Below are 56,872 nucleotides of genomic sequence, written 5' to 3'. Positions count from 1 at the left end.
CGATCACCGACCCCGGCTTCATCGCCTTGACCATATCCTCGGTCCAAAGCTCCGGCGCCTCGCGGTTCGGAATCAGCGCGGTGGTGATCACGATGTCCATGTCGGGCGCCAGCTCGCGGAACTTGGCCAGCTGCGCCTCGCGGAATTCGGGTGAGGAAACAGAGGCATAGCCGCCGGTGGCGGCCCCGTCCTGCTGCTCTTCCTCAAAGTCGAGATAGACGAACTCCGCGCCCATCGACTCGACCTGCTCGGCCACCTCCGGCCGCACGTCGAAAGCATAGGTCACAGCGCCCAGCGAGGTCGACGTGCCAATGGCCGCCAGACCCGCAACGCCTGCGCCGATCACCAGCACCTTGGCGGGCGGCACCTTGCCTGCCGCCGTGATCTGACCGGTAAAGAACCGGCCAAAGTTGTTGCCCGCCTCGATCACCGCGCGGTAACCCGCGATATTCGCCATCGAGGACAGCGCGTCCATCTTCTGCGCGCGGCTGATACGCGGGATCATCTCCATCGCGATGACGGTCGCGCCCTTGTCGGCGGCGGCCTTCATCTTGTCCTCGTCCGCAACCGGAGAGAAGAACGAAATCAGCGTCTGCCCCTCGCGCAGGCGCTTCATCTCGGCGTCATCGGGCACGCGCACCTTGGCCACCACGTCTGCGGCTTTCCAGAGGGCGGCGGCGGTCTTGACCACCTCGACACCGGCCTCCTTGTAAAGCGCATCGGCAAAACCCGCCTTCTCGCCCGCACCGGCTTCGATCACGCATTCATGGCCCAGCTTCTGCAGCATCTGGGCGGATTCCGGCGTCATCGCGACGCGGTTCTCTCCCTCGAAGGTCTCTTTCGGCGTTCCGATCTTCACGCTGTCTCCCCCATCTTGGTCACAGGATGAACGCGGGCACCCCGGGGCCCCGCATTTGCATCCGGAGCAACTAGCGCGGTCAGGGGGTATCTACAAGCGTGGCAAGGCGCAAAACTTGGCCAATATGGTGATTTTCACAGCCAGCGTGGCGTTTTTTCAGCAAAGGCCTCGAATTCCGCCCCGAAACTTTCTTTCATCCGAGCCTCCTCAGGCGCAATAAAGCGTCGCGTAAGGATCCAGACAAAGGCGGGAATCAGCACCAGCGACGGCCAGGCACCCCACCAGAGGATCACGCCGGTCAAAACCAGCACATCACCGAGGTAGATGGGATTGCGGCTGCGCGCAAAGGGGCCCGAGGTAATGATGCGCGTGGGCGTATGATGCGGCACCACCGTCGTACGATGGGCGCGAAAGGCCGCGATGGCCCAGAGCATCAGCGCAATACCTGCTGCCACCAGCAGGATGCCCGCCCCATCGGTCAGCGCAAAGCGGCGGGTCGCCCCGGGCCAGAGCGTCGCCTGGACCCGCACCAGCAGGATCGCCCCCACCAGCCAGACCGGCGGCAGGTCGACCATCTGAAGGCCCGTCAACCGCCCCGTATCGCGCCGCTCCGCCATCCGTTCTCCCTTCGGGGTGGGCAGCATGCCCACCTTACGCCATACCTCCGGCACCCCGGGGTTTAACCACCCATTAACCAGGAAAGCCCTAGCCTGCGTCCATGTCCAGCTACATCCGCCGCCGCACCCCCGGGGCCACCTATTTCTTCACCCTCCGCCTCGCCGACCGCCACGGCGATCTGCTGACCCGCCGCATCGACGACCTGCGCCGCGCCATGCGCGAGGTGCTGGCCCACCGCCCCTTCCGGATCGATGCGATCACAGTGCTGCCCGCCGCGATCCACACGCTCTGGACCCTGCCGCCCGGCGACGCGGATTACTCCAGCCGCATCGTCATGCTGAAAAGCCATTTCTCCCGCGCGCAACCCCTGCCATCGCATCGCACGCCATCGCAGATCAGGCGGGGCGAGAAAGGCATCTGGCAGCGCCGCTTCTGGGAACACGAAATCCGCGATGCCGAGGATTACGCCCGCCACCGGGACATGATCTACCTCAGTCCCGTGCAGGCCGGTCTCTGCCCCCGCCCGCAGGACTGGCCGCATACGTCGCTGCACCGTGATCTGAAAAACGGCCCCGCGCCGCCCCATCCCATAGGCTTTGGTGCGGGACACCCGCACCTTACGAAACCGCGCGCGCCCCTGAGCGCCTGGGTCGCAGATCGCCTTTCCATGAAACAGCAGGGCAAGGCCCCGTAAGGTGGACGCCCCGTCCACCCCCACGCCCTCAGACAGCCTTCAGCGCCGGCGCTCGCTCACCCTCGGCCCAGGCCCGCACCGCATCGCCAAAGCTTGCAAACAACGGTCGCGACACCCGGTCCCCCGCCGCGTTCCACTCCGGATGCCACTGCACCGCAAGCGTATAGCCGGGCGCGCCCTGCACATAGATCGCCTCGGGCGTGCCATCATCCGCATGCCCGTCAATCACGATCCGCGGCCCCGCCCGCTTGATTCCCTGCCCGTGCAGCGTGTTGGTGCGCACGACGTGGCTGCCCATCAACTCGTGAAACACCCCGCCTTCCGTAAAGGTCACGTCATGGCGCAGCTCGAACTTCTCTTCCAGCGTGCCATCTGGCGGCATCCGGTGGTTCATCCGCCCCGGCAACTCCCGGATCTCAGGATACAAAGTCCCGCCCATCGCGACGTTCACTTCCTGAAACCCCCGGCAGATGCCGAGAAAGGGCTGCCCCCGCTCCACACAGGCCCGCACCAGCGGGAGCGAGATCGCATCGCGCGCCCGGTCGAACACCCCATGCGCCTCGGTCGCCGCCTCACCGTATTCCTCCGGGTGAACATTCGGCCGCCCCCCGGTCAGCAGGAACCCGTCACAAATCTCCAAAAGCTCTTCAACGCTCACATGGCGCGGATCGGCGGGAATGATCATCGGCACGCAGCCCGCCACATCGGCAATCGCGTCCGAATTCATCCGACCCCCTGCATGTACCGGGTACTGATCGTTCAGCAGATAGGAATTGCCGATAATGCCGACGACGGGACGAACCATGGATCACCTGAGATTGCCTGCGTTTGCATCTATATACGCAAAGGGCGGCAGCCCCTCAAGGACCGCCGCCCGTCACTTTGCCCAAGGATTGATCAATCCCGGCATACTGCCCTGAAAACGGGCAGGCAGGATCAAATCTCCCCGATCAGCCCCGCCGCCTCGATCCCCGCCATCGCGGCCTTGGCATCGTTGTCAGAGGAGTCGCCCGTGACGCCAACGGCCCCGATCACGGCGCCCTTCTTGTCACGCAGCAGCACGCCGCCCGGCACCGGCACCACCTGCCCGCCGAAAACGCCGTTCACGGCGGCCATGAAATAGGCCTGATCCTCGGCCCGCTTCATCTGCGCCGTCCCCGCCAGCCCCAGCATCACGGCACCATAGGCCTTGCCATGGGCGATCCCGAACCGGCCCGGAGACGCGCCGTCCTCCCGCTCGAAGGCCTGCACATGACCGCCTGCGTCCAAAACCACCACCGACAGTGGCTTCAGCTCCATCTCGCGCCCTTTCTCGAGCGCCTTCCTGATGATCGTCCGCGCCTTGCGCAATGAAACAGCCATTCCCTATCCCTTCATCTTTCCACTACAACTCCGGGGAGCGCGAGGGGCTGGCCCCTCGCTCGCACCCCTCTCAGCCCTGCGCCGCTTTCAGCTCAAGGCGCCGCGCATGCAACACCGGCTCGGTATAGCCCGAAGGCTGCACCCGCCCCTTGAACACCAAATCACAGGCAGCCTGGAAGGCGATCCCGTCAAACCCCTGTGCCATCGGATGATAGAGCGGATCGCCCGCGTTCTGACGGTCCACCACGGCGGCCATCTTCTCCATGGCACCGCGCACCTGCTCTTCGCTCACCACACCATGGTGCAGCCAGTTCGCCAGCCCCTGCGCCGAGATGCGGCAGGTCGCGCGGTCCTCCATTAGCCCCACGTCATTAATGTCCGGCACCTTGGAACAGCCAACCCCCTGATCGATCCAGCGCACCACGTATCCAAGGATGCCCTGCGCGTTATTCTCGATCTCGCGGCTGATCGCCTCGTCGGAAAGGTTCCGCCCCGCCATCACCGGGATGGTCAGCAGGTCCTCCAGCGTCCCACGCGGCCCGCCCGCCTTGATCTCGTCCTGACGCGCCAGCACGTCTACCTCGTGGTAATGCATCGCATGCAGCGTCGCGGCGGTGGGCGACGGCACCCAGGCGCAATTCGCACCGGCCTGCGGATGCCCGATCTTGGTCTCCAGCATCTCACCCATGCGGTCCGGCATCGCCCACATGCCCTTGCCGATCTGGGCGCGCCCTTGCAACCCGCAGGCCAACCCGATGTCCACGTTGCGATCCTCGTAGGACTTGATCCAGGCGGCATTCTTCATCTCGCCCTTGGGGATCATCGGCCCCGCTTCCATCGAGGTGTGAATCTCATCCCCCGTCCGGTCCAGGAAACCCGTGTTGATGAACGCCACCCGCGCTTTCGCCGCGCGGATACATTCCTTGAGGTTCGCCGAGGTGCGCCGCTCCTCGTCCATGATCCCCATCTTGACCGTGTTCTGCGGCAGACCCAGCGCCTTTTCGACCCGCGTGAAAATCTCGTCCGAGAACGCCACTTCCTCGGGCCCGTGCATCTTGGGCTTCACTACATAGACCGAGCCCTTGACCGAATTGCCGCCCTCTTTCGCAAGGTCGTGCATCGCGATCAGCGTGGTGATCATCGCATCCATCAACCCCTCGCCCACTTCCGCGCCGTCGCGGTCGAGGATGGCAGGGTTCGTCATCAGGTGCCCCACGTTACGCACCAGCATCAGCGACCGGCCCTTGAGCGTCAGTTCCGACCCATCCGGCGCCATATAGACGCGGTCCGGGTTCATCCGCCGCGTCATCTGCCTGCCGCCCTTCTCGAAGGTCTCTTCCAGATCGCCCTTCATCAGGCCCAGCCAGTTGCCATAGGCCAGCACCTTGTCCTCGGCATCCACCGTGGCCACGCTGTCCTCGCAGTCCATGATGGTGGACATGGCCGCCTCGACCACGATGTCCGACACATGAGCGGGATCGGTCTTGCCGATGTTGTGCTCCGCGTCGATCTGGATCTCGATGTGCAACCCGTTGTTCTTCAACAGCACCGCCGTCGGTGCCTCCGCCGTGCCTTTGAAGCCCGCGAACTGCGTCGGATCGGCCAGCGCGATCCCGTGCAGCACGTTGGCCGACTGCCCAGAAGACGGCACATCGCTCTGGGTAGTCTGCGTGCCGCGATGGTCCTGATCGTTCAGGATCACGCCCTCCAGCGCGCCGTCCACCACGCGGTAGCCGACAAGCTGGCTGTGGCTGCCGGACATCAGCGGCACCGCCTTGTCGAGGAACGCCTTGGCCGCCGACACCACGCGCGCGCCCCGCGCCGGGTCATAGCCCCCGCCCTGCGGCAGATCGCCCAGCGCGTCGGTCCCGTAGTACGCATCATAAAGACTGCCCCAGCGGGCATTCGCCGCGTTCAGCGCGAACCGCGCATTGGTGATCGGCACCACCAGCTGCGGCCCCGGCACAGCGGCAATCTCGGGGTCCACGTTTTCCGTCTCGATCTCGAAATCCGGCCCCTCGGGGACGAGGTATCCGATCTCTTTCAGAAAGGACGTATAAGCCGCCGCGTCATGGGGCTGGCCCGCCCGCTCCTTGTGCCAGGCGTCAATCTGCCCCTGCATCTTCTCGCGCGTCTCCAAGAGCGCCCGGTTCTTCGGCCCCAGCTCATGCACGATGTCCGAGAACGACGCCCAGAAGTGATCCGTATCGACGCCGATGCCGGGCAAGGCCCGCTCTTCCACAAAGGCGACCAGCTTGGGGTCCACCTGCAATCCGTGTTTATCCGCGCGGCCTGACATGATCTTCGTCCTCTCCCAGGGTTTCCTTTCGGAAACCTTTAGTGCGAAAGGGAAAGCGCGACAATGCCGTTTGGTAAGAAAATGTGACCAAATGTCACTTTTGCGCGGTTTTCTCCGCCCGGCAGCGGTCCGAACAATATTTCACGTCGTCCCAGACCCGCGCCCATTTCTTGCGCCAGTTGAAAGGCCGTCCGCAGGTCGCGCAAAGCTTGCTGGGCAGATCACCCTTCTTACGCATCTTCGCCATCACGACCTCCTGCACAGCAAAAGGCGGCGCAAGCTCCCGCCTGCACCGCCCTTGCGCGGATCCGTTCGCCCTTAGTTGGTCTCGTTCGTGCCAGGCGCATAGGTATCAATCGCAACACCTGCCCCGGGGCGTTCACCTTCGACGCGCTCGGCTTCAGAGCCGATCAGCGTCTCGGCGCTGGGGTCTTCGCCGCGTGAAAAGGTAAAGATGACCATCAGCAGGATCATGGCAAAGCCAAAGATCAGCGCGCCGCGAATGCCCAGAAGGGCGGGCTTATGGGTGTCTTCCTGGCGTTCAACGTTCGTGTCGGGTGCGGACATGTCATGTCTCCTTCAAACTCGTGCAAATTGACCCGTTGAGGGTCCTTGGTTGCCTAGATAACGTGCCAGCCAACTCATGGTTCCAAGAAAAAGGTGCAAGAAATGCGCGACGCTGCCCCCAAGACCGTCTATCTCGCCGACTATACGCCTTTCGGTTTCATCGTGGACAAGGTCGATCTGACCTTCGATCTCGCCCCCAACGCCACCCGTGTGAAAAGCCGCATCGCCTTCCGCCCCAACCCGGACGCCAAGGACCGCACCTTTTTCCTGCATGGCGAAAACCTGAAATTGATCTCCGCCCGCATCGACGGCGAACCCGTCAACACCGAGCAAACCGACGAAGGCCTCACCTGCGCCGTCCCCGACGCCCCCTTCATCTGGGAGGCCGAGGTAGAGATCGACCCGGCCAACAACACCGCCCTCGAAGGTCTCTACATGTCGAACGGCATGTACTGCACCCAGTGCGAGGCCGAGGGTTTCCGCAAGATCACCTACTACCCCGACCGCCCCGACGTGATGGCCACCTTCGATGTCACCATCAACGGCCCGCACCCGGTGCTGCTGTCCAACGGCAACCCGATTGAGACCTCCGAACACCGCGCCAAGTGGCACGACCCGCACCCCAAGCCTGCCTACCTCTTCGCCCTTGTCGCCGGTGACCTCGTTGCCCATTCCGACAGTTTCACCACCATGTCCGGCAAGCACGTGGACCTGAATCTCTACGTCCGCCCCGGCGACGAGGGCAAATGCGCCTTCGGCATGGAAGCTCTCAAGAAATCCATGAAATGGGACGAGGACGTCTACGGCCGCGAATACGACCTCGACCTCTTCAACATCGTCGCCGTCGACGACTTCAACATGGGCGCGATGGAGAACAAGGGCCTGAACATCTTCAACTCCTCCGCCGTCCTCGCCTCCCCCGAAACCTCCACCGACATGAATTTCGAGCGGATCGAGGCCATCATCGCCCACGAGTATTTCCACAACTGGACCGGCAACCGCATCACCTGCCGCGACTGGTTCCAGCTCTGCCTCAAGGAAGGCCTCACCGTCTTCCGCGACGCGCAATTCACCTCCGACATGCGCTCCGCCCCCGTCAAACGAATCTCCGACGTCATCGACCTGCGCGCCCGCCAGTTCCCCGAGGACCAAGGCCCGTTGGCCCACCCCGTGCGCCCCGAGAGCTTTCAGGAGATCAACAACTTCTACACCGCCACCGTCTATGAAAAAGGTGCCGAGGTGATCGGCATGCTTAAAACCCTCGTCGGCGACGAGGCCTACTACAAAGCCCTCGACCTCTACTTCACACGCCACGACGGCGACGCCGCCACCATCGAGGACTGGCTCAAGGTCTTCGAGGACACGACAGGCCGGTACCTCACCCAATTCAAGCGCTGGTACTCACAGGCGGGCACCCCCCGCGTGAAGGTCGAGGAAAGCTTCGAACTGGATGAGCTAACCCTCACCTTGACCCAACACACCCCGCCCTCCACCGCCACGCCCGACCCGAAACCGCAGGTCATCCCCATCGCCCTCGGCCTCATCGGCCCCGACGGCACGGAAGTCCTAGAAACCCAGACCGTCGAGCTTCACGAGGAAACCCAGATCTTCCGCTTCACCTCACTGGAAGGCCGCCCCGTTCCCTCCATCCTGCGCGGCTTCTCCGCCCCGGTGGTGCTGGAGTATGACCAGAGCGACGCTGACCGCGCGCATCTTTTGGCGCACGACAACGACCCTTTCAACCGCTGGGAGGCAGGCCGCACGCTGGCCCGCAAGGCCCTTCTCGGCATCATCGAAACCGCCACACCTGTCGACAAAGCCTACCTCGACGGCCTCCGCGCCGTCGTCACCGACGACAGTCTCGACCCCGCCTACCGCGCCCTGATGCTCGGCCTGCCCAGCCAGTCCGACCTTGCCAACACGCTCCACGAGGCTGGCAAGACCCCTGACCCCGCGGCGATCTACGACGCCACCGAATCCATGCGCGACATCCTCGCCAGCCATCTGAAAGACGACCTGCACGCGCTCTACACCGCCAATCAGGTCACGGAACCCTATCAGCCTGACGCCGAACAATCCGGCAAACGTGCCCTCGCCAACGCCATGCTCAGCCTCATCACCCGCGCCGAAGGTGCGGGCCTCGCGGCAAAGCAATACGCCAGCGCCGACAACATGACCCAGCAACTCGCCGCCCTCGCTTGCGACATCCGCGCAGGGCAAGGCGACGGGATGCTCGCCCGGTTCGAGGAGCAATGGAAAGACGACCGCCTCGTCATGGACAAATGGTTCGGTCTGCAGGTGATGGAGGCCGAGCCCGAGGACGCCGCCGCCACTGCAGAACGGCTCACCAAACACCCCGCGTTCAACCACAAGAACCCCAACCGCTTCCGCGCGGTCTTCGGTGCATTGGCCGCGCATCACGCAGGCTTTCACCACGCAAGCGGTGCCGCCTACACCCTGCTTGCCGACTGGCTGATCACCCTCGATCCGCTCAACCCGCAAACCACAGCGCGCATGTGCTCCGCCTTCCAGACATGGAAGCGCTACGACGCGGACCGGCAGGCGAAAATCAAGGCGGAACTCACCCGCATCCTCGACACGCCGGACCTTAGCCGTGACACCACCGAAATGCTCACCCGTATCATCGGAGCCTGACCCATGACCGACCGTCCCCTCTGCCTCGTCACCGGTGCTTCTGCCGGCATCGGTGCCGCCTGCGCGCGCCTCGCCGCCACAAAAGGCTATGACCTCGCCCTCACCTACAACTCCGACGCCGAAGGCGCGGCCAAGGTCGCCGCCGCCTGCGAAGCCGAAGGGGCGCGCACGCTGGTCATGCAGGTCGATGTCGCGAAAGAGGCCGACATCGCCGCGATGTACGCGCAGATCGACGACCGCTTCGACCACCTCGACGCGCTGATCAACAACGCAGGCATCGTCGCCCCCACCGCCCGCGTGGCCGACATGCCCGCCGATCGCATTCGCCAAATATTCGATGTCAACGTCATCGGCGCCTTGCTGGTCGCCCAAGGTGCCGTCAAACGGATGGAACCCGGCGGTAAAGGCGTGATCGTCAACATCTCCTCCGCCGCCGCACGCCTTGGCTCGGCCAACCAATACGTCGACTACGCCGCCTCCAAGGCCGCCATCGACATCTTCACCAAGGGCCTGTCGGACGAGGTTGCCCCCGCAGGCCTGCGCGTCATGGCCGTGGCTCCGGGCCTTATTGAGACCGACATTCACGCCAAGGGCGGCGAGCCGGGCCGCGCCGAACGCCTTGCCCATATGGTCCCCATGCGCCGCCCCGGCAGTGCTGAAGAAGTGGCACAGGCCGTGCTCTGGCTCCTGTCGGACGAGGCGTCCTACGTGACGGGCTCCACCCTCGACGTCACCGGCGGGCGGTGAGCCAGCCTTTCACCTATGAACGACAGAGCCGTGACAAACGCACGGCCCTTCTGATCATCGCCATATGGACGGCGTTGGTGATGGGTTGGGTCTTTCTCGACATGGCCGCATGGATCGTCTTCCTGCTCGCCGCTTTCACCCTGCCCGCCATGTGGGATCACTACGCCAATCCGCTCAGTGGCCTGACGCTCGACGACGAGAGGATCACCTGGTTCAGCGGCAAGCGCGGCGGCGAGGTAGCGCTGAGCGAGATCGACCACGTCCGCCTTGACACCCGTCTCGACCTCTCGGTCCGCGTCACACTGGTGACGCGGACCGGCACGAGAATCCGCCTGCCCTACGAGGCAACGCCGCCGCACGAGAGCTTCGAGAACGAACTCAACCAGCGCGGCCTCAAAACCCGCCGCGCGCATTTCCAGCTTTTCCAGTGATCAGGGGCGCGCCCGCGGCCGCAAACTGCCCATCGGCTGGCAATAGGCCTGCTCCTTGAGCCAACCCGCCATATCGCGCCGCTTCGAGGCCGAATGCATCGGCCCCCAGTCGGCTGTCACCCCCTGCCCCTTGCGCCCGCGATAGCCGTGAATGACCCCGTCGCGCGGCACCGTGCGCGCCATGATGCGGACCGCACAGCTCAGGTTCGCCGCGCCGTTCTTCAGCCCCTGCCCGGTACGCGCGTTGCATTTGTAGCCGCGCGCCGTGGCGGGCAGAATCTGCAGCAGCCCGTACCACTTGCCACCCCCGCCCACGGCCCAGGGACGGTAGGTACTCTCGTGCTTGGCCAGCGCCGACATGAACCCCACCCAGAACGCCCGCCGCTCCGCCTCGGTCGCCTCGGGATAGCGCGGGCACCAGTTGCCGATGTCCCCCGGCACCAGATCTACCAGCGGCTTGCCATGCGCCTTGAGCGCCGACAGCGCCGCCCGCGTCCAAAGCGCGTGGTCCTCCATGTGCTGCCAGCGGGTCTGCGGCAGGGTCGCAGGTCGCACCGGAGGCCGGAGGGTTGCGCCGAACCGCGAAGTCGGAACAAGCGTTGCCGCGAACCCCACACCCGGCTGGACGAAGGCGAAGCCCGCCACCGCGGGCTCGCTCCGCATCTCCGGCGGCGGCAACACCTCGGCCTCCGCGACGCGGGCACCCAGGCAGCAAGCCAGTAGAAAAGGGATCAGCAGCAACTTCATCCGGTTGATTATGCTAAAGAAACTTAATCGACGCCAACAAATTGCCACAATCAGGGCACGATCTGGAAACAATTGGACGGCGTACCGGGAAAACGTCGCCGATCCGCGAACAATACAGCGAAAGAGACAAAGCCTTGGCATCGGCACGAACCCGCCGAGGCTTGAGAAACACCGCGATATCTCCGCGCCGCCGCCACTCTCTTGCCCAATTGGCGCGGCATCACATGCTCGACACCGCACCGAACTGGACCCGACCTACATGACCCCGCTGCGCACCCTTGTCGGAAAATACCTCGGCACCCTTGGCCGCGCGGGCAAGAGTGTTCCGGCCGACGCACCGCTGCCCCCTCTGGTGCCGAACCAGATCAAGCGGCGGCGGCCCCGCACGGTCATGTCCGCGCCTCCGGGCAACGCGCTCGAAATCCTCTGCCCGGACCCGACCGCCGAAGACGCGATCCGCGACAAGCACCAGAGCCGTGCGCAACACCTCGTCCGGCAGGAACGATGGGACGATCTGATCCGCCTGATCAAGGACGCCGACAGCAAGCGCCACATGACCCCCGGCACGATGTCGGTGGCCGAACTTCTTGCCTACGGGGCACGCGCCGACGTGGTGAACGCCGCCGAACATGCCCTCATCGACGGGCGCCCGGCCCGGGGCGCACCGCTTCTGGCGGGGATCGAGGCGCTCGAGCATGTGCTGGCCGAATACCCGAAGTCCTACGTGGTGGCCTGTATCGTGGCGCAAGCCCATATGGACATCGGCTGGGCCTGGCGCGGCAATGCCTGGGACACCGAGGTGCCGGACCGCAACCGCGCGGCCTTCGAGGCGCATTTCGAACGCGCGCAGGAAATCCTGTCCGCCTTCTGCCCGCTGAAATCCGCTTCGCCGCTGCTGGCCTCGGCCTGTTGCGCCCTATTGGGTGGCATCGACGTGGACGAACGTCAGGCAGCCGACCGCTACGAGGTTCTGGTCGATCTCAACCATGCCAACCCGCGCCCGATGCGCGCCATGGGCAGCCACCTGCTGCCGCGCTGGTACGGTTCCTACAAGGCACTCGAACTCGAAGCCCGGCGCACCGCTGCCAAGGTCGAGGAGACCTGGGGTGCGGGCGGCTATACATGGGTGCAGTTCGACGCCATCGCCTACGACGATCAGGCCTGCGCAAACCTCGATCTCGACTTTTTCATCGAAGGCATGCGGGATATCCTTGAGCGCCGCAGCGATCCCTACACGGTCAACCTGCTCGCCGCCTATTGCGCCAATTCCATGGGTCAGGCCTTTTCGGGCAACGACAAGGCAGACCACGTGCGCGGCGAGCTTGCCAAATGCGCCGACTGGATCGTGCGCAAGTATCTGACTGAACTGCACCCGATGATCTGGGCCCATGCCGCGCGCGGCTTCGACAACACTCTGCGTGTCCACTCGCCCGCCCGCTTTGCGGCGTCCGGACGAGACGACGCCATCAGGCTGATCACCTCGATCTTCAGCAAGGAAATCGCAGCGGGCAAGCGAATTGTCTTCACGGACACCGGCCCCGTTGCCATGGCGCATTGACCCGCGCGCATGGTGCGCTGCCTCATTCCCGTTCAAACCGCCCGTTTACGCAGCCCGCGTGTGGCGAAAACGTTGCTTTCCCGCAGCCCAAATCCTACTCTCGGCCGGAGCGGCCGCTGGGGGGTCGCCTGACCGCGCGGAGCATTCTTCAATATGGCGACGGCACACGTTCTGATTGCCGATGTCACGGGCAGCACCAAGCTTTACGACCGGATGTCCGATCGCGAGGCGCTTTCGCGCATCAGCGGCATCCTCGCCCGCATGCGCACCATCGTCGAGGAGAACGGCGGCACCTGCGTGAAATCCCAGGGCGACGATACGCTGAGCCATTTCTCCGACGCCGACAGCGCCTTCAAGGCCGCGCGCGCCATGATCGAGGACGACTGGCCCGACGGTCTGGCCGTCCATGCGGGCGCCTATCACGGAGAGCTCGTCACCCACGAGGCAGACATCTACGGCGACGCGGTCAATACCGCCGCGCGCCTCGCCACACTTGCAAAGCCAGGCGAGATCCTGCTTGGTGACACCGTCTTCGAAAAGCTGTCAGAGCGTAACCGCGCGCTTTGCGTCTCGATGGGCGGGCTGAAGCTGAAAGGCAAGGAAAGCCCCGTGCGCGTCCACTCCTTCGCGGTCGGCGATCTCGACACGCAGACGGTCCTCTTCGGGGCGAAATCGGTGGACACGGGGCCGCGCACGGACTCTGTCGCGCTGTCGTGCAATGGCGCGGCATGGACACTGACCGACGGGCAAAGCATCATGGTCGGCCGCTCCGCCGATTGCGAGGCACGGCTGGCCCATCCGTGGGTGTCACGCAAACACGGCAGCTTCGAGCTGCGCGCGGCACAGCTTGAATACACCGATCACAGTTCCTCGGGCAGCACGGTGATCACCGCGGACGGACAGGAAATCTCGCTCCAGCGCCGCTCGATGTTGCTCAGCGGCGTGGGCATGATCCTCGTGGGCACACGCGACGCGACGCTTTCCGACTCGGTGATACGCTATGCCACGAACGATCTCGTGCCCGACTAGCCGCCCAGCGATACGTCCAGAATAAACCGCCTGATCTCCGCGAAGGCCGCCTCCGGCTTGTCCGCAACGACACCGTGGCCGCAATCGGCAAAACGCTCGTAGCGCAAATCCCGCGCCGCAATTCCCGCAGCAATCGCGTCACTGAAAACCGGCGGTGTGATCGGATCGTCCTCACCCACCATCACCAGCGCCGGACACTCTATCCAGCCAAGCTGAGCGCGAAAGTCCATCGCGCCATGCTCATGGCTCGGCCCATTGAACCAAAGCGCTATCTCATTGCGCCAGATGATCCGCTCCAGCCAGTCCGTCGAAGCGTCGGCTGCCTTCTGGTAGAAAGGCACACATTTTTCCCGGTACACCGCCCGGCCCGCGTCGGTGGGATTTTCCCAGTAGTCCTCCGCAATCTGCCTGATCTCAGGCCCGCCCAGCCGACCGAACGCATCATAGACCTCGCTGAATTCCACTTTTGCAGCGGTGCTGATCAACACCAGCGCGCCGGCATGCCCCGGATGGCGCGTCGCATAGGACAGCGTGACAAAACCGCCGAAAGATGTGCCGATCACGATAGGCTTTTCAATTCCGAGCGCGTCGCACAGACCTTTCAGATCGTCCCCCCACTGCGCGAGGTTCCAGGTGCTGTCGTCGCAAAAATCGCTGCGTCCGTTGCCCCGGTGGTCATAGTAGATGACCTGCGCAATATCACTCAGTTGCGAGAAATGAGGTTTGGAAACCGAATGATCCGCGCCCGGCCCGCCGTGAACCATGATCACCGTTGGCTTGGCGCGCATCTCCTTCCCATCCGGGACCAGCCCCGCGCCCTCCACATCAAAATAGAGCCGCGCACCATTGACCGTCACGAACATCTCTCGCCCTCGCGTTGCATCGGGGAAACATCACACCACCCATGACAAAGCACAACCAGCATGCGGCCGGTATGGCACTGCACAATTGCCTGCCCCTACCCCTTGACCCAGATCAAGGTTGCAGAGGGTCGCCCATTCTAAGCTCAGCCACCACTTGGCGAACAGATTGGAGATCGGCCCATGTACAAGAACATCCTCGTCCCCGTCCTTCTCGATAAGGAGCACGACACCGCGGGATCCTACGAAGTGGCCCAGGCGCTCGCCGCTGACGGCGCGAAGTTCCACGTGATCCACGTGATGGAGACGATCCCCTCCTACGCCAGCACGCAGATCCCCGCCGAGATCCTTGCCCACACGCGCGAGGAAGCCATGCAGGAGACCAAGGAGTCGGCGAACGCCCTGCCCAACGCCGAGATTCATCTGGTCTCGGGTCACGCGGGCCGGGCCATTCTCGACTACGCGGACCAGCACAAATGCGACTGCATCGTGATCGCCTCACACCGACCGGGGATGGAGGATTTCTTCCTCGGCTCTACCGCCGCCCGCGTCGTGCGTCATGCGAAATGCTCCGTGCATGTGATCCGGTGATACCTCACCATCCGTAACGACCGCGCCCGCGCCTGCCGCGGGCGCATCGCATTGATGGGCCCCAATTCCTCAGTCTGGATAGACGAAACGGACGCGCGGACGGATATCTTCGCGAAAGGCGTGCTTGATCGGACAGCTGTCCGCCGCCCGCTCCAACTTGGTCCGCTGAAATGCTGTCAGGCCCGCGGGCATCGTCACGGCCACTTCGAAGCCCGTGTAGGCGATCTTCGGTGGCGGCGATGCCTCTGTCGTCACCTTCACCGCGGCACCAGCAAGGTCGATCCCCTCCCGTGTCGCCGTCGGTCCCATGGCGATCAACATACAGCCCGCCAGCGCCGCCTCTAACAGATTGCCCGGCGACAATTCCGCGCCCTTACCGCTGTATGGGCAGTCCATCTCGACCGACAGCCCCTTCTCGGCATCGCTTGCCGTGCAATGTTGGTCTCCGTCGTAAACGGTTCTCACCTGGGCCATGACCGACTCCTCATCGTGTTGCAACGATCCTTGCCATCCTGTGCCAGCCAGGATGCCATGGGCGCATTCCGGACGCTTGATGGATATCAAGTCTGATCCATAACGCGGCACCCCCTGTCGCGAACCCTCCTGACCAGCGCCTCAGCCCCTCGCCTCTTGCAGCACTCAGCCGCCTGTCCTAAGACCGCGGCAGCTTATCTTGCCGGAGGCACCCCATGCTCGATCTGACCTACGACACACCGAAACCCAAGCGCATCGCAGGCGCGAAAGAGGATTGGGAGCTTGTCATCGGGATGGAGGTCCACGCGCAGGTCTCATCCAACGCCAAGCTCTTCTCGGGTGCCTCCACCGCCTTCGGCGCGGAGCCCAACAGCAATGTGGCCTTCGTCGATGCCGCCATGCCCGGCATGCTGCCGGTGATCAACGAATACTGCGTGGAACAGGCCGTGCGCACCGGTCTGGGCCTGAAGGCCGAGATCAACCTCAAGAGCGCCTTCGACCGCAAGAACTACTTCTACCCCGACCTGCCGCAGGGCTACCAGATCAGCCAGCTCTACCACCCCATCGTTGGCGAAGGCGAAGTGCTGGTGGAGATGGGCGACGGCACCGCGCGCGTGGTGCGCATCGAACGCATCCACATGGAACAGGACGCGGGCAAATCCATCCACGACATGGACCCCGCCATGTCCTTCGTCGACCTCAACCGCACAGGCGTCTGCCTGATGGAGATCGTCTCCCGCCCCGACATCCGAGGGCCGGAGGAAGCCGCCGCCTACCTCGCCAAGCTGCGCCAGATCATGCGCTACCTCGGCACCTGCAACGGCGACATGCAATCGGGTGCGATGCGCGCCGACGTCAACGTCTCCATCTGCCGCCCCGGCGATTACGAACGCTATCAGGAGACGCAGGATTTCTCCCACCTTGGCACCCGCTGCGAAATCAAGAACATGAACTCCATGCGCTTCATCCAGCAGGCGATCGAGGTCGAGGCCCGCCGCCAGATCGCCATCGTCGAAGCGGGCGGCGAAGTCGTCCAGGAAACCCGCCTCTTCGACCCCGACAAGCAGGAAACGCGCTCGATGCGGAGCAAGGAAGAAGCCCACGACTACCGCTACTTCCCCGATCCCGACCTGCTGCCCCTGGAGATCGAGCAAGAATGGGTCGACCACATCCGCGACACCCTCCCCGAACTCCCCGACGCCAAGAAGGCCCGTTTCATGGGCGACTTCGGCCTCTCGGACTACGACGCCTCCGTCCTCACCGCCGACCTCGACTCCGCAGGGTATTTCGAAGCAACCGCTGAAGGCCGCGACGGCAAAATGGCCGCCAACTGGGTCATCAACGAGCTTTTCGGACGCCTCAAGAAAGACGACCGCGACATCACAGAAAGCCCCGTCTCCCCCGCCCAACTCGGCCAGATCATCGACCTGATCGCCTCTGACGCCATCTCCGGCAAGATCGCCAAGGACGTCTTCGAGATCTGCTACACCACCGGCCGCGAGCCGAACGAGATCGTCGAGACGGAAGGTATGAAACAGGTCACCGACACCGGCGCCATCGAGGCCGCCGTGGACGAGATCATCGCCGCCAACCCCGCGCAGGTCGAAAAGGCCAAGGAGAACCCCAAGCTTGCAGGCTGGTTCGTGGGCCAGGTGATGAAGGCCACGGGCGGCAAGGCCAACCCAAAGGTGGTCAACGAACTGGTTGCCAGCAAACTCAAGTAGGGTGGGGCCTGCCCCCACCTTACCCACCTCCCAAAGGTGCCCCACACGTGGGGCCAAGCCCCACCCTGAGGAGACCCCCATGCAAGTCCCCTTCCGCTCCGCCCTCCAGCCCGTCAAACCGGAATGGATCGACTACAACGGCCACCTCAACATGGCCTACTACAATGTCCTTTTTGACGAGGCCGTCGATCAGCTTTACCCCGACCTCGGCTTCGGCCCCGACTACCTGGAGCGTACGGGCTGCACCACCTACATCGCCGAATTCCACATCTGCTACCTGCGCGAACTGCATCTCGGCGACGAGGTCAGCTGCACCTTCTACCTCATCGCCCACGACGAGAAACGCTTCCACGCCTATCAGGAAATGTACCACCGCGACGGCTGGCTCGCCGCCACTGCCGAGGGCCTGACGCTCCACGTCGACCAGTCGGGGCCAAAGGTGGCCCCCATGCCCCAGGACATCCAGAACGCGCTGGCCCGCTACGCCGCCGCCCAGACCGACATGCCCGACCCCTCCCGCATCGGCCGCCGGATTGGATTGAAGCGGTAGGATGGGTGTTCACACCCATCACCCGTAGGCCGGGGTTCACCCCGGCACGCCCCACGAACTCTTGCCAAATGCTCACCCCAAAGCAGAGTAAACCCATCAACATTGGGGGCGCTAAGTGTTCAGAAAAACCGCGAAAAACGGCAAGCTGGTCATCACGGCCATCGCCTGCTGCGTCGATCCCACCGGTCTTGGAATCGTCGCCGCCTCCGCTGACGCGGCTATCCACGCCAGCGAGGAATGGCTTAAAAAGCGCCCCGACCTCACAGCCTTGGCCAAGGAAATCGACAAGGCCTTCGCGAAAGAAATCGACAAGCCCTACTACGGCAAGCCGAACGACGTCCGGCTTCTCCTGACTCAGATGCTAGAAGCCGCTTTCCCAAATGGCAACACCGTCGCTAAGGCCAGTCTCGAACCTTCACTCATCCTTACGGAGATGAAATCGAACCTCACGGATAAAGAACATCTGAAGCCCGAGAATTGGGCAGCCTTCGAGACAGCTTTCCTTCCGCTTCTGGAGCGAGCCTGCGATGATCCCCGGCTCGTTGCAGCCTTACAGCCATCGTTGATCAGGCACGATGGCGAATGGAAGAGAGGAATCGATACAAAGCTCGACATGATCGTCGACGCCGTCCAGCAAAACCAAAACCTGCCAGCCTTGGCGAGAGAATTGGCACGGCAAGAGAAGCTGATATTCAGGATTGCCGGAAGCCACTTAAAAACGCGCTCCGACGATCCACTTGAAGTCCTTCAAGACATTGAACTAGCACTCGAAGCCTACGCGGCAAACGCAGGAAAAACATCGAACTTTGGCGCTGACTTTGACGACACCGTTCGCCAGCTTGATGCTATTCTAATTGAAAGCGGACTGGCTGCCGCAAAAAACGCCCTTGCGGCTGCGGAAGACGATGCGCTGCAGATGGAAGAGGCGGTCAAAGCAAAGCGACTTATGCTTTTGGACAAGAGAGTTGCGTTTGCTCAACTAGACAACGACCCTACAACCGCTGCGACAGCAGAAATCGAGAGCTTCGAAATCGAAAACTCGCGCCCGCCGTTTGCACAAGAAATCGTCGACATTGCGATTGAAAAAGAACGTCGTTTCGAAAGGTTTGGGACCAGTTTCGACGGCTACGTCGCAATCTCTCTTTTGGAGAAAGCCTTGGAAATTGCAAAACCCGAAGACCAGCCTGACATTATCGTGGGACAGCTCGGAAACGCATCAGGCAAAATGGGTGAGAGACATGCTTCCTCGAAGCTACTTGCTAAGGCAGTTTTTTGGTATCGCGAACATGCACGGCAAGTACCGAAATCGTTGCTTCCCTACGCGTGGGCTACGACCCAGAACAACCTCGGCAACGCCCTCTCAGAACAAGGCACCCGCACCGGCGGCCCCGAAGGCGCGGACCTGCTGGCAGAGGCCGTCACCGCCTACCGCGCTGCCCTCGACGTCTTCACCCGCGACGATCACCCGGTGGAGTCGGCCATGACCCAGAACAATCTTGGCAGCGCTCTCAAAGACCAAGGCGCTCGCACCGACGGGGCCAAGGGCGCGGACCTGCTGGCCCAGGCCGTCACCGCCTACCACGCCGCCCTCGAAGTCCGCACCCATGCCGATCATCCGGTGGATCGGGCCATGACGCAGGAGAACATCGCCATCGCACAACTCGAAATCTCCGAACAAGACTCTTGCACCGACCCAGCCGCTGCTCTCGACGCCGCCGTAATCGCCGTCGATGCCGCCCTCACCGTCTACGACCCCGACCACATGTCCTACGACCACGCCAAGGCCACCCGTCTCCGCGACGAAATCCTCGCCGCCCGCGACGCCCTCACCCCCTGATTGCCGCGCTGCGGCGGTGTACAGGGGGTGTACGGATGGTGTACGCAAGGTGACATTCCCGCACCGCCCGCCTCTGCCCCATTCCAATCCCCGCATCCCTGCGCTAGAACCACCCCGTTCACAGCCCCGAGATCGCCCATGCCCGCATACGAATACAAGGTCGTTCCCGCCCCCACCAAGGGCCTGAAAGCGCGGGGCGTCAAAGGCCCAGAGGCGCGTTTTTCCCATGCGATCCAGACACTTATGAACGACCTCGCAGCACACGGCTGGGAATATCAGCGCGCCGAGACGCTGCCGTCGGTCGAACGCTCGGGCCTTACCTCAACCACCACCGAATGGCGCAACCTGCTGGTCTTCCGCCGCGTGCGCGAGGACGATGCAGAGGCTTTCGCCCCCGAACTCCTCCCCGCCCCCGATGCTGCACTTGCAGCACCCGCTGGGGCCGGTGCGGCGACGCTGGAAAAGAAGGCCGGGGCCCCGGCCGACGCAACACCGGAAGACCCCTCGCCGCCCGTCACTGGCGCGCCGGAAGCGACCGGCGCAACCGCCACCGATGACGGGGCCGCAAGGGCGCCGGATGAGGCTGCCAGATCCACGGGCGCAGACGACAACGGCGTCGAGGATACGCGCAACGTCGAGGGGATAAGCAGCACGCTCACCTCCCTCGCGGATGCGCGGAAGCCCAGGAAAACAGACGCTTAAGCGCCGCTCTTAAACATCGAGATCGAGCGCCAGCGCGTGAATGCGCGCGATCAGCTCGGGCCCCAGTGCTGCGTGCACCGCCCGGTGCCGCGCCAGCCGGTTCATGCCCTTGAACGCCTGCGCCCGGATGCGCACATTGTAGTGGCTCTCGCCCCCCTCCTGAAAGCCCGCGTGCCCCCGGTGCCGCTCGCTGTCGTCCACAACCTCCAGCTCACGCGGCGCGAAGGCCGCCTTCAGCCGATCTTCAATATCTTGTGCTTTACTCACAATTTTTTGCTCCCGCCCCCTTCAATCTTGCCCCACAGCGTCTAAACTCATGCGCCTGAGTCGGAAAGGTCCTACCCATGAGCAAACCTGATCCCTTCGGTTTCGACATGTCCGTGTCGTCCGCGAAAAAGAAAAATCCGCGCGGACGCCGGGGGATGTCCGGCGCGTCAGAGACCTCGACCCGTATCTGTGACCACGAAGGGTGCGAAGAGGCGGGGAAGTACCGTGCGCCCAAGGCACCCGATGTGCTGGATGATTATTTCTGGTTCTGCCAGCAGCACGTGCGCGAATATAACCTCAAGTGGAACTTCTTCGACGGCACGACCGAGGCGGAGATGAACGCCAAACTGTCCGAGGACAAGGTCTGGGAGCGCAAGACCAAACCGCTGGGCGATCCCGAAGCGCGCGCCTGGGCGCGACTGGGGATCGAGGACCCGCATCAGGTGCTGGGCAAGAACGCCACGCAAAACCCGGGCCGGGGCGGCGGTGCGGGCAAGCGCCTGCCGCCTACCGAGCGCCGCGCGGTGGAAATTCTTGAGGTCAAGGACACCATGACCAAGACGGAAATTCGCAAGACTTACAAGGCACTGGTCAAGGTTCTTCACCCCGACATGAACGGCGGCGACCGCAGCCAGGAAGAGCAGCTGGGTCAGGTCAAATGGGCTTGGGATCAGCTGAAGGCCAGCCGCAACTTCAAGGATTAAGGCGGCGGCCTCTGGCGCTGCCGCAAAGGAGGCCACAATGGAATATCCCTACGATCTGGGAAGCTACTCCCGCCCCGTCACGACCACCAGCGCCGAGGCGCAGCTTTGGTTCGACCGGGGTCTGAACTGGATCTACGGCTTCAACCACAAGGAAGCCATCGCCTGCTTTCAGCGCGCGGCCAAGGCCGATCCGGCCTGCGCCATGGCGCATTGGGGCCACGCCTACGCGGCGGGGCCGAACTACAATATGCCCTGGGTGCTTTACGACAGCAAAGGCCGCGCGGAGGCGCTGGCCGAGGCCTTTGACGCCACGCAGGCGGCGCTGGCGCAGAAAGGTCACGTCACGGACGTCGAGCGCGCGCTGATCGAGGCCCTGCCGGCGCGCTATCCGCAGCGCGAGCCGACAGACGGCATGGAAGCCTGGGACCTCGATTTCGCCGATGCGATGCGCGGGGTCCATGCGCGGCATTCCGACGATCCCGACGTGGCGACAGCCTTTGTCGATGCGCTGATGAACCTCACGCCGTGGAACATGTGGAACCTGCAGACCGGCGAAATCGCGGAGGGTGCCTTTACCGACGAGGCAGCCCGCGTGCTGGCCCGACAGATGTCCCTGCCGGGCGGCATGGCACATCCGGGCGTCCTGCATCTCTGGGTACACCTGATGGAGATGTCGCCCCACCCCGAGGACGCGCTCAAGGCAGGCGACGTCCTGCGCACGCTGGTGCCGGACGCGGGGCATCTGGTGCATATGCCATCCCATATCGACGTGCTCTGCGGGCATTACGAGAATGTCGTGCGCTGGAACGAGAAGGCAATTGTGGCGGACCTGAAGTATTACCAGGCCGAAGGCGCTTTCAATATCTACACCGGCTACCGGCAGCACAACTATCACTTCGTCATCTACGGCGCTCTTTTCCTTGGACAATTCGAACCCGCGATGCGCGCCGTGCGGGGCATGAACGACACGACGCCGGACGCTCTTTTGCAGATCACCTCGCCCCCCATGGCGGATTATTTCGAGAGCTATCTCAGCATGGAGCCCCATGTGCTGATCCGTTTCGGCATGTGGGAGGATATCCTGCAACTGGAGCTGCCAGAGGACACCGAGACGCGGTGTACAGCTGTCGCCATGATCGAATACGCCAAGGCGCTGGCGCTGTCGGCGCTGGGGCGCGTCCCCGAGGCCGAGGCGCAGCACGCCGTTTTCATGGACGCCAAGGCGCGGGTGCCGGAAAGCCGCCTTTTGCACAATTGCAGGGTGGTTGACCTGCTTGAGATCGCGACCGCCATGCTTGACGGGGAGCTGGCCTATCGCAAGGGCGATTACGACACGGCCTTTGACCGCCTGCGCGATGCGGTCGATCTGGACGATTCCCTGCCCTACGACGAGCCATGGGGCTGGATGCAGCCCACGCGCCACGCGCTGGGTGCGCTCCTGTTCGAGCAGGGTCATTTCACCGAGGCCGAACAGGTGTTTCGCGAGGACCTCGGCCTTGCACCCGGCCTGCCGCGCGCCTGTCAGCATCCCGACAACGTCTGGGCGCTGCGCGGGCTTTACGACTGCCTGATCGCTCAGGAAAAGACCGGCGAGGCGGCGCATGTGAAGCTGCGTCTCGATCTGGCCGAGGCGCGGGCCGACATGCCGGTGCGCGCGGCCTGCGGCTGTGCGCAGATTGCCATGGCGGGCGGCTGATCCATATATCTGGCGTCAAACCCCGACAAACCGACAGGCCAGCCCTTGCAGGCAGGGCCGATATGTTGCACGGAGGGGGCGGATTGAGACCTCCCCTGCGGAGATGGATGAAAGGACGACCCGATGGCTGACGGCGCGCTTGATACCAAGACCAAACCGACCGAAGAACTGCACGTGCGTGACGTGTTCGGCATCGACTCGGACATGGTCGTGAAAGGCTTTGCCGACCGCACCGAGCGGGTGCCGGACATCGACAGCACCTACAAGTTCGACCCCGACACCACACTGGCGATTCTTGCGGGCTTCAGCCACAACCGCCGCGTGATGATCCAGGGTTATCACGGCACGGGCAAATCGACGCATATCGAGCAGGTGGCGGCACAGCTGAACTGGCCCTGCGTGCGCGTGAACCTCGACAGCCACATAAGCCGGATCGATCTGATCGGCAAGGACGCGATCAAGCTGCGCGACGGCGTGCAGGTGACCGAATTCCAGGAAGGCATTCTGCCCTGGGCACTGCGCAACCCGACGGCCATCGTGTTCGACGAATACGATGCGGGCCGCGCCGACGTGATGTTCGTGATCCAGCGGGTGCTTGAGGTGGACGGCAAGCTGACGCTTCTGGACCAGAACGAGGTGATCACGCCACACCCCTATTTCCGCATCTTCGCGACCGCGAACACCGTGGGTCTGGGCGATACGACCGGCCTTTATCACGGCACCCAGCAGATCAACCAGGGTCAGATGGACCGCTGGTCGCTGGTGGCGACGCTGAACTATCTCAGCATCGACGCGGAAACCGCGATCGTGCTGGCCAAGGCGCCGCATTACAACACCGAGAAGGGCCGCAAGACCATCAAGCAGATGGTCACTGTTGCCGATCTTACCCGCACCGCCTTCATGAACGGCGAGCTGTCGACGGTTATGAGCCCCCGGACGGTGATCGCCTGGGCCCAGAACGCCGAGATTTTCCGCAATGTGGGCTATGCCTTCCGCCTGTCTTTCCTCAACAAATGCGATGAGCTGGAGCGTCAGACGGTGGCGGAATTCTACCAGCGCCTGTTCGACGAGGAACTGCCGGAGAGTGCGGCGAGCGTGAGCCTGGGCTGACGCGCCTTCGTTTGACCGGAGAAAAGAAAAGCCCCGGAGCGCGATGCTCCGGGGCTTTGTTTTTTGTCCCTCAAAGGGCAGTCAGGCGTCAGCCCTTAGTTCTCAAGCACGGCCGGCGAGTTGGTCGGATACTCGTCCGCGATAGAGCCTTCACCGGCGTCGTCCATGGCGACTTCTTCGTTCGGGTCGACATCCACGGCTTGTGCGGGCGAACCGGTTTCCATGTCGGCGACAACGCTGTTGGTGGTCACGGGCTTGTCGGCCACGTATTCATTCGGATCTTTCTCGACTGACTGCTGGGGCGAGCCTGTCGTGGCTGCGGAGGCGGCCAGCGGTGCGGCGGACATCAGGGCAACAAGGGCTGCGGCGGTGGTTTTCTTAAAGTTGGTCATGTGTAACTCCTTTCGGTTTTGCCCGGGGCGCCAGCGTGCTGCGGTGCCGCATCGGGCTGTTGCAGTACCAACGGGACATCTCCCCATTCGGTTCCGAAAAAATCTCGGCATGGGGCATAGGCTGCCCCTTTGACCCCCCCGGCAAAACCTGCGAAACAGCGGGTATCCCCGACCGAGGTGCCGCCATGAGCAAACCGTCAGACAACCCAGCCGATGCCTTCAAGAAAGCGCTTGCCGAAGCGTCCAAGGTCATGGCCCATGACCCCGAGCTGAACGTCACCTATTCGGTCGATCCCTCGGGGCTGTCGGGCGAGACGATGCGCCTGCCGCAGGTCTCGCGCCGGATGACGCGCGAGGAGGTGCTGCTGGCGCGCGGGACGGCGGATGCGCTGGCGCTGAACCGGCGCTATCACAACGGCCAGACCCACGCCCGCTACCAGCCGCAGGGGGAGATGGCGCGGGATCTCTACGAGGCGATGGAGACCGCACGCTGCGAGGCGATGGGGGCGCGGGATATGCCGGGGACCGCCGGCAACATCGACGTCAAGATCAAGCACGAGGCGCTGCGCAAGGGCTACGATCAGGCCAAGCAGGCCAGCGACGTGCCGCTTGCCACGGCAGCGGGCTACATGGTGCGTCACCTTGCCACGGGCCGTCCGCTGCCTGCCGGGGCGGACAACGCCATGGATCTGTGGCGCGGGTTCATCGAGGAACAGGCGGGCGGGACGCTGGAGAACCTTGGCGATATCCTGCACGACCAGTCCGCTTTCGCGAAATTCGCGCGGCAGATGATCACCGATCTTGGCTATGGCGACCAGTTGGGCGACGATCCCGACGCGCTGGACGAGGACATGGAGGACGAGGCCGAGGAAGGCACCGAGGACGATCAGGAGCCTGACAGCACCGGGCAGGACGACCAGGACGAAGACGACGCCGAGGGCAGCGCCGAACAGTCGCAGGAAGAACAGCAGGACGCCGCCGAGGCGCAGGTGTCCATGGACGACATGGCGGATCAGGAGCTGGGCGAAGAGGCCGAAATGCCCGAGGGCGACGCGCCGATGGAGCCGCCCCCGCCGCAGCCGGTGTCGGATGCCGATCCGAACTACCTTGTCTACCTCGATACCCATGACGAGGTTATCGGGGCAGAAGAGTTGGCCGAGCCGGTGGAGCTGGAGCGGTTGCGCGCCTATCTCGACCAGCAGTTGGAGCCGCTGAAAGGGGCCGTGAGCCGCCTGGCCAACAAGCTGCAGCGCCGCTTGCAGGCGCAGCAGAACCGGTCGTGGGAGTTCGATCTGGAGGAAGGTATCCTCGATGCGGGGCGTCTCGCGCGGGTGGTGGCAAACCCGACGACGCCGCTGAGCTTCAAGCGGGAGAAGGATACCGAGTTCCGCGATACCGTGGTGACGCTGCTTCTGGACAATTCCGGCTCGATGCGGGGGCGGCCGATTTCGATTGCGGCGATCTGTGCCGACGTGCTGGCGCGGACGCTGGAACGGTGCAACGTGAAGGTCGAAATCCTCGGCTTTACCACCCGCGCGTGGAAGGGCGGTCAGGCACGGGAGGCCTGGCTGAACGAGGGGCGTCCGGTGCAGCCGGGACGCCTGAACGATCTGCGCCACATCATCTACAAGAGCGCCGATGCGCCCTGGCGGCGGACGCGGTCGAACCTCGGGCTGATGATGAAAGAGGGTTTGCTGAAGGAAAACATCGATGGCGAGGCGCTGGAATGGGCGCACCGGCGGATGCTGGCGCGGCACGAAGCGCGGAAAATCCTGATGGTGATCAGTGACGGGGCACCAGTCGACGACTCAACTCTGTCCGTTAACCCCGCGAATTACCTCGAAAAACACCTGCGCGACGTGATCGCCATGGTGGAGCGGAAGAAAGCGGTGGAACTCCTGGCAATCGGCATCGGGCATGACGTGACGCGGTATTATGACCGGGCGGTCACGATCACGGATGTGGATCAGTTGGCCGGTGCCATGACCGAACAATTGGCAGCGCTTTTCGACAGCGACCCGCGCGCGCGGGCCCGCATCATGGGCATCCGCAAGGCGAGCTGAACCGTCTGATTTGAGTTGTAGTGGAAAGATGAAGGGGCTTGCGATGTTCCAGAGCTTCGAGGTCACCGCGCGCCCCGAGCAGGGGCCGCCACGCCTTGCCGCCCTGCGCGCTGAACTGGCGGCGGAGAGGCTGGACGGGTTCCTGATCCCCCGTGCCGATGCGCATCAGGGGGAATACGTGGCCCCCCATGACGAGCGGCTGGCTTGGCTGACGGGGTTTACCGGTTCGGCGGGGTTTTGTGCGGCATTGTGGGACGTTGCGGGGGTTTTCGTCGATGGGCGTTACCGGACGCAGGTGAAGGCGCAGGTGGCGCAGGAATTCACGCCGGTGCCATGGCCCGAGGTGAAGCTGGGGGGCTGGTTGAAAGAGCAACTGCCTGAGGGCGGCACGGTGGGTTTCGATCCGTGGCTGCATACGCCGGGGCAGATTGCGGAAGTGGAGAAGGCGCTGGAGGGCAGCGGCGTCGTGCTGCGGGCCTGTGCGAACCTCGTGGACCGTATTTGGGAGAACCAGCCGCCGCCGCCGATGCAGCCTGCAAAGGCGCATCCGATTGAATTCGCTGGCGAAACCAGTGCCGCCAAGCGCGGGCGTTTGGCGCAACGGCTCAAGGAGGCGGGGCACCGGAGTGCGGTGATCACCCTGCCGGACAGTCACAACTGGCTTCTCAATATCCGTGGTTCGGATATTCCGCGTAATCCGGTCGCGCATGGCTTTGCGGTGCTGCATGATAGCGGGGCAGTCGATCTGTTCATGGCCGAGGCAAAGCTGAAGGGGCTGGAAGAGCATCTCGGCGATGCGGTGACGGTGCATGCGCCGGAGCGGTTCCTGGAGCATCTGGACCGGCTGGAAGGGCCGGTGCGGATCGAGAAGCAGACGGTCCCGGTGATCGTTGCCGAGCGGCTGGGAGACCGGGCGGTCTGGGGGGATGATCCCTGCGCGCTGCCCAAGGCCTGCAAGAACGAGGCCGAGATCGCCGGGTCGGCGGCGGCGCATCTGCGGGACGGAGCGGCGCTCTGCGAGTTGCTCGCCTGGCTTGATGCCCAGACACCGGGCAGCCTGACCGAGACGCAGGTGGTAAGCCAGCTGGAGGTGGCGCGGCGCAAGGACAATGCGTTGCAGGACATCAGCTTCGAAACCATCGCGGGCACCGGGCCGAATGGTGCGATCATGCATTACCGTGTGACCGAGGAGACCGACAGCAGGCTGGAGGATGGGCATCTGCTGGTGCTCGATTCTGGCGGGCAGTACCTTGACGGCACGACGGACATCACTCGGACGATTGCGATCGGTACCCCGCCCGAGGAGGCGCGCGCGGCCTTTACGCGGGTGCTGGCGGGCATGATCGCGATGAGCCGGTTGCGCTGGCCCGAGGGGCTGGCGGGTTGTCATATCGAGGCGATCGGGCGGATGCCCCTGTGGCTGGCGGGGCAGGATTTTGATCATGGCTTGGGGCATGGGGTCGGCGCCTATCTGAGCGTCCACGAGGGGCCGCAACGGTTGAGCCGCATCAGCGATGTGGCACTGCAGCCGGGCATGATCCTGTCGAACGAGCCGGGGTATTACCGCGAGGGGGCTTTCGGCATAAGGATCGAAAACCTGCTTGTGGTGCGCAAGGCCCCGGCCCTGCCCGGCGGCGACGCGCATCGGGCGATGCTGCATTGGGAGACGCTCAGCTTTGCCCCCATCGACCGGCGGCTGATCGAGCCCGCGCTGCTGGAGCCTGCGGCGGTGGAGTGGCTGAACCGCTATCATGCTGAAGTCGTGGAAAAGATCGGGCCACGGGTATCGCCTGCAACGAAACTGTGGTTGGATAACGCAACCGCACCGCTATAACTGCGGAAAGAGGATCGAGGGGGAAGAGATGGCAAGTCATATCAAGATCACAAAGGCACCTGGCACCTGGAGCGTCCGCGCGGGCGGCGCGGTTCTGGGCGAGAGCACCAATGCGCTGGAACTTACGGAAGGCGATCATGATCCGGTCATCTACTTTCCGCGTGAAGACATCGCCATGGCCTTCCTCGACCAGACCGATGCCAAGAGCCTGTGTCCCCACAAAGGCGAAGCCACGTATTTCTCGGTCGTAACGAAAAGCCGGACGCTGGAGAACGCCGCGTGGTCTTACGAGAACCCCAAGCCTGCCGTGGCCGAGATCAAGGATCACCTCGCGTTTCTGAATATGGAAGAGATCACCGTCGAACAGATCTGACAGGCTGCGCGCCGCGCGGCCTGCCTGCGGCCCAGCCGACGACGCTTGCACCCAGTGCGGCGTTACGCGGCAACATCCGCAAGCCACGACCGATCCGCGGTCAGTGCCGCCGCATCGACATCGCGCAGGATCGCAACCAGACGACCGTCAAGAAGGACCTCGGTGTCCCGGCCATCAGCACTTGATCTGACGGCGAGGTCTTCGGCCTCTCCGGCATCAAGTGAGCGGCCATCGGCACTGGCCAGCATCAGCATGTCCTCCTCGGGGTCGAAATCGGTGATCAGCACTGCCGCCTGATCCGGCATGTCATAGCCGAGGGCGCGGAACAGATCCGCCCCCGCGCCACCGATCATCTCGTCGCCATCGTTGCCGGAGAGCGTGTCCGCACCCTCGCCACCAAAGAGGACATCTGCGGCCCCGTCGCCGTCCGGTGGCAGGCCGTCCGCGTCCGGATCGTCGCCGAAGCCCGCGATCCAGTCGTCGCCGTCGTCGCCGCTGATGACGTCCGCGCCACTTCCCGACAGGATCACATCCCCGTCGTCGCCACCAAAGAGAGAATCGTCCCCCTCCTCGCCCAGAAGCGTGTCGATGCCACGTCCGCCGCTCAGGAAATCGTTGTCGCGCCCGCCACGCATCGCGTCGCCGCCGTTGCCACCGTCAAGATCGTCGTTGCCGCCGAGGCCAAGCAGGATGTCATCGCCTGCCCCGCCATTCAGATCGTCGTCGCCCCCGTCGCCGATCAGGAAATCGTCACCCGTACCACCGTCGAGCGTGTCATCCCCGTCAAAACCGCGCAATTCGTCATCGCCAGCACCGCCGCGCAGGCGGTCGTCCATGCCGCCGCCGTTGAGGGTATCCGCTTCATCCGTGCCGCGCGGGGTCGGATCGATCTCGACGTTCACGAGCCACGACAGATCGGCATTCAGTGTAACAGCGTCGGTGTCCTGTAACACCGCGAGCAATTCACCGTCGAAGAAGACGTTGGTATCCGTCCCGTTACGGTCCTGGCTGACGAGCAGCCGCGCATCGGCGGCGTCCCAGATCGGGTCGTCACCCTCGCTCGCGGCGAGCAGAAGGCGGTCCTCGCTAGGATCGAAATCGGTCACGATCACGCCACCCGCCTCTGGCCGGTCGATCCCGAGCGCATGGATCAGATCAGCACCCGTGCCGCCCGAGACGGTGTCCTCTGCCCGGCCCGTGATCGTGTCGTCGCCGCTTTCACCGAAAAACGCATCGCCCACGGCGTCGTCCTCGTCCGGGGCGGCGCCGCCGATGCGGTCGTCGCCGTCGCCGCCAAAGGCGAGGTCCGCGCCGGTGCCTGCTTCAATCATATCGCTGCCTGCGTTCCCGAGGATGACATCGTCGCCAGGTCCGCCCAAAAGCGCGTCATCCCCGTTGCCGCCGCGCAGCACATCGTCGCCCGCGTCTCCCCTCAGCGTGTCGGCGTGGTTGCCGCCGTTCAGCCGGTCGTCGCCATCGCGTCCCCAAAGTGTATCGGCGCCGTTATTGCCCTGCAGGTAGTCGGCGCCACTGCCGCCGTTGACCATGTCGTCGCCCGCGCCACCGGCGATGGTGTCCGCGCCGTCAAACCCGGCGATATCGTCGTTCCCCTCCAACCCGTTCAGCAGATCGGGCGCATCGGAGCCGTCGATCCGGTCATCGCCGTCGGTGCTGGAACTGGCATTGCGCGCTGCGGTCAGCAAATCGTCCGTGCTGTCCTCGTAAAGCCAGGCGAGGAAGCCGATCCCGATCAGCGGCAGGAGGGTATAGGCGAGCATGGTGGCAGGATCCCGGCGTTGTTTTCGATCCCGAAACAATAGGCAGGAGTGGTTTCCCAATCGTGAAGAATGCTGCGTGACGTTTTGAAACCGCGTCGGATTGGAAGACCGGCGGACAGTCGCTGAAGGCTCAGGAATGTTCCTCGGCTGCCGTTGCCGCCAGTGCGCGGTTATAAGCCTTGAGCGCATCGACCTGGAACAATGCCCCCATCAGCTCGGGCGGCGCATCGGGCGAAAGTGTCACGACAGGGATGAATCGCGCACCGGTACTGTCGAAGATCGGCATCGCGGCCTCGAGCGTGGCGGTGCCGTCGATGTATGTGCCTTCGTTGATCAGGTCCCAGCATTGCTCTTCGGGTGCCGCACGCGGGTCGTCGGGGCGGCGCATGATGCGGGCGACCATGAACATGGCGAGCAGATATGCCTGCGGCCCGGCGGCGAGGTGGATGCCGCGACGTTCGATCTGGGTGAGGAAGAAGCTGCGGTCGACGATGCGGCTGGCGAGGGCCGTGGACATGCTGACCGCCACCATCACGGCCATGGCGGTCTGCCAGTCGCCGGTGAGTTCGAAGACAATGAGTGTCGTGGAGATGGGTGCGCCGAGGACCGCGGCGGCGACGGCGCCCATGCCTGCCAGCGCATAGAGGGAGGAAGAACCGGAGACATCGGGGAACACACCGGTGGCGATGACGCCGAAACCGAGGCCGGTGAGCGCGCCCAGCATCAGCGAGGGGGAAAAGACACCGCCGCCCATGCGCCCGCCCAAGGTGATGGCGACGGCGGCTACCTTGAGGATGGCGAAGATGATCGCCTCGTGCAGCAGAAGCTCGCCTGTCAGGGCGAGCGACATCGTTTCGTAGCCGACGCCGATGATATGGGGGAACCAGAGCGCGATCACGCCGAGGAGCGCGCCCGCCACCATGGGGCGCAGCCAGCGGGGCCAGCCGGTCCTGGCTTGCAGGTAGTTGCCGAAATCCTCGGCCCAGAAGATGCTGCGCATCAGTGCGACGGAGACGAGGCCGCAGGTCAGCCCCAGAAGCAGGAATGCCGGGAGCTCGGCATAGAATTGCAGATCGACATATTCGGCCAGCGTGAATTCGGTCACGCCGCCAAATTCGATCCGGTTGATGACAGCCCCCGCCACGCTGGCGATGACGATGGGGGCGAAGGCGTGCACGGCGAAGTGGCGCAGGACGACTTCGAGTGCGAAAAGCGCCCCGGCGATGGGGGCGTTGAAGCTGGCCGAGACGGCGGCGGCCACGGCGCACCCCAGAAGGTCGCGACCGGTGATGCCGTCGGCGTTGATCTTCTGGGAAACCCAGGTCGAGATGACCCCTGCGATATGCACGACAGGCCCTTCCCGGCCCGAGGAGCCCCCCGTTGACAGCGTGATGAGCGAGGCGAAAGCAGAGGCAACACCGGCCTTTATCTCCACACGACCGTCGTGCAGTGCGGCGCCGGTGATCACATCCGCGACCGAACGGACGCGTCCGTCGTTGGTGAAATGATTCAGGATCAGTCCTACCACCAGGCCGCCGAAGGTGGGGATCAGGATGACCCAGTACCAGTTCAGCCCGCTGATGAAAGTATGGAGGTACTGGACGTCTTCGGTGCCATAAAGACTGGCCTGCAACCAGTTGATTCCCTTTCGGAAAAGTAGTGCCGCAAAACCCGCCGCGATGCCGATCAGCAGGGCGATGAACCAGAAAGTGATCTTGCCCGGGCCACGGGTGCGGATGACGGTCCAGCCTTGGCGAAGAGACTTGGCCGCCATCGTGTATTGCTGGGACAGGAAACCTTGGGGCGGTTCGCTCATGCTATGCGCCTCCCCTGCTGCATCAGCCCGCGAGCAGCGCCTCTGCGGCCGCGCGCGCCGCGTCGGTGACCTGATCGCCCGAGAGCATGCGCGCGACCTCGTCCACCCGTTCAGGCGGCGAGAGCGGGATGACGGTGGAGGTGGTCATGCCCTTGGAGACCGCTTTTTCCACGCGCCAGTGGTGTGCACCGAGGGCGGCGACCTGCGGGGAATGGGTGACGACGAGGACCTGTCCTTCGGCTGCGAGGGCCGAGAGGCGGCGGCCCACGGCGTCGGCGGTGGCGCCGCCGACGCCCCGGTCGATTTCGTCGAAGATGAGGGTGAGGCCGGACTGGCCCTGCGTCAGGCAGACCTTGAGGGCGAGCAGGAAGCGGCTGAGTTCGCCGCCAGAGGCGATCTTGCCCAGGGGGCCAGCAGGGGCGCCGGGGTTGGTGGCGACGGTGAAGCTGACGGCGTCTTGCCCTTCGGGGCCGGGCTGTTCGGGGTCGATCTGGGTCTCGAAGACGGCGCGTTCCATCTTGAGGGGGGCGAGTTCTGCGGAGACGGCCTTGTCGAGTTTCAAAGCCGCCTTGCGGCGGGCCTCGGTGAGGGAGCCGGCGGCTTGGGCGTAGGTGGCCTCGGCGTCTTTCACGGCTTTCTGAAGTGCTGCCTGCTTGGCCTCGCCCGCATCAAGCGCGTCGAGTTTGCCGCGCAGGGTGCCCGCGAAACCGGCGAGGTCATCGGGGGCGACGTCGTGCTTGCGGGCGAGGCCGCGGATGGCGAAGAGGCGTTCCTCGGTCTCTTCCAGTTCCAGCGGGTTGAAGGACATCGCCTCGATGGCGTCGGCCACGCCGGACATCGCCTCGTCCAGTTCCACCATGGCGCGGTTGAGTGCCGCCATGGGTGCATCCAGCGCGCCCTCGGCGCGGGCAGCGGCACCGTCGAGCCAGCGCAGAGCGTCGGCCATGTGGCGCTCGGCACCCTCCTGCCCCATCAGTTCGTAGGCGTTCACCACGTCGGAGCGGATTTTTTCGGCTCCCTGCATCAGACGGCGCTTGGTGTCGAGGGCGGCTTCCTCGCCCTCCTGCGGGTCGAGTTTGTCCAGTTCGGCGACGGCGTGGCGGAGGAAGTCCTCCTCGGCCTGAATGGCTGCACGTTCCTCGGCGGCGGTGGCGGCGGCCTTGCGGGCGGCCCCAAGGTCGACCCATGCCTTGCGGACCTTGCTCAGCAGAGGCGCGTTGCCTGCGTAGTCGTCGAGGATCGCGCGGTGGCCGCGCGGGTTGAGAAGGCCCTGGTCGTCGTGCTGGCCGTGGAGTTCGACGAGGGTCTCCGACAGCGCGCGCAGCACCTCGCCCGAGCAGCGGCGGTCGTTCACCCATGCGGTCTTGCGCCCGTCGGCGGTGTTGACGCGGCGCAGGATCAGTTCGTCCTCGATCGGAAGCCCCGCCTCTTCGAGCACGCTGCGCGCCGGATGGCCGTCAGGCAGGTCGAACCATGCGGTCACTTCGCCCTGTTCGGCCCCCTGCCGGACCAGATCGGCGCGGCCGCGCCAGCCCAGCACGAACCCCAGGGCATCGAGGAGGATGGACTTGCCCGCCCCCGTCTCACCTGTGAGCACGTTAAGGCCGGGCTGAAAGCCAAGCTCCAGCCGGTCGATGATCAGCATGTCGGATATATCCAGCCCGCGCAGCATCAGATCAGCCTGTCACGTGGGGTTGGCCCCACCTGTTACAACCACTCGCCCTTGATCGTCTGGCGATAGACCGCGGCCAGCCAGTTGTCCTTGAAGAAGGCCGGTTCCAGCCCCTGCCCGGTCAGCAGCTTGTAGCTGTCCTCGTACCATTCGGTGGACTGGAAGTTATGGCCGAGGATCGCGCCTGCGGTCTGGGCCTCTTCATTCAGGCCCAGCGACAGATACGCCTCGACGAGACGGTGCAGCGCCTCGGCGGTGTGGGTCGTGGTCTGGAAGTCCTCGACCACCACGCGGAAGCGGTTGATCGCGGCGGTGTAATGGTCACGCTTGAGGTAGTAGCGGCCGATCTCCATCTCCTTGCCCGCCAGATGGTCGAAGGCGAGGTCGAATTTCAGGATCGCGGAATTGGCGTATTCGCTGTCGGGGTATTGCTCGATCACCGTGCGCAGGGATTGCAGCGCCTGGAAGGTAAGGCCCTGGTCGCGGCCGACCTCGTCGATCTGGTCGTAATAGCTGAGCGCCAGCAGGTACTGGGCATAGGCCGCGTCGTCGTCATCGGGGTAGAAGTCGATGAAGCGCTGCGCGGCGGAGCGGGAGTTGGGGTAATCCTTGTCCCGGTGATAGCTGAAGGCCTGCATGATGAGCGCCCGGCGTGCCCAGTCGGAATAGGGATAAAGCCGCTCGATCTCGGAGAAGTAGAAAGCCGCCTCGCCGGGCTGGCGGCGGTTCAGTTCGTATTCGCCACGTTCGAAGATTTGCTCGGCGGTGTAGGTCTCGAGCGGGATTTCCTGCGGATTGAACAGGCTGCCGCCCACGCGGCCGGCGTTGCGGTTGCCGCCACAGGCCACCAGCGACGCGATAAGCAGCCCGGCTACAGCCACCCGGGCAATCGGTCCCATCCTGCTCATGCCAGCCCCTTACGCATGTTTCACACCCATGGTCTTTGCAACCCTTCTTGGCCGACTTGCTAGCACATTAATCCGCAATGCAAAACGCCGATTGAGCGTCCGGCGCTCAAAGCCGTCACGTTCGCCAGACGGCCAGCGCTTACGCCATGTCTGCGCCACAGGGATACAACGGCGTCGGGGGGTGTTCAATGGCCGGTCAGGCATGAGCTTGCCATCGGCCACGTTCGGGCCTCAGGCCACCTGGGGGATTTCGTCCCAGACCAGGCCATGACCCGGAAGTCGGCGCGCCATGAAGGGATTGCATTCGATCAGACGCACCGCATCGGGGGTCGCGAAGAGTTTGCGCAGAAGGGTGTTGGTCAGGGAGTGTCCCGCGCGGACACCGGTATAATGACCCAGAAGCGGTGCGCCCGCCAAGGCAAGGTCGCCGAGCGCATCGAGCATCTTGTGACGCACCGGCTCATCCGCATGGCGGAGACCTCCGGGGCTGACAACACGATCACCATCGAAGACCACCGCGTTCTCGCCCGAATTACCGCCCAGCGCTAGGCCATTGGCCTGCATCGCGTCCACATCCGCCTGACGGCAGAAGGTGCGGCTGTCGGAGAGCTCGCGCGCGAAGGAGCCGTTATTCATGACCAGCGACTTCTTTTGGTTGCCGATGGCGGCATCGACGAAGTCAATCTCGAAATCGATGCGCAGCGTGCTGGCGGGGGCCAGCGTCGCCATGGCGTCGCCTTCGCGCACACTGACGGTGTCCAGCACTTCCCATGCCATGACCGGCGCGTTCAGCTTGCGCACGCCGCGCTGCATGAAACCGCGCACGAAGGGCACGGCGGAGCCGTCGAGGATCGGCACTTCGGGGCCGTCGATCTCGATCAGGGCGTTGTGAATGCCGCAGCCTGCGAGGGCGGCCATCAGGTGCTCGACCGTGGAGACGGAGAGGCCCGCCGGGTTCTCGAGCTTGGTGCAGAGGGGGGAACGATTGACCGCGTCCCAGCGTGCCGGGATCAGACGGTCGCCGATCACGACATCCGTCCGCTTGAACCAGATACCGTGATGCGCACCCGCAGGACGTACAGTCACCGTCGCAGGCGCGCCGGAATGCAGCCCTCGGCCACCGAAGGAGATCGGGGATTTGATGGTGGTCTGCACGTTACTTCCTCGGGGTCATAGATCGCTGTCTAGGTTGTCCACGGAGATAGGTGGCGGGGCCGCTTTGCTCAACTCAATCTTTGTAACCGACTGAAACATGTTGGTAACAAATGGGCACAAAGGCGCTGATCCGTAGTTAAATATCTGTTTTCAATATAAAAAGGGCCGCACGATGGCGGCCCCATTTATAACATATTTGAGCGGATCAATTAGCCTGACGGCGCAGGAACGCGGGAATTTCGATGCGTTCCTGGTCGGGATTCTGCTCTTGCGCGGGCTTCGGAGCGGCGGCCACCTGCTGTACCGGAGGCTGCTGCCGGGCCGGACGCGGAGCACTTGGTGCCTCGGTTTCGCTGTGCCCCGTCATGCGATTGATCAGCGAATTGATACCGAAGCGCGGCTTTTCGGGCTGGGCTGCGGCTGCCGGGCGTGCGGGCTGCTCGGGTGCGGCCTTTTGCGCGGCGGCACGCAGACGCGCGAGAGCTTCCGGAGAGGGCGTGCCGGGCGCAGGCGCGCGCGGTGCCACGAATGTTTCGGGCTCGGCCTCGATGTCGTCCTCGTCACGGCGCGGCTCGAAGGCGGCAACCTGCGGACGGTAGGCGGGAGGCGGAAGATCGTCCTCGGCCTCGGCGTAGTCTTCTTCCTCGGCAAAGATGTCCTCGCCCTGCTCGTGCTCCGCGGTGCGCTGCACGTCCAGTTCTTCGAACAGCGGTGCCTGTTCCTCTTCGCGCGTGCTTTCAGAGGCGGCAACGTCCGCCGCGGCAGCGAGTTCGGGGGCCTCGTCCTTTTCCTCGGCCACGGTCTGCGGCTTGAGCGGCTGGCTCATGGAGCGGCGCGGCACCGGGATTTCGGATTTCACTTCGGAGGCGTCGATGCCGGTGGCGACGACGCTGACGCGCATGATGCCGCCAAGGTTCTCGTCCAGCGTGGAGCCGACGATGATGTTGGCATCCGGGTCCACTTCCTCGCGGATGCGGTTGGCGGCCTCGTCCAGCTCGAAAAGCGTAAGGTCCTGACCACCGGTGATGTTGATAAGCACACCCTTGGCGCCGCGGAGCGAAATCTCGTCCAAGAGCGGGTTGGCGATGGCCTTCTCGGCGGCCTGGATGGCGCGATCTTCGCCGTCCGCCTCACCGGTGCCCATCATCGCCTTGCCCATCTCGTCCATCACGGCGCGGACATCGGCAAAGTCGAGGTTGATCAGGCCCGGACGGACCATCAGGTCGGTCACACCCTTCACACCCTGGTAGAGCACGTCGTCGGCCATCGAGAAGGCTTCGGTGAAGGTGGTCTTTTCGTTGGCGAGGCGGAACAGGTTCTGGTTGGGAATGATGATCAGCGTGTCGACAACCTTCTGCAGGGCCTCGACGCCGTCTTCGGCCTGCCGCATGCGCTTGGCACCTTCGAACTGGAAGGGCTTGGTCACGACGCCGACGGTCAGCACGCCAAGCTCACGCGCGGCCTGTGCGATGATCGGTGCCGCACCGGTGCCGGTGCCGCCGCCCATGCCGGCGGTGATGAAACACATATGCGCGCCTGCGAGGTGATCGACGATCTGTTCGATCGATTCCTCAGCGGCGGCGGCGCCCACGGCGGCGCGCGCCCCGGCACCCAGACCTTCGGTGACCTTGATCCCGAGCTGAACGCGGTTTTCCGCCTTGGCCTGCTGGAGTGCCTGCGCGTCGGTGTTCGCTACAACGAAATCGACGCCATCCAGTTGCTTCTCGATCATGTTGTTGACCGCGTTGCCCCCGGCACCTCCGACACCGAAGACGGTGATCCGTGGCTTGAGGTCCTCCTGACCTGGCATCGATAGATTGAGTGTCATGTGTTGTCCGCCTGTTGTTTTAGCCCACGTCCCATGAGCGCTTCTTGGTCACAAATTATCGCAACATTAACCTTCTGTGACAGAAACGTCACCCAAAAAACGTGGATTCAACACCAAATATGGCAGGATTTGGGCGTAATTCCCGCGAGATTTTGCCAACTACCGCAAATCTTGTGGAATATGGGCCTCACGACACAATGCAAGAGCCGGGGCGCAACCGCAAGGCGCGCTCGAAACGACTCAGATATGTGGCAGGATCCTGCTCGATCCCTTTTTGCCCCTTGTTCTCGACCGTGCATTCCAGTCCGGAGCATTTGACCGAAACGCTAGATTATCATCACCCCCTTGTCACGCGAATTAGCGTTCCGGCGGGGACGCGGCCTACCAGTTGTCCCTGAACCACTTCACCGCGCGGCGCAGCGAGCGGGCGGGGTATTTCTCTGCGGGAATGTCGAAGTCCCACCATTCGTCCTGAGGATGTGCTGCAAAGAGCGACAGGCCCACAACTGAGGCAAAGCTTGGCCCCGTGGCCGCCTGCGGCAGCCCGTGCACGCGCAAGGGGCGGCCGAGGCGGACCTGCTGGCCGAGGATCTTGCTGGCAAGGCCGTCGAGGCCGGGGATTTGACTGCCACCACCCGTGAGCACGATCTGCTGGCTGGGCAGATGGTCGAAGCCCGCCGCATCGAGACGCGCGCGCACCTCTTCGAGGATTTCCTCGACCCTTGGGCGCATGATGCCGATCAGTTCGGCGCGGCTCGCGGTGCGGCGGTCATGTTCGTAATCGCCAGTGTCGCCGCCGATCTCGATCATCTCGCGGTCGTCCATGCCGGTGGCGTGCACGCCGCCGTAGAAGGTCTTGATCCGTTCGGCGTTGGGTGTGGGTACCTGCAGGCCAAGGGAGATGTCCTGCGTCACATGCTCGCCCCCGATGCGGACGCTGTCGGCGTAGATCATGTGTTTCTTGATGAAGATCGAGATACCCGTTGCCCCACCGCCGAGATCAATACAGGCGGCACCGAGTTCCTGTTCATCCTCGACCAGCGCCGCGATGCCGGAGGCATAGGCGGACGACGCGATCCCGGCGAGTTCCAGGTCACAGCGCTTGATGCAATGGGCCAGATGCTGCACGGCGGCGGCATCGACCGTGAGCATGTGCATGTCGACGGCGAGCGATTGGCCGATCTGGCCGCGCGGATCGGCAAGGCCCGAGCGGTGGTCAAGCGCGAAGTTCACGGGCTGGGCATGGAGCACCTCACGCCCTTCGCCGTATTCGGGCACATCGCAGCCCGCCAGCACGCGCGCGATATCGTCCTCGCTGACCGCGTCTCCGTCGAGATCGACCTGGGCATCGAGCCCGTAGCTGCGGGGCTCGGCCCCTGAGAAACAGGCGATGACGTGATCGACCCGGATGCCGGCCATTTTCTGCGCGGCCTGAAGGGCGGTGCGGATCGCGCGCTCGGTCTCTCCCATGGCGCAGATCTCGCCAAATCGCACGCCGCGCGAGCGGGTGGTGGCCGCGCCGATCACCCGGAAGCCCGATTGCCCGGCCAGCGAGCCGATGGTCCCCTCTTCGCCCAGACGGTCGACACCGTCGAAACGCAGCACGAGGCAGGCGATCTTGGACGATCCCACGTCAAGGATCGCGACCACCCCTCGCTGCATGGCAATCTTGCGCATGTTGCGCATGGAACGCTGGCTTTCGTATAGGTCGTTCATTTCTGCTCTGCCTTCGCTTCGCCGGCTGTCATTCGCCGGTCTCTTTCTTGATCTGCAACCAGGTCTCGGTGGCTTCTGCCGTCATTCTCACGGTGGGCCGCTGGCCGAGCCGCATGTCGACGCGCGCCACGTCGCGGGTCAGCACCTCTTGCGCGTTCTCCAGCGCGATCACCCGTTCGAGCGCCTGAAGGGCGTCGGTTTCGGGCAGCATGATCCGCTGGTCGCGATCCAGCACCACGTCCCAACGCCGGTCGCCCATGCGGACGATCCCGCGCACCCGGTCGCCCAGCGCGTCTGCGGCGCGCATCAGGCGTAGCGCTTCGGGCACGTGGCGCGCGGCACCCTCGCCCACGATCAGAGGCAATTGGGGATAGTCGGCGCGGGCGGCGGCGTCGGCCACGAAGGCGCCGCTGTCGTCGAGAAGCGCCAAGCCATCCTCGTGCCGCCAGAGGGCGACGGGGATGCGCGGCGTCACCTCGACGCTCAGGATGCCGCCGGGGCGGATGCGGACGCTGGCGGTCTTCACGCCGTTGAGCGCGCTGATCTGGCGGCGCAGTTCGGGCAGGTCGAGATCGAAGGAGCTTTGCGGCAGCTCGAAGGGCATGACGCCGCGGATTTCGGCGGCCAACTCGCCTGAGGCGCCATCGACGGCCATCAGCTTGACCATGAACTCCGGGCGTTCCTCGATGCTGGCGCGGGCGTCGGCGACAGCCTGGGTGATCGCGGCGCGGCGGTCTTCGTCCGAGAGGTAGATCGTGCCAGCAAGGAGTGTGACGCAGAAGGGGACGCCCGCGCGGAGCGCCAGCCGGAAGCCGGGCGTCAGCATGAGGCGCTGCATGCGCCACGCCCAGCGAGAGGGGGCGGGATCGGACTTGGCGGCGGTGGTGCGGCGGATCAGCGAGAACATGAGGCGTCCTCCACCATCCAGGCGCAGAAATCGGGAAAGGAGAAGCCGCAGTACGCCCCCTGCTCGGGCGCGAGGGAGGTTGCGGTCATGCCGGGCTGGGTGTTTGTTTCAAGCAGCACGAGGCCCTCGGCGCCGCGGGTCTCGTCCCAGCGGAAATCGGTGCGGCTGACGCCCCGGCATCCCAGCGCGTTGTGGGCGCGCAGGGCGTAGTCCATGCAGAGGTCGAATATATCTTGCGGGATGTCGGCGGGGACCACGTGGGAGGAGCCGCCTTCCTTGTACTTGGCGTCGTAGTCGTACCAGCCTGTGGTGATGATATCGGTGACGGTGAGTGCCCGATCGCCCATGACGGTCGTGGTCAGCTCGCGCCCCGGCGCATAGGCCTCGACCATGACGTGCTCGGGCATGTCTTCGTCAAGCTGGGGCGGGCCGTTGTTTTCGGCATTCACGAGGTAGACGCCGACGGAGGAGCCTTCGTTGTTGGGTTTGACGACATAGGGCGGTGGCATCACGTGGCGCTGGCGCACGTCGGCGGCAGCCGCGATGATGCTCTCGACCACCGGCAGGCCGTGGGCGCGGTAGACATCCTTGGTGCGCTGCTTGTCCATGGCCAGCGCGGAGGCCAGCACGCCGGAATGGGAATAGGGAATGCGCAGCCATTCCAGCATGCCCTGCACGCAGCCATCCTCGCCCCAGCGTCCGTGGAGGCAGTTCAGGACGGCATCGGGCTTGAGATCGGTCAGAACGGCACAGAGGTCGGGGCCCGCATCGACCTCGACCACGTTGTACTCCCGTTCCCGCAAAGCGGCGGCGCATGCACGCCCGGTGCTGAGGGACACCTCGCGTTCTGCGGAAGCGCCACCCATGATCACCGCCACTGTCGGGGGTTGCCTGCTCGACCTACCCACGATGACTGCCTTTTGTCCCGGACCTTTTCGGCCCTTGTTTATTGGTTTCCTGCCGGTTTCCGGCTTATTTATCAGCGCTGGAGTCGTCCGCGAATTCGCCCACGCGCATGATTTCCCACTCTAGCCTTATGCCTTGGGAATCGTAAACCTTTTTTCGCACTTCTTCGCCTAATCCTTCGAGATCGGCGGCGGTGGCATGGCCGGTGTTGATCAGGAAATTCGGGTGCTTGGGCGACATCTGGGCGCCGCCGCGCGTGGCGCCGCGCAGGCCGGCGTTGTCGATTACCTTCCAGGCCTTGAGGTCGTGCACGTCGTCGGCCTGCCCGGTGGAGGAAAAGCCTGCCGGATTGCGGAAGGTGCTGCCAGCGCTGCGGTCCTTGGTGGGCTGGGTCGCGTCGCGCTTGGCGAGTTGGTCTTCCATGCGGGCGGCAAGTTCGGCCGGGTCGCCCTTTGGCGGGGCGAAGGAGGCAGAGACGATCACGGCATCGTCGGGCAGGTCGGTCTGGCGGTAGCGGAAGTTCAGGTCTTTGGCGGTCAGGGTGCGCAATGTTCCGTCGCGCAGGACCACCTCGGCGCTGATGAAAGGGTCAGCGGTATAGCTGCCGTAGCAGCCCGCGTTCATGCGCACGGCACCGCCGATGCTGCCGGGGATGGTGCGCAGGAAGGTAAGGTCGAGCCCCGCCTCCGCCGCCTTGCGCGCGACATGGGCATCGAGGGCGGCGGCGCCTGCGGTGACGGTGCCGCCTTCGATTTCGATGGCGTTGAAGCCGCGCCCCAGACGGATCACCACCGCACGGAGGCCGCCATCGCGGACGATAAGGTTGGAGCCGACGCCCATGGGGAAGACGGCCACGGTCTCAGGCAGATTGCGGATAAAGTGGCAGAGGTCCTCAAGATCGGCGGGCTGGAACAGCCAGTCGGCAGGGCCGCCGACACGCAGCCACGTGAGGTCGCTCAGGGGGCGCTGCGGGGTGAGTTTGCCGCGGACTTCTGGAAGGGTGATATCGCTCATGCCTGCGCCCTAGTCGGAAACGCGCGCAGGGTCAAACATGCACTCAGGGGCGGGTATCGCGCCATGCCTGACGGATGCGGGCAGCGAACCAGCCGACGGAGAAAGCGCAGAGCGCGTAGAGGGTGGCGGAGGCCTGGGCGATCACCACGTTGGGCTCGAAAGGGTCGGCCTGAAGGCCCGTGATCATCCAGACGAAATTGAGAACGAGCCCCGCGATCAGCACGGCCAGAAAACGCAGGTAACGGCGCTGGAACCCGCACCAGGCGCAGGCGATCATCCAGAGAACGAGGACGGTGATGAGAACCGACAGCACCGCCCTACTCCGCCGGGCCGCGTGTCTGCGTGACGCTGCGGCGCAGCCAGCGCATGAGGTAGATCACCGGCCAGCGCAGCACCGAACAGCCGCCCGCCAGTACCAGCAGTCCGATCCAGGGCCCGTGTTGCGCGGTCACGAAACCCACCAGAGGGATACCGACCGCGATCAGGATGTAGGCGTTGCGCCAGTGGTGGTCCTTGCTGGGGGTCATCGCGATGACATTGGCCACCACGCCCCAGAGGCAGACGAGGATGATCGACAGGCTCACTTGGGTATCTCCGGATTTTGGCCCCGCAGCCGCGCAAGGATATAGCGCAACGGGTTGCGAAACATGGATACGAAGGCAGCAAGGCCCAGAAGGGCCGGGAACCAGCCGACCTGCTGGCCGATCAGGAAGATCAGGACAGGCGCGGCCAGAAGCAGCGCAATACCGGGGATATACTGGTGGCGCATCGGCAGCATGGCGACAGCTGCGGATGCGAAAACCCAGAGAACGCAGAGCCAGAGGAGCGTCATGGGCAACACCCTTCGCGACGCTCCGCCAAATCCTTGGAAGGATTTGGTCCGGCGTTTTTGAAAACGCCGTGCGAAAGCGGATGACAGGTCTGCGCGGGGTGCACGAATTCTTGGAAGAATTCGGTCCGGAATTTTTGAAAATTTCGGATCACGCCGCCGCGCCCTTCAACGCCTGCAGTTTCTCGGGCAGCGCGTGGGCCCAGGTGCTGATGGTGCCTGCCCCGAGGCAGACCACCATATCGCCCGGCACCGCCTGTTCCTTGACCAGCCGCGCGAGGTCGTCCTCGGAGGTTACCGCGCGGGCGTGGCGGTGGCCGTGACGGATGAGGCCCGCGACGAGATCATCGCGCGTCGCGCCTTCGATCGGGTCCTCGCCGGCGGCATAGACCTCGGCGATGCCCACCACGTCGGCGTTGTTGAAACAGGCGCAGAATTCATCGAAATGGTGGTGCAGGCGCGTATAGCGGTGCGGCTGGTGCACGGCGATGACGCGGCCCTTGGTGGCCTGCCGCGCCGCCTTGAGCACGGCGGCGATTTCCACCGGGTGGTGGCCGTAGTCGTCGATGATCGTCACGCCGTCTACTTCCGCCACTTTCGTGAAACGCCGGTTAACGCCGCCGAAGGCCGCGAGGGCGGCGCGGATTTCTTCCATCTTCATGCCAAGGTGGCGGGAGACGGCCACCGCCGCGAGCGCGTTCGAGACGTTGTGATCGCCCGGCATGGGCAGCGTGCAGCCCTCGATCACCTTGCCCTCGGCCTGCAGGGCCACGTCGAAATGCGCGACACCGTCCTCGTAGTGCAGGTTGACGGCGCGCACGTCGGCCTGTGCGTTGAAGCCGTAGGTCAGTACGCGGCGGTCGGTGATCTTGCCTACCAGCGCCTGCACCTCCGGGTGATCGGTGCAACAGACCGCGAGGCCGTAGAACGGGATGTTCGAGACGAAGTCGAGAAAGCCTTTGCGTAACGTGTCGAAATCGCCCCAGTGCTCCATATGCTCGGGGTCGATGTTGGTGACGATGGCGATGGTCGCGGGCAGGCGGTTGAAGGTGCCGTCGCTTTCGTCGGCCTCGACCACCATCCATTCGCCCTGCCCCATGCGCGCGTTGGAGCCATAAGCGTGGATGATGCCGCCATTGACGACCGTGGGATCGACACCACCGGCGACCAGCAATTCGGCGACCATGGTCGTGGTCGTCGTCTTGCCGTGGGTGCCGGCGATGGCGATGTTGGATTTGAGCCGCATCAGTTCGGCCAGCATCTCGGCCCGGCGCACGATGGGCAGGCCAGCGGCACGGGCGGCATCAAGCTCTGCGTTGCCTTTCTTGATGGCGGAGGAGATCACGACAACTTCCGCGCCTTCTATGTTTTCGGCACGCTGGCCTTCAAAAATCTTCGCGCCCAGTTCGGCCAACCGGTCGGTGATCTTTGAGGCTTTCAGGTCCGACCCCTGCACCGTGTAGCCGTGGTTCAGCAGCACTTCGGCGATCCCCGACATGCCGATGCCGCCGATGCCGACGAAGTGGATGGGGCCCACGTCGGTGGGCAGTTTGGTGGCGGCGGCGTTCATGTAGTCGTTCCTCTTTCGGCCAGGCCCTCGACCATGGCGGCCAGGTGTTCCGCGGCGTCCGGTTTGCCCACGGACATGGCGGCGAGCGCCATTTGCAATGCCGCGTCGGGGTTGTCCAGCACGCTTTGGATTTGTTCCGTCACGTTTTCGGTGCTGGCCATGTTTTCGGGCACCATGATCGCGGCACCCGCCTCGACGAGGCCGCGGGCGTTCGCAGTTTGGTGGTCTGCGGTGGCGGCGGCGAAGGGGATCAGGATCGCGGGCCGACCGATGACCGAGATGTCGGCGACGCTGGAGGCGCCCGCACGGCTGATGACGAGTTGCGCTTCGCTCATCCGGCGGGGGACGTCGTCGAAGAAGGGCTGCACCTCGGCGTCGATGCCCTGTTCGGCGTAGTAATTGGCAACGCGGTCGTGATCCTCGGCCCGGGCCTGATGGCTGACGCGGATGTTGCGCAGCGTGTCCATCGGCAGGGCCGCGATGGCGGGCGGGACCACGTCACTCAGGATCCGCGCGCCCTGGCTGCCGCCCATAACGAGGAGTTGCATGGGGTAGTCGCCGGGCGGGATATAGCCCGCCCCTGCCCTCTCCAGCACGGCGGCGCGCACCGGGTTGCCGGTGTGCACGCCCTCGACGCCCTCGGGCAGGGTCGTAGGCCAGGTGCCGCAGGCAACCGCATCGACGCGCCTGGCGAAGACCTCGTTCACCCGGCCCAGCACGCCGTTCTGTTCATGGATCATGCGGGGGATGCGCAGCAGTGTCGCCGCCGCGAGCGCGGGGATCGACGGGTAACCGCCGAAGCCCACCACCACGCGGGGCTTGTCAGGCAGCATCCTCCAGACGGCACCGATGGCCCCGCCCGCGATGCGAAAGGGCACGAGCGCCTTGGCCGCAAGACCGCCGCGCGCGAAGGTGGCGGAACTGACCTGGACGATCTCGACCTCTTTCGGGAAGCCGCCTGTGTAGCGTGCCCCACGCGCGTCGGTGCTGAGCCGCACGCGCCAGCCGCGCGTCAGCATCACTTCGGCCAGCGCCTGCGCGGGGAACATATGCCCGCCCGTCCCACCTGCCGCGATGATGAGCAAGGGTGCCGTCACCGAACCCGTGTCCTCCCCAGGATGTCGGAAAGCTCACCCTGAGGGCGCGTGCGGGTAAAGGCCAGCAGCATGCCCACCGCGATCCCCGAGGCGATCACGGAAGAGCCACCGTAGCTGACAAAGGGCAACGTCATGCCCTTGGCGGGCAGCAGCCGCACGGCCACACCCATGTTGATCATGGCCTGCACGCCGAACATGCAGGCGAGCCCCGTGCCCGCAAGGCGGATGAAGGGATCACGCTCGCGCACCAGCCGCAGGAGCGACCGCACGACAACGCCGGTGTAGAGTGCTATGATGCAAAGGACGAGGACAAGACCGTATTCCTCGGCCGCGACCGCGATGATGAAGTCCGTGTGCGCATCGGGGAGCGACCATTTCACCTGCCCCTCTCCCACGCCCACACCGAAAAGGCCGCCCTCGCGGATGGCGTTGGTGGCATAGCCAAGCTGGGTCGTGGGGTCGACCTCGGGGCTGAGGAAGCCGTCGATGCGGCGCGCGAAGTGTTCGGAATTGGCATAGGCCACGGTGCCCGCGATCACCACCATGGCGGCCATCCCCACCAGCAGGATCATGGGCGCCCCGGATACGAAATACATCACGCCCCAGCCAAAGAGGACCAGACAGGCCTGCCCGAAGTCGGGTTGCAGGGCGAGCATCAAAACGATCGAGATACACAGCGCGAAGGACCAGGCCTTGCCCGGCGGGCCATTGATCTCCTGACTGGCCGCCATCATCCAGGCGGCGGCGACGACGAAGCCGGGCTTGAGAAACTCGGACGGCTGAAGCGATGCGAAACCGAGGGAATACCATCGCACCGCGCCCTTGCCGAAGTCCGTGCCGAAGAACGGCAGAAGGGCCAGTGCGATGAACGACACGATGAACCCCAGCACCGCCAGACGCCGGACCACCACCGGCGACATCATCGAGGTGAGCACCATCGCGACGATGGCCAACCCGCCAAAGAAAGCCTGCCTCTGGACGTAGTGAAAGGGCTGGAAACCGTTCCGCTCGGCCAGAGGCACCGAGGCGGCAAGCCCCAGCAACAGCCCGATACCGAAAAGCATCAGGACGCAGGACATCGCCCAGCGGTCCACCGTTCGCCACCATTTTGGAAGAATGGGTTCACCGTCCTGAAAGTGGACGGTGCCATGCGCCATTGCCGTCATGACTGTCTGCCTTACACTGCCTTTGGTACCCGAAAGGGCGCCCCGTTCTCGGGGTCTGTGGGCGCACCTTAGCCGGGTTTCGCCCAACAGGCTAGGCTTTTTCCGCAGCGCTGGCGGGTCGGCGACGGCAGGTTTCAGAAGGCTCAGGCGGCCTTGTGCGTCCCCCGCACCGGGTAGTCGTTTGCCCGGATGAACCTGATCCCGCTCAGCAGGCTTTCGAGGTCAGGCCGCGCGAAAGGGGCGTTTGAAATATCCACGATCTGGATGTTGCCCGCGCCGTTGATGATGAAGAGTCCCGGCTCCGGGAACGGGCGGTCGGTTTCCTTTGGACTGCGGGGGTCTGAGACATAGAGGCCGAGCGATTTCATCTGCGGGATGCTCAGACCGTAACCGATGGTCAGGCTCAGAGATTTCTCCTCGGCCATTGCCTGCGCCTTCTCCTCAGGATCACCCGAGACAGCGATGACATCGATACCCTGTTCGGCGAATTCATCAACCATTCCATCCAGTTGCGCGAGGTACTTCTTGCAAAGCGGACAGTGCAGCCCGCGGTAGACCACAACCATTTGCCAGTCGTGCCCGCCGCGCGGCGCGCCTAGGGTCAGCTTGCCGCCCCCCACCTGCCCGACGTCCTGTCTCGGAAACGCCGCTCCCGCGCTCAACCCGATCATGTCGTATCCTTTCTTTCCTTGTGTATTCGGTATCACAGGTGCGCCAGTTGCCGGGCGCCCACAAGGCGTATCACGTCAACTTGACCGCGTCCTCCAATCCGGGCAAAGGCCGCAACATGCAATTCGATACCGTAATCATTGGCGCCGGTGCCGCCGGCATGATGTGTGCCGCCCACGTGGGCGGAAAGGTGCTAATCGTGGATCACGCAAAGGCACCGGGGGAGAAGATCCGCATCTCAGGCGGCGGGCGGTGCAATTTCACGAACCTCTATTGCGCCCCCGAAAGCTTCCTGAGCCAGAACCCTCATTTCGCCAAATCCGCGCTGGCGCGCTACACCCAGTACGACTTCATCGACCTCGTGGACCGCCACGGCATCACCTGGCACGAGAAGACGCTGGGCCAGCTTTTCTGCGACACATCCGCAAAAGACATCATCGCGATGCTGACGGGGCTGATGCGGGAAGCAGGCGTGGATGTGCGCCTGCAAAGCAGCATCAGCGACATCACGCGCCACGACAGCCACTTCAGCTTCACGCTGCATCATGCTGACAAAGAGGCAGAAATCACGACCCGGCACCTCGTTGTCGCCACCGGCGGCAAGTCGATCCCCAAGATGGGCGCCACGGGCTTTGCCTATGACGTGGCCCGCCAGTTCGGCCTGCCCGTGACCGAGACACGGCCCGCCCTTGTCCCCTTCACCTTCGCCGAGCGGCGCTTTGCCGAGATCTCCGGCGTCTCCACCCCGGCCCGCGTGACCGCAGGTGGCACCAGTTTCGACGAGGCGCTTCTCTTCACACACCGTGGCCTCTCCGGCCCCGCCGTCCTGCAGGCCTCTTCCTATTGGCGCGAGGGGGAGCCGATCACGGTCAATCTGACGCCAGACGGCGACCTGCTGGAGAAGCTCCGCTCCCAGCGCCAGACCTCGGGCCGCCGGAACATCACGACAGAACTGTCTCATCATCTGCCCGCCCGGCTGGTCGATCACCTGAGCACGCAGATGGACCTTTCCGGCAATCTCGCCGATTGGTCCGATACCCGGCTGAATGATCTGGTCGCCGCGCTCGCCCACTGGCACCTTACACCCTCCGGCACAGAAGGATACCGCACCGCCGAAGTCACATTGGGCGGCGTGGATACCGACGCGCTTTCCTCGACCAGCATGATGGCCAAGGACGTTCCCGGCCTTTATTTCATCGGCGAAGCGGTGGGTGTCACCGGCTGGCTGGGCGGTTACAATTTCCAGTGGGCATGGTCATCGGCCATGGCCTGCGCACGGGCGATTGCGAACCCGTAGAGCGGACGCCCTTGCCCGATCTACAGTTTCGCAACCTGCGCCGCGAAATCCTCGCCGCGCCGCTCGAAATTGTCGTATTGATCGAAACTCGCCGCCGCAGGCGCCAGCAGCACCACGTCGCCCGGCTCGGCTTCTGCCGCGGCCTTGGCAACGGCGACATCCATCGTGCCGCAAACCTCCGCCTCGACCTTCAGCTGCATCGCGAAATGCGCCGCCTCCCGCCCGATCACGTAGGCCTTGCGGACGTTTGCACTGGCCTCGGCCAACGCATCCAGTCCCCCGTCCTTCTCAAGCCCCCCGCAGATCCAGCGGATGTTGCGAAAGGCTGCGAGCGCCTTGGCCGCGGAATCCACGTTCGTCGCCTTGCTGTCGTTGACGAAACGCACGCCCCCCTTCTCGGCAATCGTTTGTGACCGGTGCGGCAACCCGCCGAAGCTATGGAACGCCTCCTCGATCGTCTTGGGGGCCAGCCCAAGCGTCCGGCAGGCCGCATAAGCCGCGCAGGCGTTCTGATGGTTATGCGCACCCGGCAGGCCCGTCACCTGACGCAGATCGATAGAGCCCACCTGCTTGCCCTTGCGGTACTCCGACAGGAACCCCTTGCGCGCGAAGACCTGCCAGCCCGGCCCGGTCAGCTTGCGCGCAACGGAGACGCGGATCACCCGGTCATCCGCCGGTCCCTGTGACAATTGCCCGGCAAGAAACCGCCCTTCCTCCTCATCGACGCCGATGACCGCGCGGTCCGGCCCGCCCTCGGCAAAGAGCCTGCGCTTGGCCGCGAAATAGCCGCCCATCCCCGCGTGCCGGTCCAGATGATCCGGGCTGAGGTTCGTGAAGACCGCCACATCCGGCGTGAGGCTGCGCGCCAGGTCCGTCTGGTAGGAGGAAAGCTCGAGCACCACCACCTCGCCATCCTCCGCAGGCTCCAGATCAAGCACCCCGCGCCCGATGTTGCCCGCCAGCTGGCACCGCCGACCGGATTGCGCCAGCACGTGATGGATCAGCGCCGAGGTCGTCGATTTGCCGTTCGATCCCGTCACCGCGATCACGCGGGGGGTGGTGTCGAAACTGTCCCAGTCGCGCGTCGCGAAACTCTGGAAAAAGAGCCCGATATCGTTGTCCACAGGCACTCCGGCCTCCAGCGCCAGCGCCACAACCGGGTTGGGCGCGGGATAGAGATGCGGGATTCCGGGCGAGACGATCAGCCGCGCGACCCCGTCGAAATGATCCTCTGTCTTGAAGGGCATGCAGAGGAACCCGTCGGCTTCCGCCGCCTCGCGCGCCGCCGGGTTGTCGTCCCAGCAGACGGGCTCCGCCCCGCCGGCCCTGAGCGCCCGCGCCGCCGTGAGCCCAGACCGCCCCAGGCCCAGAACCGCGACCCGCGCGCCTTCCACCCCCTGCACTGGAATCATCGCCACACCCCTGCTAGCCTTTCGGGTGCACCATGATGCGTCCTCGCGCCCTTCACAAGCCGGAGCCCGCCATTCCCGACCTTGACACCCTCCTGCCGGAGCTTGACGCTGCCCTACGCGCGGACGGCAACTGGGGCGCACCGGCAAGCTACATCCCGGAGCTTGCACGGATCGATCCCGCGCAATTCGGCATCTCTGTCGTCACCGCCGACGGCAGGCTGCATCAGGCGGGCGACACGAAGACACGTTTTTCCGTGCAGTCGATCACCAAGGTCTTTACCCTCGCCATCGCCCTCGGCCGCTCCGGCGACCAGCTCTGGCAGCGCGTGGGGCGCGAACCCTCGGGGCTGGCCTTCAACTCGATCGTCCAGCTTGAACGCGAAGAAGGCCGCCCCCGCAATCCTTTCATCAACGCCGGGGCCATCGTGACCACGGACGAGGTGCTTTCGGGCCGCGCGCCCCGCGACGCGCTGGCCGAGATCGTGCAGTTTATCCGCACCGCCGCAGGATCAGAGGACATCCACATCAACGACCGCGTCGCCGCCTCGGAAACCGCCCACGGCCACCGCAACTTCGCGCTGGCGCATTTCCTGGCCTCGTTCGGCAACCTCAAAAACCCGCCCGAGATGACGCTGGGCACCTATTTCCACCATTGCGCACTGGAGATGACGACAACCCAACTTGCCATGGCAGGCCGTTTCCTGATGGGCAGCCCCACTGGGCCACGGCTCCTGTCCACCGCGCGGGTGCGGCGCCTTAACGCGCTGATGCTGACCTGCGGCCACTACGACGGCTCGGGCGATTTTGCCTACCGCGTGGGCATTCCCGGCAAATCCGGCGTCGGCGGCGGCATCCTTGCGGTCGTGCCCGGCAAGGCCTCGATCGCCGTCTGGTCTCCGGGGCTCAACGTCTACGGCAACAGCCTCAAGGGCACCGACGCCCTTGCGCGCCTCGCCCGGGCGATGAACTGGTCGATCTTCTAGAAGACTTTGGCCAGTTCTCTTTTTGGCCATATCAAGTCCCGGAGGTTTGGAGGCAGCGCCTCCAAAGGCCCCAGCGGGGCCTTCGTCAGCGCACCTTCAACGTCGCAAGACCGATCATGGCGAGGATCAGCGAGATGATCCAGAAGCGGATCACGATCTGCGGCTCCGCCCAGCCCTTCTTTTCGTAGTGATGGTGGATCGGCGCCATCAGGAAGACCCGCTTGCCCGTGCGCTTGAAATAGAGGACCTGGACGATCACCGACAGCGCCTCGACCACGAAGAGACCACCGACGATGGCCAGCACCAGCTCGTGCTTGGTAGCCACCGCAATGGCCCCCAGCGCGCCGCCCAGGGCCAGCGAGCCGGTGTCGCCCATGAAAACGGCTGCAGGCGGGGCGTTGTACCAAAGGAATCCCAGCCCACCGCCGAAGATCCCGGCGGTGAAGATCAGGATCTCGCCGGTGCCCGGCACGTAGTGGACGTCGAGATATTCGGTGAAGTCCACCCGCCCGACCGCATAAGCAATCACGCCAAGCGTTCCGGCCGCGATCATCACCGGCATGATCGCAAGCCCGTCAAGACCATCGGTAAGGTTGACCGCGTTGGCCGCGCCGACGATCACGATGACCGCGAAGGGCACGAAGAAAAAGCCAAGATTGATCAGGGTGTCCTTGAACACGGGCAGCGCCAGCTGGTACTGCAGCGCCTCTGGATGATACATCGCCGCCCAGTACCCCGCGATGCCCGATATCAGAAATCCAAGCAAAAGCCGCAGCTTGCCGGACACACCTGATGTATTCTGCTTACTGACCTTGGCGTAATCGTCCGCGAACCCGATGGCCGCGAAGCTCATCGTCACGAATAGCACCAGCCAGACAAACGGGTTGTCGAGCCGCGCCCAGAGCAACGTCGATGTCAGCAGTGCCCCGACGATCAGCAGCCCTCCCATGGTAGGCGTGCCCGCCTTGACGAAATGCCCCTCGGGCCCATCGTCGCGGATCGGTTGGCCCTTTCCCTGTCGGCGGCGCAGTACCGCGATCAGCGGTTTGCCGAAGATGAAGCCGAAACAGAGCGCCGTCAGAAAGGCGCCGCCCGCACGGAAGGTGATATACCTGAAAAGGTTAAAGAAATCGCCGCCGTCCGACAGCAGCGTCAACCAATAGAGCATGCAACGCGCCCCTCATCATCATCTAGTGGGCCGCACCCCACGCTACACCCTGTCCACCGGATGGCTCATTTTCCGTATCGCGTCAACAATCAGCCCCAGTTTCATCGAGAGTGACCCCTTCACGAGGACCACGTCGCCACTGTCGATCTTCTGACGCAGGCTTTCCAGCATCTCCTCAGATGTCGCGGTCCAGGTGCCCCGTCGGTGTTCGGGCAAGGCCTCGTAGAGGCTGCGCATCAGCGGCCCGATGCAATGCACCTGGTCGATAGCGTCCATCGCCTTGAGATCGGAGAGCTCCTCATGCAATCTCTTAGCTTCAACCCCTAACTCCTTCATATCGCCAACAAAGGCGATCCGGCGCCCCTTGCTGACGCGGCCGATGTCATGGGTAACCGATGCCGCCGCAAGAACCTCCAGAGCGGCCGCCATCGAGGTCGGATTGGCGTTATAGCTGTCGTCGATCAGGTCCAGCGTCAAATGCGTCTCGACCGGGTCGAGAGTGATGCGTTCGCGCTGGCCGCGCCCCTTGTAAGGCCTCCAGCGGCCCAACGATTGCGCCGCAAGCGCCAGATCTGCCCCCAGCGCCTCCACCACGGCCAGCGCGCCAAGTCCGTTCATCGCGAAATGCCGCCCCGGTGAGGCGATCTTGAACAGCAGCGGCATGCCAAGCGCCTCGGCCTGCACCACGGTGGTGTCGTCCTGCACGCTGACCTCGCGCAACGTGAAATCATCCGCCGTTATCCCGAAGTCGCGGCTTGAGAGCCCAAGCTTCGCCGCCGTGTCCCTCAGAATGCCGGTATGGTCGATATCGGCGTTGATCACCGCCAAGCCACCGGCCGTCACCCCCTCGAAGATCGAGGCCTTTTCCACCGCGATCCCCGCTACGTTCTCGAAGGCTTCCAGATGCGCGGCGGCCACGGTCGTGACCATGGCCACGTCAGGCTTCGCCATCCGGGCCAGCGGGGCGATTTCACCGGGATGGTTCATCCCGATCTCGATGATCGCGTATTCGGTATCCTGCGGCATCCGCGCCAGCGTCAGCGGTACACCCCAGTGGTTGTTATAGCTGGCCACCGAGGCATGGGTCCGCCCCTGATCGGCCAGCATCGCCAGCAGCATCTCCTTGGTCGAGGTCTTGCCCACGCTGCCCGTCACCGCCGCGACCTTCGCCTTGGTGCGTGACCGGCCCGCCCGGCCAAGGGCTTCGAGCCCGGCGAGGACCTCCTCGACAATCAGAAGCGGCGCATCCTCCGCCACACCGTCGGGCACACGGGACACCAGCGCGGCTGCCGCCCCCTTCTCAAGTGCCTGCGCCACGAAGTCGTGCCCGTCGCGCAAATCTTTCAAAGCAACGAAAAGGTCTCCGGGCTCAATCGTCCGGGTGTCGATTGAGACGCCTTCGCAGGCCCAGTCCCGCGTCGTGCGTCCACCGGTGGCCGCGGCTGCTTCTTCACTTGTCCACAAGCTCATGCCAGCCTCCCGTCAAGCGCGGCCACCGCGACGCTTGCCTGTTCCGCATCGTCGAAGGGCAGTACGTCATCGCCCACGATCTGGCCTGTCTCATGTCCCTTGCCCGCGATCAGCAGCGCGTCGCCGGGGCCCAGCGCATCGACCCCGCGCAGGATGGCTTCGGCCCGGTCGCCAACCTCCGTGGCCTCGGGCGCGCCTTCCATGACGGCGGCGCGAATTTTCGCCCGGTCTTCGGAGCGTGGGTTATCGTCGGTGACGATCACGAGGTCCGCGTTGGCCGCCGCCGCCGCGCCCATGAGGGGACGCTTGATCGGGTCACGGTCCCCGCCCGCACCGACGATGGCGATGAGACGACCCATGACATGCGGGCGCATCGCCTTCAGCGCGGTTTTCACCGCGTCGGGCGTATGGGCGTAATCGACAAAGACCGCCGCCCCGTTGTCGCGCGTGGCGGCAAGCTGCATCCTTCCGCGCACGGTCGTCAGGTGCGGCAGCGTGTCGAAGACCTCTTGCGGGTCCGCCCCGCAGGCGATGACCAGCCCTGCCGCCAGCAGCACGTTTTCCGCCTGGAAACCGCCGATCAGGTCGAGCCGCTTCTGATAGCTCTTGCCGCGCCAGGAGAAGCGGATGTCCTGCCCCGTCGCGTCGAAGCGCTGACCTGTCAGGTGGATGTCTCCGCCGTCGCGGCCCACGGTCATCACCTCGCAGCCGCGCGCCTTGGCAATGGCGGCCATGTCCACGCCCTTGGGATCGTCGATGTTGATCACCGCTGTGCCGTCCTCGGGCAGGACGCGGGCGAAAAGACCAGCCTTGGCGTCGAAATAGGCCTCGAAGGTTTCGTGATAGTCGAGGTGGTCCTGGGTGAAGTTCGTGAACCCCGCCGCGCGCAAATTCACACCGTCGAGGCGACGCTGTTCGAGCCCGTGGGACGAGGCCTCCATCGCGGCATGGGTAATGCCGTAGGCTGCCGCCTCGGCCAGCGCGCGGTGCAGGGTGATGGGTTCCGGCGTGGTATGGGCCAGCGGCGCTGTCCATGCCCCCTCGACACCGGTGGTGCCGAGATTGACGGCGGGCAGCCCCATTTCGATCCAGATTTGCCTCACGAAGGTGGATACCGATGTCTTTCCGTTGGTGCCGGTCACGGCGACCATGGTTTCAGGCTGCTTGCCGAACCACAGCGCCGCCGTCAGCGCCAGGGCCTCGCGCGGGGCATCGGTGATCACAAGCGCCGCCTTGGAGGCCGCAAGCTCGGCTTCGGCGATCCGTGCGCCTTCGGCGTCGGTCAGCACCGCAGCCGCCCCCATGCGCAGGGCATACTGGATGAATTCGCCCCCGTGCATCCGGCTGCCGGGCATGGCGGCAAAAAGGAATCCGTCCTTCACATCGCGGCTGTCGACGGCAAGGCCAGTTATCAGCGGATTTGCCCCGCCGCGCGCCGTCAGGCCAAGCGATGAAAGCGGTACGGACTTGGGCGACATGGAGCGGGATTCTTTGGTCAGTTGCTGCTGGTCAGCGTTATCACGGGCTCTTTGGCAGGTTCAACAGTCGGTCGCACACCAAGAAGCGGCGCCACGCGGCGGATCATCTCGGCAGCCACCGGCACGGCTGTCCAGCCGGCGGTACGGCGGGGGCGGTCGCCCGACGTCTCGACAGGTTCGTCCAGCGTCACGATGAGGACATAGCGGGGATCATGGGCGGGGAAGATCGAGGCGAAGGTCGCCAGTGTCTTATCAGTGTAGTAGCCCCCACGGGGTTTTGGCTTGTCCGCGGTACCGGTCTTGCCGCCCACGTGATAGCCCGGCACTTCGCCGAAGCTGGCGGTGCCGTCGCTGACCACCCGACGCAGCATCATGCGCGCGTCACGCGCAGCGCGGTCCGACAAGACGCGCGGTCCGAGCTTGGGGCCTTCCTGTTTCAGGAGCGTGGGCGAGACCTTGTAGCCGCCGTTTGCCAGCGCCGCGTATCCGGCGGCGAGATGCATGGGCGAGGTGGAGATGCCGTGACCGTAGGAGATCGTGACAGAGGAAAGCTCGGTCCATTTCTTCGGCAACAGCGGCTTGCCGCCCGCTGCCTCGACGATCTCGAAGGGCGTCGCCTCGAAAAAGCCCAATGATTTCAAGAATTCCTGCTGGCGGGTGGCACCGATCTGCAGCGCGAGCCGCCCGGTGCCGCGGTTCGAGGATTTGACGATGATGTCCGCGACCGACAGCTTGCCGTAATTCTTGTTCCGGAATTCGCCGATGCTGAAACCGCCGACCTTCATCGGACCCGACGTGTCGATGATCGTATTGGCGTTGACGAGCCCCAGTTCGATCGCCTGTGCGGCGGCGAAGACCTTGAAGACCGAGCCCAGCTCATAGACGCCCTGCACTGAGCGGTTGAAAAGCGGCGTGTCCGATGCATCGCCCTCGGTCAGGGGGCGCGGGCGGTCATTCGGGTCGAACGTGGGGAGCGAGACGACGCTGATCACCTCGCCGGTGTAGACATCCATCAGCACGCTGGTGGCGCCCTTGGCGTTCATCAGCTTCATGCCGCCCCAGAGCACGCGCTCCGCCGCTGCTTGAACGGTCAGGTCGAGCGAGAGCTGCAAGGGAGTATTGCCGTTGGCGGGATCCCGCAGGTAGTCGTCGAAGTACTTCTCGACGCCTGCCACGCCGATCACCTCGGCAGCGTGGACACCTTCCTTGCCGTAGCTTGCGCCGCCCAGCACATGCGCGGCCAGCGTGCCGTTGGGATAGAGGCGCATGTCGCGCGGCGCAAAAAGAAGC

At 64.4% G+C, this 56,872-nt stretch carries 53 protein-coding genes (2 of these 53 only partly in view); 19 read left to right on the top strand and 34 right to left on the bottom strand.

Annotated features, from left to right (window positions below; genetic code table 11):
• Positions 1-859: the 5' portion of a Re/Si-specific NAD(P)(+) transhydrogenase subunit alpha gene (locus tag AB2B41_RS05810; RefSeq protein WP_367876808.1), read on the bottom strand. The gene continues 722 nt to the left of window position 1, outside the view; the window shows 859 of its 1,581 coding nt (coding positions 1-859); it begins with the start codon at positions 857-859; its stop codon lies off the left edge, out of view.
• 134 nt (positions 860-993) lie between these two features.
• Entirely contained in the window at positions 994-1,503 is a 510-nt protein-coding gene (locus AB2B41_RS05805; RefSeq protein ID WP_367876807.1) for a methyltransferase family protein, read from the bottom strand.
• A 74-nt stretch (positions 1,504-1,577) separates the two neighbouring features.
• On the opposite strand from AB2B41_RS05805, the gene AB2B41_RS05800 reads away from it, so the two are divergent.
• The gene (locus tag AB2B41_RS05800; protein WP_367876806.1) at positions 1,578-2,171 is read left to right on the top strand and encodes an REP-associated tyrosine transposase; all 594 of its coding nucleotides are present in this window, start codon (positions 1,578-1,580) and stop codon (positions 2,169-2,171) included.
• 28 nt (positions 2,172-2,199) lie between these two features.
• On the opposite strand, the gene AB2B41_RS05795 is transcribed toward AB2B41_RS05800, so the two are convergent.
• The 5 genes from AB2B41_RS05795 to AB2B41_RS05775 all read right to left on the bottom strand — a co-directional run bounded on the left by AB2B41_RS05795 (position 2,200) and on the right by AB2B41_RS05775 (position 6,399).
• Positions 2,200-2,976: a gamma-glutamyl-gamma-aminobutyrate hydrolase family protein gene (locus AB2B41_RS05795; RefSeq protein WP_367876805.1), complete on the bottom strand. Its 777-nt coding sequence runs from the start codon at positions 2,974-2,976 to the stop codon at positions 2,200-2,202.
• Between the two features lie 131 nt (positions 2,977-3,107).
• A complete protein-coding gene (locus AB2B41_RS05790) occupies positions 3,108-3,533 on the bottom strand; it encodes a GlcG/HbpS family heme-binding protein (RefSeq protein WP_367876804.1) in 426 nt (141 codons plus the stop codon).
• Between the two features lie 70 nt (positions 3,534-3,603).
• Positions 3,604-5,832, bottom strand: coding sequence for a malate synthase G (locus tag AB2B41_RS05785; RefSeq protein WP_367876803.1), 2,229 nt, complete (start codon positions 5,830-5,832; stop codon positions 3,604-3,606).
• 94 nt (positions 5,833-5,926) lie between these two features.
• The gene (locus tag AB2B41_RS05780) at positions 5,927-6,079 is read right to left on the bottom strand and encodes a DUF2256 domain-containing protein (protein ID WP_367876802.1); all 153 of its coding nucleotides are present in this window, start codon (positions 6,077-6,079) and stop codon (positions 5,927-5,929) included.
• Positions 6,080-6,150: 71 nt separating this feature from the next.
• Positions 6,151-6,399 carry a hypothetical protein gene (locus AB2B41_RS05775; protein WP_367876801.1) on the bottom strand — a complete coding sequence of 83 codons (249 nt, stop codon included), beginning with the start codon at positions 6,397-6,399 and terminating at the stop codon, positions 6,151-6,153.
• A gap of 102 nt (positions 6,400-6,501) precedes the next feature.
• Between AB2B41_RS05775 and pepN the strand changes: the two genes are divergently transcribed.
• The 3 genes from pepN to AB2B41_RS05760 are packed head-to-tail and all read left to right on the top strand — an operon-like array spanning position 6,502 to position 10,232.
• Positions 6,502-9,054, top strand: a complete 2,553-nt coding sequence (pepN, locus tag AB2B41_RS05770; protein ID WP_367876800.1) for an aminopeptidase N — start codon at positions 6,502-6,504, stop codon at positions 9,052-9,054.
• A gap of 3 nt (positions 9,055-9,057) precedes the next feature.
• Positions 9,058-9,801 (top strand): SDR family oxidoreductase, encoded by a 744-nt coding sequence (locus tag AB2B41_RS05765; protein WP_367876799.1) that lies wholly within the window; start codon positions 9,058-9,060, stop codon positions 9,799-9,801.
• Entirely contained in the window at positions 9,798-10,232 is a 435-nt protein-coding gene (locus tag AB2B41_RS05760) for a hypothetical protein (RefSeq protein WP_367876798.1), read from the top strand. The genes AB2B41_RS05765 and AB2B41_RS05760 overlap by 4 nt, the downstream gene beginning before the upstream one ends.
• Here the strand turns inward: AB2B41_RS05760 and AB2B41_RS05755 are convergent, their stop codons facing one another.
• On the bottom strand, positions 10,233-10,979 hold the full coding sequence (locus tag AB2B41_RS05755; RefSeq protein ID WP_367876797.1) for a transglycosylase SLT domain-containing protein: 747 nt from the start codon (positions 10,977-10,979) through the stop codon (positions 10,233-10,235).
• 259 nt (positions 10,980-11,238) lie between these two features.
• Between AB2B41_RS05755 and AB2B41_RS05750 the strand changes: the two genes are divergently transcribed.
• On the top strand, positions 11,239-12,537 hold the full coding sequence (locus AB2B41_RS05750) for a hypothetical protein (RefSeq protein ID WP_367876796.1): 1,299 nt from the start codon (positions 11,239-11,241) through the stop codon (positions 12,535-12,537).
• A gap of 153 nt (positions 12,538-12,690) precedes the next feature.
• Entirely contained in the window at positions 12,691-13,566 is an 876-nt protein-coding gene (locus tag AB2B41_RS05745; protein WP_367876795.1) for an adenylate/guanylate cyclase domain-containing protein, read from the top strand.
• On the opposite strand, the gene AB2B41_RS05740 is transcribed toward AB2B41_RS05745, so the two are convergent.
• A complete protein-coding gene (locus tag AB2B41_RS05740; protein WP_367876794.1) occupies positions 13,563-14,429 on the bottom strand; it encodes an alpha/beta fold hydrolase in 867 nt (288 codons plus the stop codon). The genes AB2B41_RS05745 and AB2B41_RS05740 overlap by 4 nt on opposite strands.
• Before the next feature lie 180 nt (positions 14,430-14,609).
• Here AB2B41_RS05740 and AB2B41_RS05735 point away from each other — a divergent pair, with 180 nt between their 5' ends.
• Complete coding sequence (locus tag AB2B41_RS05735; protein ID WP_367876793.1) at positions 14,610-15,017, top strand: universal stress protein; 408 nt, start codon at positions 14,610-14,612, stop codon at positions 15,015-15,017.
• Positions 15,018-15,086: 69 nt separating this feature from the next.
• Here the strand turns inward: AB2B41_RS05735 and AB2B41_RS05730 are convergent, their stop codons facing one another.
• A complete protein-coding gene (locus tag AB2B41_RS05730) occupies positions 15,087-15,491 on the bottom strand; it encodes an OsmC family protein (RefSeq protein ID WP_367876792.1) in 405 nt (134 codons plus the stop codon).
• A gap of 215 nt (positions 15,492-15,706) precedes the next feature.
• On the opposite strand from AB2B41_RS05730, the gene gatB reads away from it, so the two are divergent.
• From gatB to AB2B41_RS05710, 4 genes are all read left to right on the top strand, one after another.
• The gene (gene gatB, locus AB2B41_RS05725; protein WP_367876791.1) at positions 15,707-17,215 is read left to right on the top strand and encodes an Asp-tRNA(Asn)/Glu-tRNA(Gln) amidotransferase subunit GatB; all 1,509 of its coding nucleotides are present in this window, start codon (positions 15,707-15,709) and stop codon (positions 17,213-17,215) included.
• A gap of 79 nt (positions 17,216-17,294) precedes the next feature.
• Positions 17,295-17,765, top strand: a complete 471-nt coding sequence (locus AB2B41_RS05720) for a thioesterase family protein (RefSeq protein ID WP_367876790.1) — start codon at positions 17,295-17,297, stop codon at positions 17,763-17,765.
• 115 nt (positions 17,766-17,880) lie between these two features.
• Positions 17,881-19,602 (top strand): hypothetical protein, encoded by a 1,722-nt coding sequence (locus AB2B41_RS05715; protein WP_367876789.1) that lies wholly within the window; start codon positions 17,881-17,883, stop codon positions 19,600-19,602.
• 138 nt (positions 19,603-19,740) lie between these two features.
• Positions 19,741-20,304, top strand: a complete 564-nt coding sequence (locus AB2B41_RS05710) for a DUF4177 domain-containing protein (protein ID WP_367876788.1) — start codon at positions 19,741-19,743, stop codon at positions 20,302-20,304.
• A 9-nt stretch (positions 20,305-20,313) separates the two neighbouring features.
• Here the strand turns inward: AB2B41_RS05710 and AB2B41_RS05705 are convergent, their stop codons facing one another.
• Positions 20,314-20,571, bottom strand: coding sequence for a BolA family protein (locus AB2B41_RS05705; protein ID WP_367876787.1), 258 nt, complete (start codon positions 20,569-20,571; stop codon positions 20,314-20,316).
• 77 nt (positions 20,572-20,648) lie between these two features.
• Between AB2B41_RS05705 and AB2B41_RS05700 the strand changes: the two genes are divergently transcribed.
• From AB2B41_RS05700 to cobS, 3 genes are all read left to right on the top strand, one after another.
• A complete protein-coding gene (locus AB2B41_RS05700) occupies positions 20,649-21,275 on the top strand; it encodes a DnaJ domain-containing protein (RefSeq protein WP_367876786.1) in 627 nt (208 codons plus the stop codon).
• Between the two features lie 37 nt (positions 21,276-21,312).
• Positions 21,313-22,971, top strand: coding sequence for a tetratricopeptide repeat protein (locus tag AB2B41_RS05695; RefSeq protein WP_367876785.1), 1,659 nt, complete (start codon positions 21,313-21,315; stop codon positions 22,969-22,971).
• Positions 22,972-23,094: 123 nt separating this feature from the next.
• Complete coding sequence (gene cobS / locus AB2B41_RS05690; protein ID WP_367876784.1) at positions 23,095-24,081, top strand: cobaltochelatase subunit CobS; 987 nt, start codon at positions 23,095-23,097, stop codon at positions 24,079-24,081.
• Between the two features lie 95 nt (positions 24,082-24,176).
• Here the strand turns inward: cobS and AB2B41_RS05685 are convergent, their stop codons facing one another.
• Positions 24,177-24,473 carry a hypothetical protein gene (locus AB2B41_RS05685; RefSeq protein ID WP_367876783.1) on the bottom strand — a complete coding sequence of 99 codons (297 nt, stop codon included), beginning with the start codon at positions 24,471-24,473 and terminating at the stop codon, positions 24,177-24,179.
• A 185-nt stretch (positions 24,474-24,658) separates the two neighbouring features.
• Between AB2B41_RS05685 and cobT the strand changes: the two genes are divergently transcribed.
• From cobT to AB2B41_RS05670, 3 genes are read left to right on the top strand one after another with little or no spacing between them, the layout of a single operon-like run.
• Positions 24,659-26,536, top strand: a complete 1,878-nt coding sequence (cobT, locus tag AB2B41_RS05680; protein WP_367876781.1) for a cobaltochelatase subunit CobT — start codon at positions 24,659-24,661, stop codon at positions 26,534-26,536.
• A gap of 43 nt (positions 26,537-26,579) precedes the next feature.
• On the top strand, positions 26,580-28,370 hold the full coding sequence (locus tag AB2B41_RS05675; RefSeq protein ID WP_367876780.1) for an aminopeptidase P family protein: 1,791 nt from the start codon (positions 26,580-26,582) through the stop codon (positions 28,368-28,370).
• 28 nt (positions 28,371-28,398) lie between these two features.
• Positions 28,399-28,743 (top strand): DUF427 domain-containing protein, encoded by a 345-nt coding sequence (locus tag AB2B41_RS05670; RefSeq protein ID WP_367876779.1) that lies wholly within the window; start codon positions 28,399-28,401, stop codon positions 28,741-28,743.
• A gap of 62 nt (positions 28,744-28,805) precedes the next feature.
• On the opposite strand, the gene AB2B41_RS05665 is transcribed toward AB2B41_RS05670, so the two are convergent.
• The 17 genes from AB2B41_RS05665 to AB2B41_RS05585 all read right to left on the bottom strand — a co-directional run bounded on the left by AB2B41_RS05665 (position 28,806) and on the right by AB2B41_RS05585 (position 47,776).
• Positions 28,806-30,521 (bottom strand): calcium-binding protein, encoded by a 1,716-nt coding sequence (locus tag AB2B41_RS05665; protein WP_367876778.1) that lies wholly within the window; start codon positions 30,519-30,521, stop codon positions 28,806-28,808.
• 130 nt (positions 30,522-30,651) lie between these two features.
• Positions 30,652-32,337, bottom strand: a complete 1,686-nt coding sequence (locus AB2B41_RS05660) for a chloride channel protein (RefSeq protein ID WP_367876777.1) — start codon at positions 32,335-32,337, stop codon at positions 30,652-30,654.
• A gap of 22 nt (positions 32,338-32,359) precedes the next feature.
• On the bottom strand, positions 32,360-34,009 hold the full coding sequence (recN, locus tag AB2B41_RS05655) for a DNA repair protein RecN (protein ID WP_367876776.1): 1,650 nt from the start codon (positions 34,007-34,009) through the stop codon (positions 32,360-32,362).
• Between the two features lie 35 nt (positions 34,010-34,044).
• The gene (locus AB2B41_RS05650; RefSeq protein WP_367876775.1) at positions 34,045-34,917 is read right to left on the bottom strand and encodes an outer membrane protein assembly factor BamD; all 873 of its coding nucleotides are present in this window, start codon (positions 34,915-34,917) and stop codon (positions 34,045-34,047) included.
• A gap of 231 nt (positions 34,918-35,148) precedes the next feature.
• The gene (gene lpxC / locus AB2B41_RS05645; protein ID WP_367876774.1) at positions 35,149-36,072 is read right to left on the bottom strand and encodes a UDP-3-O-acyl-N-acetylglucosamine deacetylase; all 924 of its coding nucleotides are present in this window, start codon (positions 36,070-36,072) and stop codon (positions 35,149-35,151) included.
• 205 nt (positions 36,073-36,277) lie between these two features.
• A complete protein-coding gene (gene ftsZ / locus AB2B41_RS05640) occupies positions 36,278-37,900 on the bottom strand; it encodes a cell division protein FtsZ (RefSeq protein ID WP_367876773.1) in 1,623 nt (540 codons plus the stop codon).
• 381 nt (positions 37,901-38,281) lie between these two features.
• A complete protein-coding gene (ftsA, locus tag AB2B41_RS05635; RefSeq protein WP_367876772.1) occupies positions 38,282-39,616 on the bottom strand; it encodes a cell division protein FtsA in 1,335 nt (444 codons plus the stop codon).
• 28 nt (positions 39,617-39,644) lie between these two features.
• Positions 39,645-40,523 (bottom strand): cell division protein FtsQ/DivIB, encoded by an 879-nt coding sequence (locus AB2B41_RS05630; RefSeq protein ID WP_367876771.1) that lies wholly within the window; start codon positions 40,521-40,523, stop codon positions 39,645-39,647.
• On the bottom strand, positions 40,511-41,389 hold the full coding sequence (locus tag AB2B41_RS05625; protein ID WP_367876885.1) for a D-alanine--D-alanine ligase: 879 nt from the start codon (positions 41,387-41,389) through the stop codon (positions 40,511-40,513). Before AB2B41_RS05625 ends, AB2B41_RS05630 begins: the two co-directional genes overlap by 13 nt.
• Before the next feature lie 106 nt (positions 41,390-41,495).
• Positions 41,496-42,443, bottom strand: coding sequence for a UDP-N-acetylmuramate dehydrogenase (gene murB, locus AB2B41_RS05620; protein ID WP_367876770.1), 948 nt, complete (start codon positions 42,441-42,443; stop codon positions 41,496-41,498).
• Positions 42,444-42,486: 43 nt separating this feature from the next.
• Positions 42,487-42,756 (bottom strand): hypothetical protein, encoded by a 270-nt coding sequence (locus AB2B41_RS05615; protein WP_367876769.1) that lies wholly within the window; start codon positions 42,754-42,756, stop codon positions 42,487-42,489.
• Between the two features lie 4 nt (positions 42,757-42,760).
• Complete coding sequence (locus AB2B41_RS05610; protein WP_367876768.1) at positions 42,761-43,027, bottom strand: DUF2484 family protein; 267 nt, start codon at positions 43,025-43,027, stop codon at positions 42,761-42,763.
• Positions 43,024-43,275: a DUF2484 family protein gene (locus AB2B41_RS05605; RefSeq protein ID WP_367876767.1), complete on the bottom strand. Its 252-nt coding sequence runs from the start codon at positions 43,273-43,275 to the stop codon at positions 43,024-43,026. The genes AB2B41_RS05610 and AB2B41_RS05605 overlap by 4 nt, the downstream gene beginning before the upstream one ends.
• Before the next feature lie 148 nt (positions 43,276-43,423).
• Positions 43,424-44,842, bottom strand: a complete 1,419-nt coding sequence (gene murC, locus AB2B41_RS05600; protein WP_367876766.1) for a UDP-N-acetylmuramate--L-alanine ligase — start codon at positions 44,840-44,842, stop codon at positions 43,424-43,426.
• Complete coding sequence (gene murG / locus AB2B41_RS05595; protein ID WP_367876765.1) at positions 44,839-45,939, bottom strand: undecaprenyldiphospho-muramoylpentapeptide beta-N-acetylglucosaminyltransferase; 1,101 nt, start codon at positions 45,937-45,939, stop codon at positions 44,839-44,841. Before murG ends, murC begins: the two co-directional genes overlap by 4 nt.
• Entirely contained in the window at positions 45,936-47,105 is a 1,170-nt protein-coding gene (ftsW, locus tag AB2B41_RS05590; RefSeq protein ID WP_367876764.1) for a putative lipid II flippase FtsW, read from the bottom strand. Before ftsW ends, murG begins: the two co-directional genes overlap by 4 nt.
• A gap of 143 nt (positions 47,106-47,248) precedes the next feature.
• Positions 47,249-47,776, bottom strand: a complete 528-nt coding sequence (locus tag AB2B41_RS05585) for a redoxin domain-containing protein (protein WP_367876763.1) — start codon at positions 47,774-47,776, stop codon at positions 47,249-47,251.
• A 116-nt stretch (positions 47,777-47,892) separates the two neighbouring features.
• Between AB2B41_RS05585 and AB2B41_RS05580 the strand changes: the two genes are divergently transcribed.
• A complete protein-coding gene (locus AB2B41_RS05580; RefSeq protein WP_367876762.1) occupies positions 47,893-49,071 on the top strand; it encodes a BaiN/RdsA family NAD(P)/FAD-dependent oxidoreductase in 1,179 nt (392 codons plus the stop codon).
• Between the two features lie 20 nt (positions 49,072-49,091).
• Here AB2B41_RS05580 and murD read toward each other — a convergent pair whose 3' ends face one another.
• Positions 49,092-50,483: a UDP-N-acetylmuramoyl-L-alanine--D-glutamate ligase gene (gene murD, locus AB2B41_RS05575; protein ID WP_367876761.1), complete on the bottom strand. Its 1,392-nt coding sequence runs from the start codon at positions 50,481-50,483 to the stop codon at positions 49,092-49,094.
• Between the two features lie 32 nt (positions 50,484-50,515).
• On the opposite strand from murD, the gene AB2B41_RS05570 reads away from it, so the two are divergent.
• Entirely contained in the window at positions 50,516-51,466 is a 951-nt protein-coding gene (locus AB2B41_RS05570) for a glutaminase (RefSeq protein ID WP_367876760.1), read from the top strand.
• Positions 51,467-51,551: 85 nt separating this feature from the next.
• Here AB2B41_RS05570 and mraY read toward each other — a convergent pair whose 3' ends face one another.
• The 4 genes in view from mraY to AB2B41_RS05550 are tightly spaced (at most 42 nt apart) and all read right to left on the bottom strand, a layout consistent with a single transcriptional unit that may run on beyond the window.
• Positions 51,552-52,634, bottom strand: coding sequence for a phospho-N-acetylmuramoyl-pentapeptide-transferase (gene mraY, locus AB2B41_RS05565; protein ID WP_367876759.1), 1,083 nt, complete (start codon positions 52,632-52,634; stop codon positions 51,552-51,554).
• A gap of 42 nt (positions 52,635-52,676) precedes the next feature.
• Positions 52,677-54,104, bottom strand: coding sequence for a UDP-N-acetylmuramoyl-tripeptide--D-alanyl-D-alanine ligase (locus AB2B41_RS05560; protein ID WP_367876758.1), 1,428 nt, complete (start codon positions 54,102-54,104; stop codon positions 52,677-52,679).
• Positions 54,101-55,582 carry a UDP-N-acetylmuramoyl-L-alanyl-D-glutamate--2,6-diaminopimelate ligase gene (locus tag AB2B41_RS05555; RefSeq protein WP_367876757.1) on the bottom strand — a complete coding sequence of 494 codons (1,482 nt, stop codon included), beginning with the start codon at positions 55,580-55,582 and terminating at the stop codon, positions 54,101-54,103. Before AB2B41_RS05555 ends, AB2B41_RS05560 begins: the two co-directional genes overlap by 4 nt.
• 17 nt (positions 55,583-55,599) lie before the next feature.
• A protein-coding gene (locus tag AB2B41_RS05550; RefSeq protein WP_367876756.1) for a peptidoglycan D,D-transpeptidase FtsI family protein crosses the window boundary here: on the bottom strand, positions 55,600-56,872 show its 3' portion. The gene runs 515 nt beyond the window's last position; the window shows 1,273 of its 1,788 coding nt (coding positions 516-1,788); its start codon lies off the right edge, out of view; the stop codon is at positions 55,600-55,602.

The sequence above is a fragment of the Sulfitobacter sediminis genome (assembly GCF_040811725.1).
GTDB lineage: Bacteria > Pseudomonadota > Alphaproteobacteria > Rhodobacterales > Rhodobacteraceae > Sulfitobacter > Sulfitobacter sediminis.
Note: the sequence above shows the minus strand (reverse complement) of the source record. Positions and strands in the feature narration are given on the sequence as shown.

Coding starts and splice junctions, on each gene's coding strand:
- AB2B41_RS05650 (WP_367876775.1), bottom strand. CDS start 34,917: ATGAGCAGGATGGGACCGATTGCCCGGGTGGCTGTAGCCGGGCTGCTT.
- AB2B41_RS05560 (WP_367876758.1), bottom strand. CDS start 54,104: ATGAGCTTGTGGACAAGTGAAGAAGCAGCCGCGGCCACCGGTGGACGC.
- gatB (WP_367876791.1), top strand. CDS start 15,707: ATGCTCGATCTGACCTACGACACACCGAAACCCAAGCGCATCGCAGGC.
- AB2B41_RS05700 (WP_367876786.1), top strand. CDS start 20,649: ATGAGCAAACCTGATCCCTTCGGTTTCGACATGTCCGTGTCGTCCGCG.
- AB2B41_RS05735 (WP_367876793.1), top strand. CDS start 14,610: ATGTACAAGAACATCCTCGTCCCCGTCCTTCTCGATAAGGAGCACGAC.
- AB2B41_RS05570 (WP_367876760.1), top strand. CDS start 50,516: ATGATGCGTCCTCGCGCCCTTCACAAGCCGGAGCCCGCCATTCCCGAC.
- AB2B41_RS05755 (WP_367876797.1), bottom strand. CDS start 10,979: ATGAAGTTGCTGCTGATCCCTTTTCTACTGGCTTGCTGCCTGGGTGCC.
- AB2B41_RS05685 (WP_367876783.1), bottom strand. CDS start 24,473: ATGACCAACTTTAAGAAAACCACCGCCGCAGCCCTTGTTGCCCTGATG.
- AB2B41_RS05790 (WP_367876804.1), bottom strand. CDS start 3,533: ATGGCTGTTTCATTGCGCAAGGCGCGGACGATCATCAGGAAGGCGCTC.
- AB2B41_RS05740 (WP_367876794.1), bottom strand. CDS start 14,429: ATGTTCGTGACGGTCAATGGTGCGCGGCTCTATTTTGATGTGGAGGGC.
- AB2B41_RS05665 (WP_367876778.1), bottom strand. CDS start 30,521: ATGCTCGCCTATACCCTCCTGCCGCTGATCGGGATCGGCTTCCTCGCC.
- AB2B41_RS05780 (WP_367876802.1), bottom strand. CDS start 6,079: ATGGCGAAGATGCGTAAGAAGGGTGATCTGCCCAGCAAGCTTTGCGCG.
- cobT (WP_367876781.1), top strand. CDS start 24,659: ATGAGCAAACCGTCAGACAACCCAGCCGATGCCTTCAAGAAAGCGCTT.
- AB2B41_RS05800 (WP_367876806.1), top strand. CDS start 1,578: ATGTCCAGCTACATCCGCCGCCGCACCCCCGGGGCCACCTATTTCTTC.
- AB2B41_RS05730 (WP_367876792.1), bottom strand. CDS start 15,491: ATGGCCCAGGTGAGAACCGTTTACGACGGAGACCAACATTGCACGGCA.
- ftsA (WP_367876772.1), bottom strand. CDS start 39,616: ATGAACGACCTATACGAAAGCCAGCGTTCCATGCGCAACATGCGCAAG.
- AB2B41_RS05585 (WP_367876763.1), bottom strand. CDS start 47,776: ATGATCGGGTTGAGCGCGGGAGCGGCGTTTCCGAGACAGGACGTCGGG.
- recN (WP_367876776.1), bottom strand. CDS start 34,009: ATGCTGCGCGGGCTGGATATATCCGACATGCTGATCATCGACCGGCTG.
- murD (WP_367876761.1), bottom strand. CDS start 50,483: ATGATTCCAGTGCAGGGGGTGGAAGGCGCGCGGGTCGCGGTTCTGGGC.
- cobS (WP_367876784.1), top strand. CDS start 23,095: ATGGCTGACGGCGCGCTTGATACCAAGACCAAACCGACCGAAGAACTG.
- AB2B41_RS05775 (WP_367876801.1), bottom strand. CDS start 6,399: ATGTCCGCACCCGACACGAACGTTGAACGCCAGGAAGACACCCATAAG.
- AB2B41_RS05710 (WP_367876788.1), top strand. CDS start 19,741: ATGCCCGCATACGAATACAAGGTCGTTCCCGCCCCCACCAAGGGCCTG.
- pepN (WP_367876800.1), top strand. CDS start 6,502: ATGCGCGACGCTGCCCCCAAGACCGTCTATCTCGCCGACTATACGCCT.
- mraY (WP_367876759.1), bottom strand. CDS start 52,634: ATGCTCTATTGGTTGACGCTGCTGTCGGACGGCGGCGATTTCTTTAAC.
- AB2B41_RS05605 (WP_367876767.1), bottom strand. CDS start 43,275: ATGACGCTCCTCTGGCTCTGCGTTCTCTGGGTTTTCGCATCCGCAGCT.
- AB2B41_RS05785 (WP_367876803.1), bottom strand. CDS start 5,832: ATGTCAGGCCGCGCGGATAAACACGGATTGCAGGTGGACCCCAAGCTG.
- AB2B41_RS05805 (WP_367876807.1), bottom strand. CDS start 1,503: ATGCTGCCCACCCCGAAGGGAGAACGGATGGCGGAGCGGCGCGATACG.
- murC (WP_367876766.1), bottom strand. CDS start 44,842: ATGAACGCCGCCGCCACCAAACTGCCCACCGACGTGGGCCCCATCCAC.
- AB2B41_RS05720 (WP_367876790.1), top strand. CDS start 17,295: ATGCAAGTCCCCTTCCGCTCCGCCCTCCAGCCCGTCAAACCGGAATGG.
- AB2B41_RS05580 (WP_367876762.1), top strand. CDS start 47,893: ATGCAATTCGATACCGTAATCATTGGCGCCGGTGCCGCCGGCATGATG.
- AB2B41_RS05795 (WP_367876805.1), bottom strand. CDS start 2,976: ATGGTTCGTCCCGTCGTCGGCATTATCGGCAATTCCTATCTGCTGAAC.
- AB2B41_RS05765 (WP_367876799.1), top strand. CDS start 9,058: ATGACCGACCGTCCCCTCTGCCTCGTCACCGGTGCTTCTGCCGGCATC.
- AB2B41_RS05675 (WP_367876780.1), top strand. CDS start 26,580: ATGTTCCAGAGCTTCGAGGTCACCGCGCGCCCCGAGCAGGGGCCGCCA.
- AB2B41_RS05630 (WP_367876771.1), bottom strand. CDS start 40,523: ATGTTCTCGCTGATCCGCCGCACCACCGCCGCCAAGTCCGATCCCGCC.
- AB2B41_RS05695 (WP_367876785.1), top strand. CDS start 21,313: ATGGAATATCCCTACGATCTGGGAAGCTACTCCCGCCCCGTCACGACC.
- murB (WP_367876770.1), bottom strand. CDS start 42,443: ATGAGCGATATCACCCTTCCAGAAGTCCGCGGCAAACTCACCCCGCAG.
- AB2B41_RS05660 (WP_367876777.1), bottom strand. CDS start 32,337: ATGAGCGAACCGCCCCAAGGTTTCCTGTCCCAGCAATACACGATGGCG.
- AB2B41_RS05555 (WP_367876757.1), bottom strand. CDS start 55,582: ATGTCGCCCAAGTCCGTACCGCTTTCATCGCTTGGCCTGACGGCGCGC.
- AB2B41_RS05625 (WP_367876885.1), bottom strand. CDS start 41,389: ATGGGTGGCGCTTCCGCAGAACGCGAGGTGTCCCTCAGCACCGGGCGT.
- ftsZ (WP_367876773.1), bottom strand. CDS start 37,900: ATGACACTCAATCTATCGATGCCAGGTCAGGAGGACCTCAAGCCACGG.
- AB2B41_RS05750 (WP_367876796.1), top strand. CDS start 11,239: ATGACCCCGCTGCGCACCCTTGTCGGAAAATACCTCGGCACCCTTGGC.
- AB2B41_RS05745 (WP_367876795.1), top strand. CDS start 12,691: ATGGCGACGGCACACGTTCTGATTGCCGATGTCACGGGCAGCACCAAG.
- AB2B41_RS05670 (WP_367876779.1), top strand. CDS start 28,399: ATGGCAAGTCATATCAAGATCACAAAGGCACCTGGCACCTGGAGCGTC.
- ftsW (WP_367876764.1), bottom strand. CDS start 47,105: ATGACGGCAATGGCGCATGGCACCGTCCACTTTCAGGACGGTGAACCC.